Annotated in this window: 50 protein-coding genes and 1 pseudogene (2 of these 51 cut by a window edge); 29 read left to right on the top strand and 22 right to left on the bottom strand. The window is 65.4% G+C overall.

The window, feature by feature from the left end:
* The 5 genes from AC3A35_RS21545 to acs all read right to left on the bottom strand — a co-directional run.
* Positions 1-1,258, bottom strand: the 5' portion of a protein-coding gene (locus tag AC3A35_RS21545) for a 3'-5' exonuclease (protein ID WP_487438410.1). 920 nt of this gene lie to the left of the window's left edge; 1,258 of the gene's 2,178 nt are visible here — the first part of the coding sequence; its start codon is at positions 1,256-1,258; its stop codon lies beyond the left edge, outside the window.
* A gap of 3 nt (positions 1,259-1,261) precedes the next feature.
* On the bottom strand, positions 1,262-1,630 hold the full coding sequence (locus AC3A35_RS21550; protein WP_487438411.1) for a response regulator transcription factor: 369 nt from the start codon (positions 1,628-1,630) through the stop codon (positions 1,262-1,264).
* A 41-nt stretch (positions 1,631-1,671) separates the two neighbouring features.
* Positions 1,672-4,401, bottom strand: coding sequence for an ATP-binding protein (locus AC3A35_RS21555; RefSeq protein WP_487438412.1), 2,730 nt, complete (start codon positions 4,399-4,401; stop codon positions 1,672-1,674).
* 13 nt (positions 4,402-4,414) lie between these two features.
* Entirely contained in the window at positions 4,415-4,612 is a 198-nt protein-coding gene (locus AC3A35_RS21560; protein ID WP_487438517.1) for a hypothetical protein, read from the bottom strand.
* A 203-nt stretch (positions 4,613-4,815) separates the two neighbouring features.
* A complete protein-coding gene (acs, locus tag AC3A35_RS21565; RefSeq protein WP_487438414.1) occupies positions 4,816-6,780 on the bottom strand; it encodes an acetate--CoA ligase in 1,965 nt (654 codons plus the stop codon).
* Between the two features lie 228 nt (positions 6,781-7,008).
* Between acs and AC3A35_RS21570 the strand changes: the two genes are divergently transcribed.
* The 14 genes and pseudogenes from AC3A35_RS21570 (at position 7,009) to AC3A35_RS21635 (ending at position 22,020) form a co-directional block, all read left to right on the top strand.
* Positions 7,009-8,541 (top strand): fumarate hydratase, encoded by a 1,533-nt coding sequence (locus tag AC3A35_RS21570; RefSeq protein ID WP_487438416.1) that lies wholly within the window; start codon positions 7,009-7,011, stop codon positions 8,539-8,541.
* A 249-nt stretch (positions 8,542-8,790) separates the two neighbouring features.
* Positions 8,791-9,252, top strand: coding sequence for a MarR family winged helix-turn-helix transcriptional regulator (locus tag AC3A35_RS21575; protein WP_487438417.1), 462 nt, complete (start codon positions 8,791-8,793; stop codon positions 9,250-9,252).
* A gap of 22 nt (positions 9,253-9,274) precedes the next feature.
* Positions 9,275-10,510, top strand: a pseudogene (locus AC3A35_RS21580) (multidrug effflux MFS transporter); the annotation flags it as partial.
* A 257-nt stretch (positions 10,511-10,767) separates the two neighbouring features.
* Positions 10,768-11,193: a c-type cytochrome gene (locus AC3A35_RS21585; RefSeq protein WP_487438419.1), complete on the top strand. Its 426-nt coding sequence runs from the start codon at positions 10,768-10,770 to the stop codon at positions 11,191-11,193.
* 46 nt (positions 11,194-11,239) lie between these two features.
* Positions 11,240-12,619: a cbb3-type cytochrome c oxidase subunit I gene (locus AC3A35_RS21590; protein WP_487438420.1), complete on the top strand. Its 1,380-nt coding sequence runs from the start codon at positions 11,240-11,242 to the stop codon at positions 12,617-12,619.
* A 141-nt stretch (positions 12,620-12,760) separates the two neighbouring features.
* Positions 12,761-13,366 (top strand): cytochrome c oxidase subunit 3 family protein, encoded by a 606-nt coding sequence (locus AC3A35_RS21595; protein ID WP_487438421.1) that lies wholly within the window; start codon positions 12,761-12,763, stop codon positions 13,364-13,366.
* Between the two features lie 25 nt (positions 13,367-13,391).
* Positions 13,392-13,673: a cytochrome C oxidase subunit IV family protein gene (locus AC3A35_RS21600; RefSeq protein WP_487438422.1), complete on the top strand. Its 282-nt coding sequence runs from the start codon at positions 13,392-13,394 to the stop codon at positions 13,671-13,673.
* Complete coding sequence (locus AC3A35_RS21605) at positions 13,670-14,485, top strand: AAA family ATPase (protein WP_487438423.1); 816 nt, start codon at positions 13,670-13,672, stop codon at positions 14,483-14,485. Before AC3A35_RS21600 ends, AC3A35_RS21605 begins: the two co-directional genes overlap by 4 nt.
* Positions 14,486-14,498: 13 nt before the next feature.
* A complete protein-coding gene (locus tag AC3A35_RS21610; RefSeq protein WP_487438424.1) occupies positions 14,499-14,906 on the top strand; it encodes a magnetosome magnetite crystal formation protein family in 408 nt (135 codons plus the stop codon).
* Positions 14,896-15,912: a 4Fe-4S binding protein gene (locus AC3A35_RS21615; RefSeq protein WP_487438425.1), complete on the top strand. Its 1,017-nt coding sequence runs from the start codon at positions 14,896-14,898 to the stop codon at positions 15,910-15,912. Before AC3A35_RS21610 ends, AC3A35_RS21615 begins: the two co-directional genes overlap by 11 nt.
* Before the next feature lie 3 nt (positions 15,913-15,915).
* Positions 15,916-17,817 (top strand): nitric oxide reductase activation protein NorD, encoded by a 1,902-nt coding sequence (locus tag AC3A35_RS21620; RefSeq protein WP_487438426.1) that lies wholly within the window; start codon positions 15,916-15,918, stop codon positions 17,815-17,817.
* 37 nt (positions 17,818-17,854) lie between these two features.
* Positions 17,855-18,580, top strand: a complete 726-nt coding sequence (locus AC3A35_RS21625) for a Crp/Fnr family transcriptional regulator (RefSeq protein ID WP_487438518.1) — start codon at positions 17,855-17,857, stop codon at positions 18,578-18,580.
* Positions 18,581-18,611: 31 nt separating this feature from the next.
* Positions 18,612-19,736 carry an MBL fold metallo-hydrolase gene (locus tag AC3A35_RS21630; RefSeq protein ID WP_487438427.1) on the top strand — a complete coding sequence of 375 codons (1,125 nt, stop codon included), beginning with the start codon at positions 18,612-18,614 and terminating at the stop codon, positions 19,734-19,736.
* A gap of 292 nt (positions 19,737-20,028) precedes the next feature.
* Positions 20,029-22,020 carry a serine/threonine protein kinase gene (locus AC3A35_RS21635; protein WP_487438428.1) on the top strand — a complete coding sequence of 664 codons (1,992 nt, stop codon included), beginning with the start codon at positions 20,029-20,031 and terminating at the stop codon, positions 22,018-22,020.
* A gap of 51 nt (positions 22,021-22,071) precedes the next feature.
* Here the strand turns inward: AC3A35_RS21635 and trhA are convergent, their stop codons facing one another.
* The 3 genes from trhA to AC3A35_RS21650 form a co-directional block, all read right to left on the bottom strand.
* Positions 22,072-22,695, bottom strand: a complete 624-nt coding sequence (gene trhA / locus AC3A35_RS21640) for a PAQR family membrane homeostasis protein TrhA (protein WP_487438430.1) — start codon at positions 22,693-22,695, stop codon at positions 22,072-22,074.
* A gap of 343 nt (positions 22,696-23,038) precedes the next feature.
* Positions 23,039-23,260 carry a DUF2798 domain-containing protein gene (locus tag AC3A35_RS21645; protein WP_487438431.1) on the bottom strand — a complete coding sequence of 74 codons (222 nt, stop codon included), beginning with the start codon at positions 23,258-23,260 and terminating at the stop codon, positions 23,039-23,041.
* 157 nt (positions 23,261-23,417) lie between these two features.
* Complete coding sequence (locus AC3A35_RS21650; RefSeq protein ID WP_487438433.1) at positions 23,418-24,221, bottom strand: SDR family NAD(P)-dependent oxidoreductase; 804 nt, start codon at positions 24,219-24,221, stop codon at positions 23,418-23,420.
* A gap of 113 nt (positions 24,222-24,334) precedes the next feature.
* Here AC3A35_RS21650 and AC3A35_RS21655 point away from each other — a divergent pair, with 113 nt between their 5' ends.
* On the top strand, positions 24,335-25,297 hold the full coding sequence (locus AC3A35_RS21655) for a GlxA family transcriptional regulator (protein WP_487438434.1): 963 nt from the start codon (positions 24,335-24,337) through the stop codon (positions 25,295-25,297).
* Positions 25,298-25,352: 55 nt separating this feature from the next.
* Here AC3A35_RS21655 and AC3A35_RS21660 read toward each other — a convergent pair whose 3' ends face one another.
* Positions 25,353-26,276 carry a LysR family transcriptional regulator gene (locus tag AC3A35_RS21660; protein WP_487438437.1) on the bottom strand — a complete coding sequence of 308 codons (924 nt, stop codon included), beginning with the start codon at positions 26,274-26,276 and terminating at the stop codon, positions 25,353-25,355.
* Between the two features lie 133 nt (positions 26,277-26,409).
* On the opposite strand from AC3A35_RS21660, the gene AC3A35_RS21665 reads away from it, so the two are divergent.
* From AC3A35_RS21665 to AC3A35_RS21695, 7 genes are all read left to right on the top strand, one after another.
* Positions 26,410-27,147 (top strand): SDR family NAD(P)-dependent oxidoreductase, encoded by a 738-nt coding sequence (locus AC3A35_RS21665; protein WP_487438440.1) that lies wholly within the window; start codon positions 26,410-26,412, stop codon positions 27,145-27,147.
* A 92-nt stretch (positions 27,148-27,239) separates the two neighbouring features.
* Positions 27,240-27,446: a tautomerase family protein gene (locus AC3A35_RS21670; RefSeq protein ID WP_487438442.1), complete on the top strand. Its 207-nt coding sequence runs from the start codon at positions 27,240-27,242 to the stop codon at positions 27,444-27,446.
* A 55-nt stretch (positions 27,447-27,501) separates the two neighbouring features.
* Entirely contained in the window at positions 27,502-27,921 is a 420-nt protein-coding gene (locus AC3A35_RS21675; RefSeq protein WP_487438445.1) for an organic hydroperoxide resistance protein, read from the top strand.
* 264 nt (positions 27,922-28,185) lie between these two features.
* Positions 28,186-28,332 (top strand): hypothetical protein, encoded by a 147-nt coding sequence (locus AC3A35_RS21680; RefSeq protein ID WP_487438448.1) that lies wholly within the window; start codon positions 28,186-28,188, stop codon positions 28,330-28,332.
* A 233-nt stretch (positions 28,333-28,565) separates the two neighbouring features.
* The gene (locus AC3A35_RS21685) at positions 28,566-29,360 is read left to right on the top strand and encodes a hypothetical protein (protein WP_487438449.1); all 795 of its coding nucleotides are present in this window, start codon (positions 28,566-28,568) and stop codon (positions 29,358-29,360) included.
* Positions 29,361-29,749: 389 nt separating this feature from the next.
* Positions 29,750-30,568 (top strand): Ivy family c-type lysozyme inhibitor, encoded by an 819-nt coding sequence (locus AC3A35_RS21690; RefSeq protein ID WP_487438450.1) that lies wholly within the window; start codon positions 29,750-29,752, stop codon positions 30,566-30,568.
* A gap of 223 nt (positions 30,569-30,791) precedes the next feature.
* On the top strand, positions 30,792-31,346 hold the full coding sequence (locus AC3A35_RS21695) for a hypothetical protein (protein ID WP_487438451.1): 555 nt from the start codon (positions 30,792-30,794) through the stop codon (positions 31,344-31,346).
* Between the two features lie 917 nt (positions 31,347-32,263).
* Here the strand turns inward: AC3A35_RS21695 and AC3A35_RS21700 are convergent.
* Genes AC3A35_RS21700 through AC3A35_RS21720 form a run of 5 tightly spaced genes read right to left on the bottom strand, consistent with a single transcriptional unit; the run spans position 32,264 to position 38,582 of the window.
* The gene (locus AC3A35_RS21700; RefSeq protein ID WP_487438519.1) at positions 32,264-33,766 is read right to left on the bottom strand and encodes an aldehyde dehydrogenase family protein; all 1,503 of its coding nucleotides are present in this window, start codon (positions 33,764-33,766) and stop codon (positions 32,264-32,266) included.
* A gap of 44 nt (positions 33,767-33,810) precedes the next feature.
* Positions 33,811-35,181: an FAD-dependent oxidoreductase gene (locus AC3A35_RS21705; RefSeq protein ID WP_487438453.1), complete on the bottom strand. Its 1,371-nt coding sequence runs from the start codon at positions 35,179-35,181 to the stop codon at positions 33,811-33,813.
* The gene (locus tag AC3A35_RS21710) at positions 35,181-35,486 is read right to left on the bottom strand and encodes a 4Fe-4S dicluster domain-containing protein (RefSeq protein WP_487438455.1); all 306 of its coding nucleotides are present in this window, start codon (positions 35,484-35,486) and stop codon (positions 35,181-35,183) included. Before AC3A35_RS21710 ends, AC3A35_RS21705 begins: the two co-directional genes overlap by 1 nt.
* A 36-nt stretch (positions 35,487-35,522) precedes the next feature.
* Complete coding sequence (locus AC3A35_RS21715; RefSeq protein ID WP_487438456.1) at positions 35,523-37,664, bottom strand: molybdopterin-containing oxidoreductase family protein; 2,142 nt, start codon at positions 37,662-37,664, stop codon at positions 35,523-35,525.
* A gap of 27 nt (positions 37,665-37,691) precedes the next feature.
* On the bottom strand, positions 37,692-38,582 hold the full coding sequence (locus AC3A35_RS21720; RefSeq protein WP_487438457.1) for a transporter: 891 nt from the start codon (positions 38,580-38,582) through the stop codon (positions 37,692-37,694).
* 188 nt (positions 38,583-38,770) lie between these two features.
* Between AC3A35_RS21720 and AC3A35_RS21725 the strand changes: the two genes are divergently transcribed.
* The gene (locus tag AC3A35_RS21725; RefSeq protein ID WP_487438458.1) at positions 38,771-39,910 is read left to right on the top strand and encodes an AraC-like ligand-binding domain-containing protein; all 1,140 of its coding nucleotides are present in this window, start codon (positions 38,771-38,773) and stop codon (positions 39,908-39,910) included.
* An 851-nt stretch (positions 39,911-40,761) separates the two neighbouring features.
* Here the strand turns inward: AC3A35_RS21725 and AC3A35_RS21730 are convergent.
* From AC3A35_RS21730 to AC3A35_RS21740, 3 genes are all read right to left on the bottom strand, one after another.
* Complete coding sequence (locus AC3A35_RS21730) at positions 40,762-43,863, bottom strand: efflux RND transporter permease subunit (RefSeq protein WP_487438460.1); 3,102 nt, start codon at positions 43,861-43,863, stop codon at positions 40,762-40,764.
* On the bottom strand, positions 43,860-45,065 hold the full coding sequence (locus AC3A35_RS21735) for an efflux RND transporter periplasmic adaptor subunit (RefSeq protein ID WP_487438461.1): 1,206 nt from the start codon (positions 45,063-45,065) through the stop codon (positions 43,860-43,862). Before AC3A35_RS21735 ends, AC3A35_RS21730 begins: the two co-directional genes overlap by 4 nt.
* Before the next feature lie 84 nt (positions 45,066-45,149).
* On the bottom strand, positions 45,150-45,767 hold the full coding sequence (locus tag AC3A35_RS21740; RefSeq protein WP_487438463.1) for a TetR/AcrR family transcriptional regulator: 618 nt from the start codon (positions 45,765-45,767) through the stop codon (positions 45,150-45,152).
* 93 nt (positions 45,768-45,860) lie between these two features.
* Between AC3A35_RS21740 and AC3A35_RS21745 the strand changes: the two genes are divergently transcribed.
* The 4 genes from AC3A35_RS21745 (at position 45,861) to AC3A35_RS21760 (ending at position 49,354) form a co-directional block, all read left to right on the top strand.
* Entirely contained in the window at positions 45,861-47,351 is a 1,491-nt protein-coding gene (locus AC3A35_RS21745) for an efflux transporter outer membrane subunit (RefSeq protein WP_487438464.1), read from the top strand.
* 5 nt (positions 47,352-47,356) lie between these two features.
* Positions 47,357-48,142, top strand: coding sequence for an SDR family NAD(P)-dependent oxidoreductase (locus AC3A35_RS21750; protein ID WP_487438465.1), 786 nt, complete (start codon positions 47,357-47,359; stop codon positions 48,140-48,142).
* 134 nt (positions 48,143-48,276) lie between these two features.
* On the top strand, positions 48,277-48,831 hold the full coding sequence (locus tag AC3A35_RS21755) for a PaaI family thioesterase (RefSeq protein ID WP_487438466.1): 555 nt from the start codon (positions 48,277-48,279) through the stop codon (positions 48,829-48,831).
* A gap of 211 nt (positions 48,832-49,042) precedes the next feature.
* A complete protein-coding gene (locus AC3A35_RS21760; protein ID WP_487438467.1) occupies positions 49,043-49,354 on the top strand; it encodes a DUF3303 family protein in 312 nt (103 codons plus the stop codon).
* Positions 49,355-49,430: 76 nt separating this feature from the next.
* On the opposite strand, the gene AC3A35_RS21765 is transcribed toward AC3A35_RS21760, so the two are convergent.
* Together AC3A35_RS21765 and nirJ are read right to left on the bottom strand one after the other, a co-directional pair.
* On the bottom strand, positions 49,431-51,005 hold the full coding sequence (locus tag AC3A35_RS21765) for a cytochrome D1 domain-containing protein (protein ID WP_487438468.1): 1,575 nt from the start codon (positions 51,003-51,005) through the stop codon (positions 49,431-49,433).
* Positions 51,006-51,013: 8 nt separating this feature from the next.
* Positions 51,014-52,222 carry a heme d1 biosynthesis radical SAM protein NirJ gene (gene nirJ / locus AC3A35_RS21770; protein WP_487438470.1) on the bottom strand — a complete coding sequence of 403 codons (1,209 nt, stop codon included), beginning with the start codon at positions 52,220-52,222 and terminating at the stop codon, positions 51,014-51,016.
* Positions 52,223-52,550: 328 nt separating this feature from the next.
* Here nirJ and AC3A35_RS21775 point away from each other — a divergent pair, with 328 nt between their 5' ends.
* A complete protein-coding gene (locus tag AC3A35_RS21775; protein WP_487438471.1) occupies positions 52,551-52,937 on the top strand; it encodes a 4a-hydroxytetrahydrobiopterin dehydratase in 387 nt (128 codons plus the stop codon).
* A 182-nt stretch (positions 52,938-53,119) separates the two neighbouring features.
* On the opposite strand, the gene AC3A35_RS21780 is transcribed toward AC3A35_RS21775, so the two are convergent.
* Entirely contained in the window at positions 53,120-53,803 is a 684-nt protein-coding gene (locus AC3A35_RS21780; protein WP_487438473.1) for a hypothetical protein, read from the bottom strand.
* 302 nt (positions 53,804-54,105) lie between these two features.
* Here AC3A35_RS21780 and hflX point away from each other — a divergent pair, with 302 nt between their 5' ends.
* Positions 54,106-55,449, top strand: coding sequence for a GTPase HflX (gene hflX, locus AC3A35_RS21785; protein ID WP_487438475.1), 1,344 nt, complete (start codon positions 54,106-54,108; stop codon positions 55,447-55,449).
* Between the two features lie 126 nt (positions 55,450-55,575).
* Here hflX and ahbB read toward each other — a convergent pair whose 3' ends face one another.
* Entirely contained in the window at positions 55,576-56,097 is a 522-nt protein-coding gene (gene ahbB, locus AC3A35_RS21790) for a siroheme decarboxylase subunit beta (protein WP_487438477.1), read from the bottom strand.
* A protein-coding gene (locus AC3A35_RS21795; protein WP_487438478.1) for an Lrp/AsnC family transcriptional regulator crosses the window boundary here: on the bottom strand, positions 56,097-56,402 show its 3' portion. It continues 189 nt past the right edge of the window; the window shows 306 of its 495 coding nt (coding positions 190-495); the start codon falls outside the window, past its right edge — the gene reads right to left on this strand; its stop codon occupies positions 56,097-56,099. Before AC3A35_RS21795 ends, ahbB begins: the two co-directional genes overlap by 1 nt.

Below are 56,402 nucleotides of genomic sequence, written 5' to 3' on the forward strand. Positions count from 1 at the left end.
CACCGGTCAGCCGGAAGCGGATCTCGCGAATCTCGAACTCATCGGACAGGCGGCTGACGAGGTAGGTCACGGCCTGCATCAGCGAAAAGCTGTCGATCTTGACCCACAGCGTTTCGTCGACTTCTTCCAGCTTGGTGGGCAACTTGACCCGGCTCTCGACCTGCCGCTGCAAGGCCGCAATGAAGTCGGCGCCGAGCATCTCCTCGAGCGGCCAGCGCGCTTTCAGGGCGTCGGCGAATTCGTTCGCAGTCTGGTCGAGACGGCGGCTCATCGCCTGGACCTCGTCGCGGATGACGGTGCGGAAGCGCTCGCGCAACTCGTCCTGCAGGTCCGGGTATTCGAGCATTTCGGCCGCGGCGCGCACGTTTGCCAGCGCAGCGCGATTGCCCTCGGTCAGGGTATGGAGCATCTGGTCGCGACGCGACTCGTTCTCGAAGGTGCGGGTGATGTTGTCCAGCATCAGGATGAAGCCGGTCATGCTGCGCTCGCCCCCTTCTGCCACCTCGCCTGCCCCGCCGGACAGCACCGGGGCCATCTGCACCCGCAGCAGCTGGCCGGCACGGGTGGTGGTGACGAAGTTCGCCACCGGCTGCGCGCCTTCGCGGCCCAGACGCTGGTGGATGGTTTCGAGGGCGTGACTCACCAGGTTGCGCTCGAACACGCCGTAGATCGAGCGCCCCAGGCCGATCAGCTCGCCGCCGCCGGCAATGCCAGGTGCATCGGACATGGCGCGAAACTGGAGCTTTGCCCGGCTGTTGTAGAGCAGGATGCGGCCCTCCAGATTGCACACCACCACGCTCTGGGTGAGCTCGGCCATCAGCGCGGCGAGGCGGTTCTTTTCCTGCTCGACCGACTCCTTGGCCCTGGCGATCTGGGCCTCGACGTCGTTCATCATGCCGTCGCGCTGCTGCGCGAGTTCATTGACGGCCTCGGCCAGCGCCATGACTTCGGGTGGCCCCGCAGGCGCGACCCGAAAACCGAAATTTGCCCCCAGCATCAGGCGCAGGTTCTCGGCCATGCGCAACAAACCCTGCACGTACTGCCGGAACAGCGTGCGCAGGACACCGATCCCCATGGCGAACCCGATCACCGTCAGCAGCGTGCCGAGCGGCAGATGCGGCGTGATCACCTGAATCAGCAGATCGCGATCGGCGCCCCGGGTTCCGGCCCATACCAGCACGGCGGTCAGCACGAATGGTCCGGTCATCAGCAGGCCGAGCACGATGACGGCCAGCCCGAAACGGATACGTGCGGGCATCGTTCAGCCCTCCAGCATGCTGCGGACCCGTTCCACCAGCTCCTTGGTCGAGAAAGGCTTGGTCATGTAGCCATCGGCACCGAGCGCCAGCCCCTTGGTCACCTCGGTATCGCGCCCCTTGGCGGTCAGCATCAGGATACGGATCGACTGCAGCGCCGGGTCGGCCTTCACTTCCTGACAGACTTCGAAGCCGCTCTTCTTCGGCATCATCACGTCGAGCAGGACGAGATCCGGGCGGTCGGCGCGGATCCGGGTCACCGCCTCGTCCCCGTCGGTGGCGATCGTGACCTCGTATCCCTCGCGCTTCATCAGGAACTCGAGCGAGATGACGATATTGGGCTCATCGTCCGCAATCAGAATTTTTTTTGCCATGCACTCCCTCTCCTCGATCGTTATTTTATGTCATTCGCCGTTCAAGCCGTCGGTCGCGGCAATACAAACGAAAAAGTGGCGCCCTTGTCGGTTGTCGCGCTCACCCACAGACGTCCACCAAAATGCTCCACGATCTGCTTGCTGATCGGCAGGCCCAGGCCTGTGCCCTGCGGCCGTGCCCGCTCTCCTCCCCCCTGACGGAACTTCTCGAAAATCACCGGCGCCAGTTCGGGTGGTATCCCGATGCCGTTGTCGCTGACGTCGACGCGGATTTCGTCATCGTCGAAACCCAGTGCCACCCTGATTCTGCCGGCGTTCACCGGGACGAACTTTGCCGCGTTGGACAGCAGGTTGATCATCACCTGCAGCAGCCGATCGTGATCGGCCCGCAACACCGGCACGTGCTCGGCAAGCGCGGTCTCGACCACGGCCCCCTTGTCCCTGAACAACTGGGCGGTGGCATCGACCGCGTGCTCGACCAGCTCGTGCATGTCCACATCCGAATTGTGCCACTCGGCGTGACCCGATTCGATCTTGGCCAGGTCGAGCACCTGATTGACCAGGCGGGTAAGGCGTTCGGTTTCCGACACGATGATGCCGAGGAAGCGTTTCCGGTTGGTGAGATCGGTCTTGGGATCCTCGAGCATCATCTCGGACAGGGCCCTGATCGAGGTCAAGGGGGTGCGCAGTTCGTGCGTGACCGAGGACATGAAATCGTCCTTGAGCCGATCGTATTCCTTGAGTTGCTCGTTGGCAGTGCGCAGTTCCCGGGTTGCCGCCTCCAGCGCCTGCGACTTCTCTTCGAGCTGATGCGAGTAGGCCCGTACTTGCGACGCCTCGTCGAGGATATTCATCACCTCGTCCACCCCCAGCGGCTCTTCCTGAACCACGGTCGATACCATGACCCGCGCCGAGGCGCTGCCGATCGTCCCCGCCAGCAGGGTTTCGGCAAAGTTGACCAGCTCGGGGTCGGCCTTGAGCTGATCCGGCGAGCTCAGCCCATGGGTGAGCGCGTAGCCGGCGAAGGCATCATGGGTGCGGCGCTGTCCGAGAAAACGGGCGACCAGCGGAATCAGCTCGCGGACCTCGGCACCCGTTCGCCAGAAGCCGGCCGGGGTCGCGAGCCCGCGGCGCAATACATCCACGAACAAGGTTGCCTGGCTCGCCTCCGCACCGGTCGGCGAACGCAGCAATGACACCCCGACAAAGCAGCCGACATTCGCGAACAGGCTCCAGAACAGCGCATGGCTGAGGCTGTCGAGCGAGGTCGGTCCGAACAGTTGCTCCGGCCGCAACCAGTCGATACCGAACGGCCCCGCCGTCAGCAGGCTCATGTCGAGCCAGCCCGACTTGGCAAACGACGGCAGCATCAGGGTATAGCCCCACACCACAAAGCCCGCGATCAGCCCCGCGAGGGCACCGTCCCGGGTGCCGCCGCGCCAGTACATGCCCCCGAGCATCGCCGGGGCAAACTGCGCAACCGCGGCGAAACTGATGAGGCCGATGCTCACCAGTGCGTAGGCTTCGCCGGCGAGGCGGAAATAGAGATAGCCCAGCAGCAGGACCATGACGATCGCCCCCCGCCGGATCGCCAGCAACAAGCCGGTCAGATCGCGGCCCTCGTCGCGGGCGACCCCTGTCCGGTGCAGCAGCAGGGGCATCACCAGATCGTTGCACACCATGGTCGACAGCGCGATCGTCTCCACGATCACCATGCCGGTTGCGGCCGACAGGCCGCCGATGAATACCAGCAGCGCCAGTCCGGTCTGGCCGTGGACCAGCGGCAAGGTCAGGACGAAGGTGTCCGGATCGAGCGTCCCCTGGCCGAAGTGGAGCAGACCGCCGAGCGCGATCGGCAGCACGAAGATGTTGATTGCCAGCAGGTAGGCCGGGAACATCCAGCTCGCCCGACGCAGATGTTGCTCGTTCACGTTCTCGACCACCGCGATCTGGAACTGCCGCGGCAGGAAGATGATCGACAGCATCGCCAGCAGCATCAGCGAAAACCAGCCGCCATAGCCGGCCTGGCCGGCGCCATCGAAACTCAGCAGCGCGACGAGATCGGGATGCGCGAGCGTCCGTGCATAGATGTCGCCGATGCCGTCGTACAGCACATAGGTGACATAGACCCCGACCGCGAGAAAGGCGAACAGCTTGATCACCGATTCGAACGCAATCGCAGCCACCATGCCCTCGTGCCGCTCGGTGGTGTCGAGATGGCGGGTGCCGAACAGGATGGTGAATGCCGCCAGGGTCAGGGCGATATAGAGCGTGCTGTCCTGCAGCCAGCCGCCGAGATGCAGCGGCCGGAAGTTGGCGTCGTGATCGCCGGTGAGCAGCGCATAGCCGCTCGAGATCGCCTTCAGTTGCAGCGCGATGTAGGGCACCGTGCCGACCACCGCGATGATCGTGACCAGTCCGCCCAGCAAATGGCTCTTGCCGTAGCGCGATGCGACGAAATCGGCGATCGAGGTGATGCGATGGGTCTTGGCGATGCGGATCATCTTCAGCACCACCAGCCACGACAGTGCCAGGCCCAGCGTGGGCCCGAGGTAGATCGGCAGGAACCAGATACCGCCCGACGCGGCGCGCCCGACGCTGCCGAAGTAGGTCCACGCGGTGCAGTACACCGCCAGCGAAAACGAATAGACCCAGGGGTTGGCAATGATCGAACGCCCCTGGTCGGCCCGCCGATCGCCGAAATAGGCCACCGCAAACAGGAGCAGCAGATAGGCGAAGGAAGCGCCAATGATGACCCCGCCCGATAGCATCAGTGCGCTCCGCTCATCGGGCACCGCGCTCGGCGATCCAGGCCATCAGCGCGATCACGCCCACCCAGGCCAGGAACAGGGCGACATGCAGCAGCGGAATACCGAACACCAGTACGGGTCGATCGAACAGCGACAACAGCGGGAAATTGAATAGCATGACGCCGACCAGAAAGACGGCGACCAGACGTTGTCCGGCAAGACCCTTGCGCATCATGCACCTCGATGATGACGGCTTTGCCCTGATTATAGCGGCGTGGCGCTCCCGCTCTTGGTGGCGGGTTCAATGCACACGACAAAAAAGAGGCGCGTCTTGCGCGCGCCTTCCTTCTCCTCACCCGGATCCGACTACGTGGCCGGATCGTCTCCTGTTATTCGTTGCTGCGCAGGCGCCTCGCGGCGCCCGCGGCGGGCCGGTCAGCCCTTGAGTTGCGACAGGATGCCGGGATTTTCCAGGGTGGAGATGTCCTGGGTGATCTCCTCACCCTTGGCGAGCTGACGCAGCAGCCGGCGCATGATCTTGCCGGAGCGGGTCTTGGGCAGGTTCTCGCCGAAACGGATGTCCTTCGGCTTGGCGATCGGCCCGATCTCGTGGCCCACCCAGGTCTGCAGTTCCTTGATCATCGCCTTGGCTTCGTCGCCGGTCGGGCGGGCGCCCTTGAGCACCACGAAGGCCACGATCGCCTCGCCGGTCAGATCGTCCGGACGGCCGACCACGGCAGCCTCGGCAACCTTCTCGTGCGCCACCAGTGCGGATTCGATTTCCATCGTGCCCATGCGGTGACCGGAAACGTTCAGCACGTCGTCGATACGGCCGGTGATGGTGAAGTAGCCAGTGTCCTTGTCGCGGATCGCACCGTCGCCCGCCAGGTACAGCTTGCCCTGGAAGTCGGCCGGGTAGTAGGACTTGATGAAGCGGTCGGAGTCGTTCCAGATGTTGCGGATCATCGACGGCCACGGACGCTTGACCACCAGGATGCCGCCCTGGCCCCACGGCACTTCGGTGCCGGTTTCGTCGACCACGGCAACCATGATGCCGGGGAAGGCCAGCGTGCACGAACCGGCCACCAGCGGCGTGGCGCCCGGCAGCGGGGTGATCATGTGACCACCGGTTTCGGTCTGCCAGAAGGTATCGACGATCGGGCAGCGACCGCCACCGACGTTCTCGTAGTACCACTCCCACGCGGCCGGGTTGATCGGCTCGCCCACCGAACCGAGGATGCGCAGGCTCGACAGGTCGTATTTTTTCGGATGAACGGACGGGTTGTTGTCGGCGGCCTTGATCAGCGAACGGATCGCGGTCGGCGCGGTGTAGAACACCGAAACCTTGTGATCCTGGATCATCTTCCAGAAACGGCCGGCGTCCGGGTAGGTCGGCACGCCTTCGAACACGATCTCGGTCGTGCCGCAGGCAAGCGGGCCATAGGTGATGTAGGTGTGGCCGGTAACCCAGCCGATGTCGGCGGTGCACCAGAAGACATCGTCGGGCTTGATGTCGAAGGTGTACTTCATGGTCAGGATGGCGTGCAGCAGGTAGCCGCCGGTGGAGTGCTGAACACCCTTCGGCTTGCCGGTGGAGCCGGAGGTGTAGAGCAGGAACAGGGGATGCTCGGCACTGACCCATTCCGGTTCGCACACGTCGGACTGATCTGCGACGGCATCGTGGTACCAGGTGTCACGACCGGCGACCAGGGCGCAGTCGGTGCCGGTGCGCTTGACCACGATCACGTTCTTGATCGACTCGCAGCCACCCATGCCGAGCGCTTCGTCGGCGATCGGCTTCAGCGGCAGCGCCTTGCCACCACGGAACTGACCGTCGGAGGTGATCAGGGCAACGGCGCCGGCATCGTTGATGCGGTCGCGCAGGGCCTGGGCGGAGAAGCCGCCGAACACGATCGAGTGGGTGGCGCCGATACGGGCGCAGGCCTGCATCGCGACGATGCCTTCGATCGACATCGGCAGGTAGATGACGACCCGGTCACCCTTCTTGACGCCCATGCCGCGCAGGGCGTTGGCGAATTTGGAAACGCGGGACAGCATGTCCTTGTAGGTGACGCGGGTCACTTCACCGCTGTCGGCCTCGAAAATGATCGCGACCTTGTCGCCCAGACCGTTGTTGACCTGACGATCGAGGCAGTTGTAGGAGACGTTGAGCAGACCGTCGGCAAACCACTTGAAAAAGGGCGCGTTACTCTCGTCCAGCACCTCGGTGAAAGGCTTCTTCCACTCGAGCAGCTCACGGGCATTGCGTGCCCAGAAGCCCTCGTAATCGTCCTCCGCTTCCTTGCACAGGGCCCGATAGGCCTCCATGCCGGATACGGCGGCGTTCTTCATCGATGCTTCCGACGGGTTATAAAAGCGGACTTGTTGTTCGTTGGACATGCTGACCTCTCCTCAACTGAATCTAATGGTTGAAGCTGACCCGGGCGGTGCGACTGGTTGAATCCAGTGTCTGATTCGCTTATTTGCCGTCCGAGGAATGGACGGCATTTGATAATACCTATCTTACACAAGACTTACACGATCGGTGCCGGCGCCGCACCATGCCGGCCAGTGCTAGAATTTGAGGCTGCATTATCATACTTCGCTCACGCCCACCGGAGATCAAGAATGACCGTAATTCGCGAAGAAGACCTCATCCAGTCCGTCGCGGATGCTTTCCAGTACATCAGCTACTACCACCCGCTCGACTACATCAAGGCGCTCGGTGAGGCCTGGGAGCGCGAGGAAAGCCCCGCCGCCAAGGACGCGATCGCGCAGATCCTGACCAATTCGCGCATGTGCGCCGAAGGTCATCGGCCGATCTGCCAGGACACCGGCATCGCGGTCGTGTTTCTGAAGGTCGGCATGGACGTGCGCTGGAACGCGACGATGAGCGTCCAGGACATGATCAACGAAGGCGTGCGCCGCGCCTACAATCATCCGGACAACAAGCTGCGCGCCTCGGTGCTGCTTGATCCGGCCGGCAAGCGCCAGAACAGCAAGGACAACACGCCGGCCGTGGTGCACTACGAGATCGTCCCCGGTGACCATGTCGAAGTCATCTGTGCGGCCAAGGGCGGCGGCTCCGAGAACAAGTCGAAGATGGTCATGCTCAATCCGTCCGACTCGATCGTGGACTGGGTGATCAAGACCCTGCCGACCATGGGCGCAGGCTGGTGTCCGCCGGGGATCCTCGGCATCGGCATCGGCGGCACGCCGGAAAAGGCGATGCTGCTCGCCAAGGAATCGTTGATGGCGCCGGTCGACATCCACGAGCTCAGGGACAAGGCCGCCTCCGGCGCCGCGCTGACCCGGATCGAGGAACTGCGCCTGGAGCTGATCGACAAGGTCAACGCGCTCGGCATCGGCGCCCAGGGTTTGGGTGGGCTGACCACGGTGCTCGACGTCAAGATCATGGATTACCCCACCCACGCCGCCTCGCTGCCGGTGGCGATGATCCCGAACTGTGCCGCCACCCGTCACGTGCATTTCCACCTCGACGGTACCGGCCCGGCCAAGCTCGAGACCCCGAAGCTCGAAGACTGGCCGCAGGTCACCTGGAAGGCCGACACCAACGTCGCCACCCGGGTGAACCTCGACACCCTCACCCGGGAAGAAGTCGCCGCCTGGAAGCCGGGCCAGACCCTGCTCCTCAACGGCAAGATGCTCACCGGCCGCGACGCCGCGCACAAGCGCATCGCCGACATGCTGGGCCGGGGCGAGAAGCTGCCGGTGGACTTCACCAACCGGGTGATCTATTACGTCGGCCCGGTGGACCCGGTACGCGATGAAGTGGTCGGCCCCGCCGGCCCCACCACCGCGACCCGGATGGACGGTTTCACCCGCATGATGCTCGAACAGACCGGCCTGATCTCGATGATCGGCAAGTCCGAACGCGGCCCGGTCGCGATCGACGCGATCCGCGACAACAAGTCCGCCTACCTGATGGCGGTGGGCGGTTCGGCCTATCTCGTGTCGAAGGCAATCAAGGCGGCGAAGGTCGTCGGCTTTGCCGACCTCGGCATGGAAGCGATCTACGAATTCACCGTGGAAGACATGCCGGTGACGGTGGCGGTCGATTCCAGTGGTACCAGTGTGCATAACACCGGTCCGAAGGAATGGCAGGCGAAGATCGGCAAGATCCCGGTCGCGATCGCCTGATTCCGCACTCCCGCGGACGCATGAGCCCGGCCCTCTCGGCCGGGCTTTTTTTCGTCTGCAGGTTCCTGAATGGCGCCGTTTCGCGACATTCGCTCCTGTAACCACCATCGCGCCGGCGGGCAGCGACGCGTCGATTCGGCGGACGAAGAAGCAATTCGCAGCTTTATTGCTTTCCAGAAAGCAATAAAGAATGCTATGGTGCACCGCATGACGCGAAAATGCCGAACCCGCTGCGAAGAAATGCTGAGCATGACTGCCGAGAGCTTTCCCGAAATCGACACGCCGGGAATGCGTCTGATCGCGCGCCTGTTCCGCATTCGCGACCTGATCTACGAGAACGCCCAACGCGAGATGACGCGCTTCGGACTGTCGCCGGTCGAGTACTCGGTGATGGCCACGTTGCGCAAGCGCCCGTTCCCGCACGAGTTGCGCCCGTCGGACATCTACAAGGGCATGCTGCTCAGCTCGGGCGGGCTGACCAAGGTGCTCAAGGGCCTCGAACAGCGCGCCCTGATCGAGCGTCAGGACGACGAAGTCGATCGTCGCGGCTGCCGCGTGCGCCTCACCCCGGCGGGCATCGATCTCGCCGGGCGTGCCATGCAGTCGGTGATCGAAAGCGACATCGCCCTGCTGCGCAAGGCAGCGTCCCCCGAACACCTCGAGGCGCTCGCAGAAGCGCTCAAACCCTTTACCGAGACCCTCGACCGATGACCCCCGCGCGCACGACCGCCTCCGGCCTGCGGAGGTCCGCATGACCCCCGCTACCCGCACACCGATGGGATTCGGCGAATTCGTCGGCTTCATTGCGGCCTGCATGGCGCTCAATGCGCTGGCGATCGACGTGATGCTGCCCGCCCTGCCCCTCCTGAACGCCGATTTCGGCCTTTCGGACCCCAACCAGAGCCAGGCGGTGATCGCGGTTTACCTGCTTGGCATGGGCGTCTCGCAGCTGTTCTACGGACCGCTGTCGGACCGCTACGGCAGGCGACCGGTGCTGATCGGCGGCCTCGTCCTGTTCGCCGTCGCCGGCCTGCTCTCGTCCATGACCGACAGTTTCGGCACCCTGCTTGCGGCGCGTCTGCTGCAGGGCGCAGGCGCCGGGGCACCCCGCGTGGTGGCCGTGTCGCTGGCCCGCGACCGGTACTCGGGGGCCCAGATGGGCCGGGTGATGTCGCTGGCGATGATGGTGTTCATGGCGGTTCCGATCCTGGCGCCGTCGCTGGGCCAGTTGATCCTGCTGGTCGCACCGTGGCGTTGGGCGTTCGGCGCGCTCGTGGTGGCCGGTGCCGCGGTGCTGCTGTGGACCCTGTTGCGGCTCGAGGAATCGCTGCCGCCCGATCGCCGCCGGGCGATCTCGCCGGCGGCGATCGTCGGCGCCTACCGGATCACCCTCGGCTCGCGGATGGCGACCGGCTACATGCTCGCCCTCGGCCTGGTGCTGGGGTCGCACATGGGTTTCATCACCTCCGCGCAGCAGATCTTCGTCGATGTGTTCGATGTCGGGCGCAGCTTCACCGTGCTGTTCGCGCTGGTCGCGCTGTCGATGTCGGTCGCCGCGTTCACCAATTCGCGCCTGGTGCACCGCTTCGGCATGCGCCGGCTGATCCTGACCGGACTCGTCGCCACCGCAGCGCTGAACCTGTTCCATTTCGCGGTGCTTGTCGCCGGTGGCGAAAGCCTGCTCACCTTCATGCTGCTGCAGGGCGGCAGCGTGTTCATCTTCGGCTTTCTGGCCTCCAACCTGAACACGCTCGCGATGGAGCCGCTCGGCCACGTGGCCGGCACCGCGTCGTCGATGATCGGCTTCTTCACCACCGTGGTCGGCGCGCTGATCGGACTGGGTATCGGCCAGCTTTTCGACGGCAGCGTCTCGCCGCTCGTCGGCGCCTACGTGATCCTTGCCCTGCTGGCGCTCGGGGTCGCGTACTACACCGAACGCCCGTCGTCACCGACCGCCTCGCCGGCCTGAACGGTCCGCCCGCGGGACGCTGGACGTCCACGCCGACGCCTCCGCTCACACCTAGAAGAAGAACGCCCGACCGATCATGGTCGGGCGTTCTTCTTTGAGGGCCGGTCGGGTTCGGGAGCAAGGCCCTACTTCGGTCACGGCTGGCGTTTCTTGATGCAGATCATGGTGCCGGTGCCTTCGGAAAACCAGAATCCGCCACACCTGCGGTTTCCCTTCCACTTTCCGGACATAACGAGACAAACCATGAGGAGTACTCCATGAGCGGCATTTTCAGCAAGGCAATGGCGCGCAACATCTTTTACGGGGGCACGGTCTTCTTCTTCCTGCTCTTCCTTGCGCTCGTCTTCGACACCGAGCAGACCCTTCCCAGCCGCGACAACCGCCAGAATCTGACCGAGGAAGTCATCGCCGGCAAGAAGATCTGGGAGACGCGCAACTGTATCGGTTGTCACTCCCTGCTCGGCGAAGGCGCCTACTTCGCACCCGAACTGGGCAACGTCTATCCCCGGCGCGGTCCCGAGTTCATCAAGGCCTGGATGCAGTCGCAACCGACCGGCGCACCCGGCCGTCGCCAGATGCCCAATTTCCATCTGAGCGACACGGAGCTCGCCAATCTGGTGGCCTTCCTCAAATACACCTCCGAGATCAACACCTCCAACTGGCCGCCCAACATCGAAGGCTGAGTCGGAACCGCGACTCGACACCTCGACAGGACTAAAGGGGATATACATGCAATACAAATCACAAGCGGTCGCCATGCCCTATTTCATAGCGGCGATCGGATTGTTCGTGGGGCAGATCATCTTCGGATTGATCATGGGCATGCAGTACGTGGTCGGCGATTTCCTGTTTCCGGAAATCCCGTTCAACGTCGCCCGCATGGTTCACACCAACCTGCTCATCGTGTGGCTGCTGTTCGGCTTCATGGGTGCGGCCTACTACATGGTGCCGGAGGAATCCGAAACCGAACTCTACAGCCCGAAACTGGCGTGGATCCTGTTCTGGGTCTTCCTCGCCGCCGGCGCACTGACGATTCTCGGCTATCTGTTCGTGCCTTACGCCACGCTGGCCGAGGCAACCGGAAACGACCTGCTCGCCACCATGGGCCGGGAGTTCCTCGAACAGCCGCTACCGACCAAGGTCGGCATCGTCGTGGTCGCGCTCGCCTTCCTGTTCAACATCTCCATGACCGTGCTCAAGGGCCGCAAGACCGCGATCAGCATGGTGTTGTTGCTCGGTCTGTGGGGCCTGGCGATCTTCTTCCTGTTCTCGTTCTACAACCCGCACAACCTGGTTCGTGACAAGTTCTACTGGTGGTTCGTGGTGCACCTCTGGGTGGAAGGCGTATGGGAACTGATCCTTGCCGCACTGCTGGCCTTCGTGCTGATCAAGGTCACCGGGGTCGACCGTGAAGTGATCGAGAAGTGGCTGTACGTGATCATCACCCTGGCGCTGGTCACCGGCATCATCGGTACCGGTCACCACTTCTTCTGGATCGGTACGCCGGAGTACTGGCAGTGGTGGGGTTCGATCTTCTCCGCACTGGAGCCGATTCCGTTCTTCGCCATGACCGTGTTCGCTTTCAACATGGTGAACCGCCGCCGTCGCGAGCATCCGAACAAGGCTGCCGTGCTATGGGCGCTGGGCACCGGCGTGATGGCCTTCCTCGGAGCAGGCGTGTGGGGCTTCCTGCACACGCTGGCGCCGGTGAACTTCTTCACCCACGGCTCGCAGATCACCGCGGCGCACGGTCATATGGCCTTCTACGGCGCCTACGTGATGGTCGTGATCACCATCATCAGCTACGCCATGCCGATCCTGCGCGGCCGTGCCGCCAACTCGGAGAAGGCTCAGGTGATGGAGATGTGGAGCTTCTGGCTGATGACGATCGCGATGGTCTTCATCACCCTGTTCCTCACCGCCGCCGGCATCCTGCAAGTGTGGCTGCAACGGGTGTCCGATACCCCGATGTCGTTCATGGCTGCGCAGGATCAGGTCATGCTGTTCTACTGGGCGCGCGAATGGGCCGGTGTCATCTTCTTCATCGGATTGCTGACCTACCTGGCGAGCTTCTTCGTCAAGGGCGAGACCAAGGCGGTCGCCAACTGATTTCGGATGTCTCTCCGGTATCACCTGAACTGAGTGGGTGAAGGGGTTGGGGCGGCGCAAGCCGCCCCTTTTTTTGTGCCCATTTTTACGAATTGTCCGGAATCAAGGCTCGCGGGCCGCGGTATTCCTAGACTCCACCTCATGAATACAGCAAGTTCAGCCACCCTCACCGCCACCCCAGCCATCGCCGTGGAGCGCCGCCTTGCCGGCGACCTGGCGATCTGGATCTTCATCCTTGCCGAACTGCTTGCCTTTGGCGTGTTCTTTGCCGCCTACGCCTTTACCCGGGCAAGTCACATCGAGCTGTTCGACGCCGAACAGCTGGCCTTGCACCGCGATGCGGGCGCACTCAATACCGTGCTGCTGCTGACTGCGAGTTACTTCGTGGTGCGCGCGGTGCAGGCCGCCGAACGCCTTGCCGCCGCGGCCGCCGCGCGCTGGTTGCTGGCGGCGATGGTGTGCGGCGCCGGTTTCGTCACCGTGAAGCTGTTCGAATACTCGGCCGCGTTCGAGCAAGGCATCAGCCTGTCGAGCAGCCCGTTCCACATGTTCTACCTGTCGCTCACCTTCTTCCATTTCATGCACGTGATCCTCGGCATGGTGATTCTCGGTGCGATGTGGTTCGGCGCCCGCGCCGGGCGCTACCGGCCAGGCGACATGAACGGCCTGGAAACCGGTGCGGCCTACTGGCACATGGTCGACCTGGTGTGGCTGGTCCTGTTTCCGCTCGTCTATGTCATCCATTGAACCGTCCCCCCAGGAGCACGACCGCATGCACACCGACACCCATGGCACCCCGGCCCGCGCCACCGTCCTGTGGCTGCTGCTGATTGTCGCCACCGCACTGACCTGGGCGGTTGGCGAGCGCGGCAGCAGCGGCGCCCTCGTCGTCGCCTTTCTCGCCGTGCTGTCCTTTGCCAAAGGCAGCGTGGTGATCCTCGATTTCATGGCCCTGCGCCGCGCGCCGCTGATGTGGCGCGTCCTCACCCTGGGCTGGATGGCGCTCGTCTGGGCGCTGATCGGCCTTGCTTACCGGAACGGAATGCCCACATGAAAAACGACCTCCCCCCGCTCGCGGCGCGCCAAGTCGACGCCCCCTTCTATCAGCCCTCCGGGGACGAGATCACCGTGTTCGAGCACGCGTGGAAGAACCGCCTGCCGCTGCTGATCAAGGGCCCCACCGGCTGCGGCAAGACCCGCTTCGTCGCCCACATGGCGGCGCGGCTCGGCCTGCCCTTGTACACGGTGGCCTGCCACGACGATCTGACCGCCGCCGACCTGGTCGGCCGTCATCTGATCGGCGACGGCGAGACCGTATGGTGCGACGGCCCGCTCACCCGCGCGGTGCGCGAAGGCGGCATCTGCTATCTGGACGAAGTGGTCGAAGCGCGCAAGGACACCACCGTGGTGCTGCATCCGCTCGCCGACGACCGCCGCCTGCTGCCGATCGACCGCACCGGTGAGCTGCTGCAGGCCCCGCCCGGATTCATGCTGGTGGTGTCCTACAACCCGGGTTACCAGAATCTGCTCAAGGGCATGAAGCCGTCCACCCGGCAGCGCTTCGTCAGCCTGCGCTTCGACTTTCCGGCGGCTGCGCGCGAGGAGGCAATCCTGATTGGCGAGACCGCCTGCGAGCCCGATCTCGCCCGCCGCCTGGTCGGCATCGCCGGTGCGCTGCGCGCGCTCAAGGATCACGACCTCGAGGAAGCCGCCAGCACCCGGTTGCTGATCTACGCCGCACTGCTGATCAAGGCCGGCATGGACCCGGTCGCGGCTTGCCGCGCGGCAATCGTCGAGAGCCTCACCGACGATACCGAGATCGTCGACGCGTTGATGGAAGTGGTCTCCGCCACTTTCGGCCGTTGAGCGGCCCGACCCGATGACGATAGAGCGCAAGGATCCGCTCAAGCACCTGATGCCCGGCCCGGTCCTTGCGGTTGCCGCCGAGGCGCTGTTCATCATCAACCTGATGCTGCTGCCCGGAATCGCCTTCCTGATCCTGCTCGGCCTCTGGTTGCGCCATCGCAACCATCCCGACCCGCTGGTCCGCAACCACCTGCGCCAGACCGTGGTGACCTGCATCTGGGGCGGCGCTCTGCTGGTATCGATCAGCGTGGCGATCTTCGTTCTCGGCGGTTTCGACAATCCGTGGTCGTGGGTGATCGGGGTGCTGTATTTCGTGTTGTTCCATGCCGGCCTGATCCTGCTCGGCGTCATGGGACTGGTACGTGCCATCAATGGCCGCAGCTGGCGTTACCCGCTCGTGGGACCCCGTCGTGACGACTGACCTGCCCCGCCTTCGGCCCGATGCACGCCGCATCATTCCGATCGCGGTGGCGGGCAGCGCCCGGACGCGCTCGCTGCAACCGCGTCGCGCGCTGTTCCAGATCGGGTTTTTCGTCCTGTTCGTGCTCGCTCCGGTGTTCAACATCCTGCGCTACGACCTCGACGCCGGCCACGCCTGGCTGCTCGGCCTCGAATGGCGCCTGGGACTGGACGCCTTTCTCGCCGGGCGCATCGGCGCGCTCGAGGCTGGTGCCAACGTCATGCTGCGGCTGTTTCTGCCGCTGCTCGGCGGCGCGGGCGCCTTTCTGTTCATCGCCTGGCGCTGGGGCCGGCTCTACTGCGGCTGGCTGTGCCCCCACTTCTCGGTGGTGGAAACGATCAACAACCTGATGGTGCGCGCCTCGGGCAAACCCAGCGTGTGGGAAAAGGCGCCGATCACGCCGTGGCTGGCCGACGGCACCCGGCGCAAACCGGATGCGCGCTGGTGGGGCATCGTGGTGCCGGCAGCGGTGGGATTTGCGTTCACCTGGGCGGTGGTCTTCCTGACCTACCTGCTGCCGCCGGGCGAGGTGTACGGCAACCTGGTGAGCGGTGAACTCACCCGCAACCAGGGCATCTTCATCGCCGCGGCCACCACCGCCCTGTCGATCGAGTTTCTCTTCGCCCGTCACCTGTTCTGCCGTTATGCATGCGCGGTAGGGCTGTTCCAGAGCCTGGCGTGGATGAGCAACCCGAAAGCCATGGTGGTGGGCTTCTTCCGCGCACGGGCGAGCGACTGCGCCACCTGCCTGCCCGAGAAACAATCCGCCTGCGATGCGGTATGCCCGATGCGGCTGACCCCGCGCAACATCAAGCGCCACATGTTTACCTGCACCCAGTGTGCGCAGTGCATCGACGCCTGTGGCGAAACCCAGCGCGACAATCCGGACGGCCCGCTGCTGCACTGGGTCGAGAACGAGGCTGCGCGCCAGAACGAAGCCGGCTTCCGCGCCGGACGGGAACACTAAGTCATGGAAGAAGCAGTCGGCAAACTGTGGCATCGCCTGATCACCCGTGCCGCCGGAGGCAGTTATCCGGAGGCGGGCATCACGCTCAAGGAGGTCGAGCGCACCGTGGGGGTGATGTTCCGCGCCCTCGGCGGCGACGGCGGCCTGCGCGTCGCCGCAGCGACCGATGACACCCACGGCGCCCGCCGCAGCTGGCTCGCGCGCCTGGCCGGAAGCGGCGAGAAACTGGCCCGCGCCCGCATGGACGACAGCACCTTGCGCCTGCCGCCACGCATCGACGCCTTCCCCGATAGTGCGCTCAACCGCGAACTCTACCTGTGGCTTGCCGCCCTCGCCGCAGCCCACGCCGAGCTGGCGGGCAGTGCGCACGCCGGCCCGCACGCGGCCGATCGCCAGAGCCACGAACTGCAGCGCAACCAGCACGCCACCCTGCACGCCCTCGCGCGCTGGCCCGGGCTCGAAGCACGGTATCGCCGCGTGGTTGCGGCCACCCTCGCCCAGCGCCCCGACCCGAACAAGCTCCCGGCCGCCGAAGCGGCGCGCGAGCGCGCCCTGCGCAGCGCAATCGAAGTACCGGGCAGCGTGATCGGACTGCCCCCGGTGCCCGCCGAAGCGCCCGCCGCGCAGCCCTTGCTGCCGTGGCTCGCGTGCCCGCCCGCGGAAACCGCCGAACCGGTTCGCGGCGAGAGCCAGTCCGGCGACAACGGCGAGTCCGCAGCGCCCTCCGAGCCCGGCAGCGAGGAAACCGAACGCCGTGCGCACAAGACCGAGCGCGTGGACGCCCCGCCGGAGAAGCACGGCCTGATGATCTTCTTCCGCGCCGAAAGCCTGCTGTCGGTGGCCGAGTTCCTCAAGGTCAAACGCAGCGAGGATGACGACCCCGATCCGAACGCAGCCGCCGCGGCCGCCAATCTCGACAAGCTGTCGCTGACCCGCGACGGCGAGCGCACCGCGTCGAAGATCCGCTTCGACCTCGACCTGCCCTCGGCGGCCGAGGACGATGTGGAGCTCGGCGCCGGCATTCCGCTGCCGGAATGGGATTACCGCAAGAACCTGCTGCGCGAGGATCATGTGCGCCTGCTCGAGATGGCCGCCGCAGCGGACGACCCGCGTGCCGCCCCGGTCGCGCTGCCCGAGCGTCTGCGCCGCACCGCGCGCAGGCTGCACCAGCAGTTCGCGCTGCTGCAGCCCGGCCGACGCTGGATCAAGGCCCAGGTCGATGGCAGCGAACTCGACGTCGACGCCGCGGTGCGCTCGACTACCGACCGCGCCTGCGGCCAGCAACCCTCCGATCTGCTGTGGCTCACGCTCGAGAAGCGCGAACGCGACATGGCCTGCCTGGCGCTGGCCGACCTGTCCCTGTCCACCGACACCTGGGTGTCGAGCGAAGCACGGGTGATCGATGTCATCCGCGACAGCCTGCTGCTGTTCGGCGAGGCCTTGTCGGCCACCGGCGACCGCTTTGCGCTGTGCGGGTTTTCGTCGGTGAAACGGAGCAATGTGCGTTTCCATCACCTGAAAGGCTTCGACGAGCGCTTCGACGACCGCGTCCGTGGCCGCGTGATGGCGATCAAGCCCGGCTACTACACCCGGCTGGGCGCAGCGATCCGCCACGCCACCAATCTGCTCGACACCCAGCGCGCCGCCCGCCGCATCCTGCTGATCCTGTCCGACGGCAAACCCAACGACCTCGACCTCTACGACGGCCGCTATGGCATCGAAGACACCCGCATGGCCGTGGTCGAAGCGCGGCGCCGCGGCGTGGTGCCGTTCTGCGTCACCATCGACCGCGAAGGCGCGAGCTACCTGCCCCACCTGTTCGGTCCTGCCGGTTTTGCGGTGATCCGCAAGCCGGAAGAACTCCCTGCCCGACTGCCGATGTTCTATGCCCAGCTCACGAGGTGATGTCATGACCCGATGCGACCTGCCCTGCAAGGAAGCAATGCGCGCGCCGGAATCGGCCCCCCGGAGTTCGGGCTCCGACGCGGAACGGATCTGCCAGCTGCTGGCCGCCGCCCCGCTGTTCGACGGCCTTGCCCGGGAGGAGATTGCGCGCTTTGCCCGCGGCGCACGCGAAACTTCCGCCGCCAAGGGCGATATCCTGTTTCATCGCGGCGACCCGTGCACCGGCTTTCACCTGATCGTACGCGGCCAGATCAAGCTCGCGTTCACCTCGTCGGAGGGCAACGAGAAAGTGGTCGAGATCCTGCGCCAGGGGCAGAGCTTCGGCGAGGCCGTGATGTTCATGGACATGCCCTACGTGGTGATGGCCCAGGCCCTGACCGACTGTGATGTATTACACATTGCCAAGCAGGTGGTGTTCGAGGAGATGGGCCACGATCCGATGTTCTGCCGCAAGATCATCGCCGGACTGTCACGTCGCCTGCACCAGCTCATCGCCGACGTCGAGAGCTACTCCCTGCGTTCCGGCCGTGACCGCATCATCGGCTACCTGCTGCGCGAAGAGGAGAATGACGAGGTCGTCCGCAGCGGCCGCGTCTCCATCCGGCTGCCGACCAGCAAGGGCACCATCGCCTCGCGTCTGAACCTGACCCAGGAACATTTCTCGCGCATCCTGCACGAACTGGTGGACGCCGGCCTGATCGAGGTGGAAGGCCGCACCATCCACATTCCGGATCTGGCCCGCCTGCGCGCGACGCTGACCTGAGTCGCGTGGCAAGGCGGCCGAGCCGGCGCTGGTGGCGAACGCTTCGGAATCCAGAGCGAGTGCTTATCGAACTTGCCCTGGCAAGTGCCGTGGACAAGAATCAGAAGACGCCGCGCAGGAGGGAATCATGATCTTCGAGCAGATCGTCACCGGGGGCTGCAAGTCCTATCTTCTCGGCTGCGAAGCCACGCGCGCAGCTGTTCTGATCGACCCGGAACTGTCCCAGATCGACAAGTACCTGGGGCTCGTGCACCAGCAGGGCGTGCATGTCCGTTACGTCGTGGACACGCACACCCACGCCGATCACTTCAGCGCGAGCCACGAACTTGCCAGGGTCCTGCAGGCACCGGTGGTCATGAACCGAATGAGCCCGGCGCCCTTTGCCGACTTGCGTCTCGACGACGGTGACATGCTGATCGTCGGCGAACTGCGGCTGAAGGCGCTCCACACGCCGGGACACACACGCGACTCCATGTGCCTGATCGCTGCCGACCGGGTGTTTACCGGCGACACGCTGCTGATTGGCGGCACCGGACGGACGGATTTGCCGACCGGCAACCCGCATGAGCTTTACCACAGCCTGTTCCACAAGCTGCTGAAACTGCCGCCGGAAACACTGGTCTTTCCCGCCCATGACTACAAGGGCAGGTCGCATTCGACCATCGGTGCGGAGACCGCCGAGAATCCCCGCCTGCAGAAGACCGACCCCGATGCATTCGTCGAGATGATGCTGCATCTGGATCTCGCTGCCCCGACGCATCTGACCGAAGCGCTGCGCACCAATATGAGCGGCGGCCGAACGGTCACGCAACTCCTCGCCGAGGCGGCCGCGAAAGTGCCTTTCATGGCACTCGACGACCTCGAGGACCGGATCGGCGGGACCGATCAGGACCTGGTCATCCTCGATGTGCGGGAGCAGGACGCGTTCAAGGCGGGCCACATCCCCGGGGCCGTCCATCTGCCCCGGGGTCAGCTCGAACTGCGGGTCAACAGCGTGCTGCCCGACCCGACCGTGCGGATCGTCACCTGCTGCGAGTTCGGCAAAATCTCGACGCTGGCGGCCGCGACCCTGCGTGAACTGGGCTTTGGCCGCGCGGCGGCGCTGGACGGCGGCATGAAAGCCTGGACGGAGGCCGGTTACGCGTTGGAGCAATGATTGCCGGGTCGCGCGCGGCCCGAGTGCGTGAACCGTCGCAACGGATTCCGGTCCGCCTCCATCGGCCTGGCGGCGTTCAGTGGCGTGCCACCCGCGGCAGGGAGCCGCCCGAACTCGGCCCGAATTTGTGAAAAAAGATTAGAAACCACACGGATTTCAGGCGAGCCGCGTACCCTTGTTGCAGTGTGTCAATTTCTCTTCGCGTCCCCGGGACGATAGGTGCTCGGCGACAAAGTTCAATCCGAAGTCGAAGCGCTTCCCCGCGGACGACCTCAGTCTCGCCGATCGCCCCATGAACCGACCTTCTCCTTCCCAATTCCCCCCCTTCAGCGGTCCCGGCTTCGGGGCGGAACCGATACAGCACCGGATCGAGCCGAGCCACGACGCCTTGCCGCCGGGCACCCGGCTCGCCGAGTACGAGATTCTGTCCGTCCTGGGCGAGGGGCGATTCGGCATCGTCTATCTGGCCATGGACCATGGCCTGCAGCGCCGGGTCGCCATCAAGGAGTACCTGCCCGCCGCCCTGGCGTCCCGGGGCAGCGGAATGGAGGTGACCCTGCGTTCCGACGGGCACGTGGAGACCTTCGCCCTGGGCCTAGAGTCCTTCGTCGACGAGGCCAGGCTGCTGGCCCGTTTGGACCACCCGGCCCTGATGCGCGTGTATCGCTTCTGGGAGGCCAACCGCACCGCCTACATGGTGATGCCCTACTACGAGGGGATCACGCTCGCCTTCGCGCGCGAGGCCATGGCGCGCCCGCCGGACGAAGCCTGGCTGCGCGACCTGCTGTTGCCGCTGCTCGGCGCGCTGGACGTGCTGCACGGTGCCTCCTGCTATCACCGGGACATCTCGCCGGAGAACATCCTGCTGCTGCCCGACGGCCGCCCGGTGCTGCTGGACTTCGGCGCCGCGCGCCACGTCATCGGCGATCGCAACGAGGCGTTCACGGTCATCCTCAAGCCGGCCTTCACACCCATCGAGCAGTACGCCGAATCGACAAAGCTGCGGCAGGGGCCATGGACCAGTCTCTACGCCCTGGCCGCGGTTGCCTATTACTGCGTCAGCGGTCACCCGCCAGTGGCTTCCACCGTACGCGCAGTGGACGACCAGATGGAGCCCCTGTTCCAGGTGGTGGACCGCCTCGGTCGCAGCTTCCCGGAGCTGAACTACAGCGTGGCCTTCGTCTCCGCGATCGAACGGGCCCTCAACGTCAGGCCCCAGGAGCGGCCCCAGAGCGTGGCCGAATTCAGGCGTGCCCTGCTCGGCGACCGGGGCGCCGCAGAATCCGTCGTGCTGCCGCCCGCCGTCGAGGAAGCCGAGCCGCACGGGGCGTCGCCCCCGCTCCCGGCCTCCAGGGAGGAAACCGAGTCGTTCAAGGCTTTCCTGAGTACCTGGGACGGCGGAAACCTCGAGGACGCTACCCGGAAGCGCTCGGAGCCTTGGCCGCCCGAAGCGGAGCCGAGAGCAGAACCAAAGCTGCAAACGCCGGCGCGGGAAGCCCGGACCCAGTTCGTGTCGCCTCCCGGACAAGCTCCGCGCGGGAGCGTCGACGATGCCCACGATGCTGCCTGGTGGGCCGCTCTGGAGGCCGCTCTGGGCCCGGATCCGGCCGACGTCGGCGGATCTCCGCAATCGGGGGGCGACGCGAACGCAGGCGGCTGGCGCCGGACCTTGTTCATGGGGGTTGCGGCAGTGATGCTCGTCGTCCTGGGGGCGAGCGGCTGGATGATGTGGTCTGACCACCGCTACGCGAAGGAGATGCTCCGCTCCATGGCGCTCAGCGCGGAACCGGCCGGATGGCCCGCGCCTCTCCTCCCAACCGAGCCGCCGGCGGAATTACCTGCACCGGTGCCATCCGGCGCGGCGGCCGCGCCGCAGTTGCCACCGCCCGGAACCGCTGCGCCGGAAGCGGCGCCGGCCGAGCCCTCTCCGGGGGTAGATGCCTCGGTGGCGGAAGCGCCGGCCGAGGGGTCGCCGCCCGAGTCTCCCGCCGTGGCCGAGGAAGCGCCGGCCGAGGGGCCGCCCCAGGCTCCCGCGATGGCCGAGGAAGCGCCGGCCGAGGAGTCGCCGCCCGAGCCTCCCGCTGTGGTGGAGGAAGCGCCGAGCCCGCCGCCCCTGGCCAAGGTCGTCAAGAAGGAGCCGAACAATCCGCGGGTGCAGTGTGGGCCGCGCACCCAGTTCTCCCTGTACCGCTGCATGAAAGTGGAGTGCGAGCGGCCGAAGTACTACGATCATCCCGAGTGCAAGTACCTGCGTATGACGGACGCGGTGAGGGCACTCCCGTAAGGAGAGAAGGGCGCCCCGGTTGAGCGCCTTCCATCACAAAACCGAGCGCGCCTATCCCGGCGCCACATACCAGAGAATCGCCAGGTAGTGCAGCAGGCTGCCGGCCAGCACCAGCAGGTGCCAGATCCCGTGAAGCATGGGCCAGTAGCGGCCCAAGGCGAAGAACGGCACCCCCAGGGTATAGACGAGACCACCCGCCACCAGCAGACCGAAGCCCATGGGATCCATCAATATTCGCAATGGTTTGATGGCAAACACCACCAGCCAGCCCATGATCAGATAGATGATCACCGGCAGGATGCGCCGGTCCTGCTTCCACAACAGATCGATGAGGATGCCGAGCAGGGCCAGGCCCCACACCACACCGAACAGGGACCAGCCCCAGGGGCCGCGCAAGGTCACCAGGGTAAAAGGGGTATAGGTGCCGGCGATGAGCAGATAGATGGTGCAATGGTCCAACCGGGTGAGGGTGCCGCGACGGCTGCCGTCATGGGCATGGGACAGGGAGGAGATGGCGTAGAGCAGGATCAGCGAGGTGCCATAGATGCTGAAGCTGGTCAGCCGCCAGGGATCGCCCTGAGGAGCCGCCACCAGCAGCAGCCAGACCGTGCCTGCCACCGCCGCCACCGTTCCCAGCAAGTGGCTGAAACAGTTGAACCGTTCCAGCGTCGTCATCTTTACCTCCCCTGCTTCTGTCCTTTAGGGTACCACCGGACAAAAAAATTGCCCCCGCGCGAGCAGGGGCCAAGGTGGCTTGCGGGTGAGTCGTCCCGCTCAAGGTCGGCTTTGGAGAGAAATCGCCAGCGGGCGGTCACGGCCGTAAGCCTCCGCCCGCTGACCGCTCCGGCTGCCGTAGCCATGTGCATGTCAACATGGAGTCGCTAGACGGACAGCGCAGGGCGCCGGCCTCGGAGACATCCTTGAACTCGGTGATGAGCGTTGCTGCCCTATTCGCAGTCGTAACACCACCCGGCACCCGTTGCCAATCTCGACGACATGGCGTTGTACCGGCACCCCGCTACGGAAACAACCGGTCGACCCTGGCCTGCAGCCGCGGGCCGATCAGGAGGATGGCGGGAATCGCCAGGGCGTAGCCGACCCCCCATGAGCGCAGCCACACCAGCGCGAATCGGTCCGAGAAGCCGAGATTGAGGACGATGAGGACGAAGGAGACGATCCCCGTCGTCAGCGCGCCCATCGAGAGGGCGAAGGCGATTTTCCGTTTCAGTTGCGAATTCATGGCAGTTCCTTTCGAGCCGGTAGCCCCGGGGTTCGGATGGCGCAGGCGCCTCGCCGCCGAACGCGGGAACCTTATGCGGATGTGCGGCGAGCGCTGCGTGCGGGCAAGTCGGACGACCCCTATGGCGGCAGGAAACGTCCGGGTGCGATCCGGCTGCTCAGGCCGCAATCCTTGCGCGGTAGCGTTCGGCCGGCTCCGCGCTGGACAGGTGCGGCAGCATGGTCTGGCGGGCAGCCTCCCACGCCTCCCATTGGTCGGGGTCCGCCAACGACGGAATGGTCGCGTACTCGCCGCGGTCGAGGCCGAGCAGGGCCGCGTCCACCAGATCGGCAACCGACATCACCCATTCCTTCGGCAGGTTGTTCACCGGCAGCCCGGCAACGTCCCAGAACTCGGTGCCGGTGGGCCCGGGCAGCACCACCTGCACATGCACACCCGTGCCGTCGAGCTCCTTGCGCAGCGAGTGGCTGAAGGCAAGCACGAAGGATTTCGTGGCGCCATACACCCCGTTCAGGATCTCCGGCCCGATGGCGACGATCGAAGAGATATTGACGATGCAGCCCTTGCCGCGCGCGATGAACCGGGGCACCACGGCGTGGGCGAGGCGCATCGGGGCGGTGACGTTGATCGCCACCATGCGCTCCATTTCGTCGACCGGCGAGGCGGTGAGCGGCGCCACACTGCCGAATCCGGCGTTGTTCACGAGATGGGTGATGCACTCGTCCGTTTTCAGGAGATCCTCGACCGCGGCCAGCCCGGCCCGGTCGGTGAGGTCGGCAGCCAGCGTATCGACCCTTACGCCGTGCTTTGCACCGAGTCTCTCCGCAATGGCGGCCAGACGCGCCTGGTTGCGCGCCACCAGGATCAGGTCATGGCCGCGGGCGGCGAAACGGTCGGCGTAGATCGCGCCGATGCCCGACGAAGCGCCGGTGATGAGGACGGTGCCTTGGGAGATGCTCATGGTGTTTCTCCTTGCTGGTGTTGGGTGGTGTCCGAAGTGACGGACACAAGGTACCCCTGGACACGAATGGCGTGAACGACGTATAAACGTCAAAAACAGCCATTGAGGCAGCCATGAGACACATCGGCTTCATTCTCGAAGACGGCTTTCAGGTGATGGGCTTGGCGGCCCTGTCCGCCTTCGAGTTCGCCAACGCCGAATTGGGGCGGGAGGTCTATCGGCTGACGGTAATGTCGGAGCACGGCGGCGCCGTGCGCTCCTCGCTGGGGATTCGGGTGGAGACCGTGCCGCTTGCCGAGCCGCCGGACACGCTGATGGTGCTCGGCGAGCTGCAACCCCGGCCCATCACCCCTGCCTTGCGCGCCTACCTGGACCGGGCCGGCAAGGCGTCGCGCCGCGTGGCCGGGGTGTGCACCGGCGCCTTTGCGCTGGCCGAGGCGGGCTTGCTCGACGGGCGCAGCGCAACGACGCACTGGGCGCATGCGCGCCGGCTGCAGGAGCGCTTTCCTGCCATCAGGGTGGAAGAGGACCGCATTTTCATCACCGACGGCAAGGTGTGGACCTCGGCCGGGATGAGTGCCGCGATCGACCTCACCCTCGCGCTCATCGAGGACGATCACGGCGCCGCCCTCGCCCGCAGCATTGCCCGCAAGCTGGTCGTCTATCACCGCAGACCGGGCGGCCAATCGCAGTTCTCGGCGCTGCTGGAGCTCGAGCCGCGCTCGGATCGCGTGCGCCGCGCGCTGATCTACGCCAGGGACCACCTGCGCGATCCGCTCCCGGTCGAGGTGCTGGCCGAGGCCGCGAACCTCAGCCCCCGCCAGTTCACTCGCGTGTTCCGCGAGGAGACCGGGCAATCGCCCGCCAAGGCGGTGGAGCGCCTGCGCCTGGAGGCGGCGCGGGTGATGATGGAAGATGGGCGCCACCCGATGGAGGTAATCGCGCGCGAGACCGGCTTCGCCGACCGCGACCGGATGCGCCGCGCCTTTCTGCGAGCCTACGGCCAGCCGCCGCAGAGCCTGCGCCGCAGCCTGCGACAGATCGAGGGCGGACCGGAAGAAGCGTCGGCGGCGTGACGCGCTTGCGTGTCCCGAACGGTCGGACACGCACGGTCAGCGTCGGTGTGGACGCTTACGGGTGAGCCCAGGCGAGCCGCTTTGCCATCAGAAAGTCGATGAAGACACGCATTCGCAAGGGCAGATGCCGTCCGTGCGGATAAAGCAGCGTAAACGGGCGGGAGCGGCCGCCATAGGCTTGCAGCACTTCGACCAGCGTGCCGTCGGCCAGGTCCTGTTCGACGATGAAGCGGTAGGTCTGGAACAGCCCGGCGCCGTGTTTGGTCAGGGTGATACCGCCCAGGAGGTCGCCGGCGATGCAATAGCGGCTCTCGGCGAAGATCTCGCGCTCCTTGCCATCCTCGGTGAACAACCACGAAATCCGGCGACCGGTCCGGGGCAGTTCGAACTGGATGCATTCGTGGCGCGCGAGATCGTCCAGGGTCGATGGGGTGCCGACGCGCTCCAGATACTCACTGGTCGCCACCACCACCAGGCCCGCATCTTCCAGGTGCCGGGCGATCAGCGTCGAGTCCGGTTGTGCCCGGACCCGGATCGCCATGTCGTAGCCCTCTTCGATGAAATCGATGTTGCGGTTGCTCAGGTGGAGGTGGAGTTCCACGCCAGGATGACGTCGGCGGAATTCCGGCAGCAGCGGCAGGACACGGTAATGCCCGTAGGTCGTCGGGATGCTGACGCGTAGCATGCCCGTCGGTTCGAGCTGCTGGCCCATGGCCTGGCGCTCGGCCTCCGCCAGTTGCGTCAGCGCCTGCCGACACTGCTCGTAGTAGGCGCGGCCGGTCTCGGTCAGGCGCACGCTGCGCGTCGTGCGCGAGAACAGGCGCAGACCCATGCGCTCTTCCAGCCGGCCCACCGCACGGCTGACCGCGGCGGGGGTGATACCGGCCGCCAGGGCGGCCGAGGTGAAACCGCCAGTCTCCGCCGCGAGGCAAAACAGCTCGATGCTTCCCAGCTGGATGTCGTCGAAGTGCCGCTTCATGATTGATTACACCATGTATCAAGTGAAGTTTCAGTGTAGTGGTTTATCGGCAACTCAAGCACCAATAGAGTCTCGATCACCGGGCGGGGCAGTTCAAAACGCCTGGCCTACCCCCAACCACTGGAGCACCATCATGAGCAGCAATCAAAGCACCGTCGTCATCACCGGCGCATCGAGCGGAATCGGCCTGGGCCTGGCGGAAGCCTTTCTCAGGCAGGGCTACAACGTGGTCGGCAACGCGCGCACCGAAGAGCGCCTTGCCGCCGCCGCGGCCCATCTGGACCATTCCCCGCGCTTTCTCGGCGTGGCCGGCGACATCGGCGAACGCGGTACCGCCCAGCGCGTCATCGACCATGCGGTCGAGCGCTACGGCGCGGTCGACGTGCTGGTGAACAACGCCGGCATCTTCATCGCCAAGCCGTTCGCCGAATACAGCGAGCAAGAGCTCGACGCGCTGATCGCCACCAACCTGAAGGGTTTCGTCTACGCGTCGCAGGCCGCCGCCGCACACATGGTTCCGCGCAAGCGCGGCCACATCGTGAGTATCACCGCGAGCATCGCCCTCCAATCGAACATCGAGGTGCCGGCCGCGCTGCCCGTGCTGATAAAGGGCGGCATCAACCAGGCGACCCGCGCGCTGGCGCTCGAACTCTCGCCGCACAACATCCGCGTCAACGCGGTGGCCCCGGGCATCGTCGACACCCCGCTCTATACGCCCGACATGCACGGCTTCCTGAACTCCCTGGCGCCGGCCGGACGCATTGCCAAAGTGAGCGAGATCGCGGACGCGGTGCTGTACCTGAGCAGGGCCGAATTCACCACGGGCGTGGTCTTGCCGGTCGACGGCGGCATGAGCTCGGGCAAGTGGTAGTTCAACCTTCATGAGCCCGGCCGCCGCACGATGCGACGGCCAGGCCCATTCCCCCACGAGCGTTTCCGCCCTATTTTTCTGGAGAACCTGTCATGCCCTTCGTCAGTGTGCGCATTACCCGCGACGGCGCTACCCGCGAGCAGAAAGCCCAAGTCATCAAGGACATCACCGAATCCCTGCGGCGCGTCCTCGGCAAGCCGCCCGAGCTGACCCATGTCGTGATCGAAGAGATCGACACGGACAACTGGGGATATGCCGGCGAGACGACGACCGTCATCCGCAGCCGACCCACGGCCTGAGCCGCAGCCTCATGGACCACGCCCAGGCGCTTCCAACTTCAAGAAAGGAATTCTCATGATCAACCAGATCGACAATGTGCTGTACACCGCCTACACCCACACCACCAGCGGCCGCGACGGCACGGGCCGCTCCAGCGACGGCGCGCTCGACGTCCGGCTCAGCAAGTTCGGAAGCGGCCGACCCGGCACGAACCCCGAGCAGTTGTTCGCCGTCGGCTGGTCGGCCTGCTTCATGGGCGCCATGGGCCGGGTGGCCCTGAAACACAGGATCACGCTGCCGGCCGAGGTGGCTGTCGATGCCGAAGTGGACCTGGGGCAGACGAGCGATGCGTTCTTCCTGCGGGCGCGTCTCAAGGTTCATCTGCCGGGGCTGGCGCGCGCGCTCGCCGAGACCCTGGCGCACGAGGCGCATCAGATCTGCCCGTATTCGAAAGCCACGCGCGACAACATCGACGTGAGCATCCAGGTCATCTGAGTCGCGGCCACGGCTGCGGACCTCGGTCGATGCGGGAACTGAGGCAAATGAACCTCGGCACCGCGCTTTCCGTTGGCCGCCGCCGCATCCGCGCCGCCACGTGCAGCGGCGGAAAGGACAGGCAACGGCGATTTCTCGCCTTGTGGGCAGGTCAGAACGTCTCAGGTAGCAGGAAAATCCCGGCAGCGGAACTCACCCGGAGCTTGACGGATTTCGGATAGCCCTGCTCGATGGGAAGCAAGACCCCGTCCCGTCTCGATCCGCATGACCACCGGCACGGGCACCAACGTTACACGCTTGAACCTGACCCACGAGCATTTCTCGCGCACCGTGCACGCGCTGATCAAATCCGGGCTGATCGAAGTCGAAGGCCGCACCATCCACGTCCCCGCCCTCGCCCACCGGCCCTGAACGGCAGGTTTGAGGTCGGACCGGTCCGAAGGGTAGGATGGCGCCGGTCGGCAATCGGCCAGGATCTGCCTGTCGACCTCCTTCCCCAGCGGACATTGGAAAGTCGGCTCCGCCCAGGCTCCTGCCGGTCGCAGCGATCGCTGCACGCCTTCTCGCGGGCCGTCGCTGACGGACAGCCCGATGAGGGTGCCCGTCGACTATCCTGAAAAACGTACAACCGACGGAGTTTGATCATGAGAGTGCTGCTTGTAGCCGTGTTGCTTGCCGCGTGCCCCTGCCAATTGCAGGCCGCTTCCTACACGGTGTCGGACCAGAACTCCAGCCTCGAATTCACGATCGACGACCCGACGTTCAACTTGAATGTTCCGAACGACCCGGTACAGCTTCCGCGCACGGTCGAATGGACCGTCGATGGCCGGCGCATTCTGGTGTATCCGTCGGCCCCCCTCACCTTGCTGGACATCGGTCACATCCACCCAGGCGCCCATGTCGGCGCAAATCAGATCCATGCCCAGGGTCCGCTCCTCGGCTACGGCACCGGGGCAATGACCGGCACGGTGACGGGCGCCGTCGCCTATTCGGTCAATGGTGGCGCGACAGGCAGTGGAGCATCACGCATCTCGGAGAAAGTCGACATCCACAACAAGTCGGGCGGTGCGGTTCCGGTCCAGTTGACGGGAATGGGTTTCAAGCCGACCCAAGCCGCGCTCGAGGTCCCGGATCTGAATGGATTGACAGTGGAGGGGACCTCGGTGATCTATTTCCAGGGCACGCCACAGGCCAGTTCGCTCACTGGGCAGCCACCTTATCCGCCAGTCACCGTGCGCCCGGTAGTGAATTTCACCGGCTTCAATCCCTTACTGAACCAGAATTTCAGCCTGCCTGATGGCGCCGTGCTGACCATGGTCACTGAGCTGAAACTGTCCCCGCCGGTGCTGACGATCACCATCGTGTGGTGGGTGCTGGCGGGATTGGCATTGCTGGGGCTGGCAGCGGGGGCACTCGTCTGGCGGCGGCGCTCGCGTTGAGCGTGGAGCTGATGTCCGGCAACCGGCTCACTGGAACGAATGGCGGCTCGACGCTCGAAACTGCCATTAAGCTGCTGCAAGGTTGAGTTACAGGAAGGCGGCGGCCATTGCCGCTTGCCTGAAAAGGCTGGACGACCGCTTTCAGACTGGTCTCGACATTGGTGTTCGAATTTCACTGCACTTGGCCTGGCTGGCCGCTCCAGTTTCCAAGCGGCCACCGAGTTGTCACCAGCACCGGACGGCAGCCGACCCGGAGCGGCCTGTCCCCATCGGGCAAAGCGGACGCTCGCCAATGCTGAGTGGCCCAAGTGTGACACGCCAGTTCCTTGCGAGGCTGGTGCATGCGTGAGCACAATGGAGGCGCCACGCTGAGCACGAGAGGAAGCGCGATGAACACGCCCTGCACGACATCTCCGATACGCCTGCTTCTCGATGTGACCGTGTTGCTCCTCTGCGCCGCGACAGAGGCCTGGGCGCAGGGCAAGGTCGACGCCAAGCTAATGCTGCGCTACGGCGGCGTGCTGGCCCCGGACTGCTCGAACTACATGCTGCCGCAGTTGAAGTACCTCGGCGATTCACTGGTCGTGCAGGACGGAGGCAAGGCGGTGCTGACCGGGCGCAATGTGAAGGCGGTTCCTACGTACTTCGGTGCCACACCGCCCCCGGAGTTCGAGACCACATTGACGAGTGAAGTCGCGGGCGGCGAAGCGCTGGTATTCGTGCTCTACCGCAACGCTTCGGGCGTCTTTGCCGCGGTCGAAGGCGGGCCGAAGGTCATGGCCGCGCTACCGGCGGCCTTCAAAGGAAAGCGCGTGCGACATTGCGACCCGAACCGCAACATGCTGCCAGGGACGGCACTGCCGATCCAGATCGGGCCCAGCGACCTGCTGAAGGACGCGAAGTTCAAGCGACCGTACGTCCAGGCGCTCGGCCCGCTCGCCAAGGAGCCGTGGCTGATGGAACTTGACGGTCCGGCACAGCCAGTGGAGAAAGTGCGGGTCGCCGGCACAGAATACCAACTCGTGAGTGTTTGCAAGAACCACGATTGCCACGACAACAGCATGGTTCTTCTTTATGCCGCGGCATCTCAGACGGTATACGGAAAAGTCTTTCAACGCGGCCGTTCGACGCTCCTCGGCGCGCCACCCCCGCCCGTCACAGCCGAACTTGAACGGCTATGGAAGGCCACGTATCGCAGCGGGAGGTGAGTTTCGGGTTTTGGGGGCCTAATCTCAGATGGCCGCCTGCGCTCATCGTCTTGCGGTGCGCCCGACGTTTTGCCGGTGTGCAAACGACGGTTCCGGCCGTGTCCCCGGTCGTCAGCTCGTGGCCGATACAACGCTCTCGGCATCGCTCCCGAAGCGGCCGCCCGCCGCCGAAACTGCTCGTGGCAAGCGGCCGTTTAGCCCATTAACCGTGAATGCAAGCCTCATGAACTACTCCGAAATTCTGGTGCAGCTGAAAAGCGCCTCCGCCTTCGATCTTTACCGGCTTCGCGCAACCATCGACCGAACGCTCGATGAGCCGACCTGGATGGTCGCGATCCAAGCAAAGTTGCGCATCGGCCAGACGATCGCGTACTTTGACCCCCAGGCAAACGCATTGCGCACGGGCCAGGTGCTTGATCTGAGGCGCAAACAGGCCGTCGTTCTCGACAAGGCGACCGGTCGGCAGTGGCTGATCTCCTATGCCGCGATCAATCTCGACGGTGCCGACATCGAGATTCGAGAAAGACCCCGACAAGGATTGGGCCGCAATGAGGTTGCCATTGGTGATCTCGTTGGCTTTGTCGGCCGCGATCACAAGGAGCGCAGCGGCCGGATCGTCCGGCTGAACGACAAGACCGTCACGCTCGCCTGCGAGCAACAGCACTGGCGGGTGTCGTACGCTCTGCTCCACAGGGTGGTCGAATCCGAGACGAATGTCATGGGCGGCGTGGAGATCCTCGGACCCGTCTCAGGGAAAGCGGGGTCAGAAAGGCGATGAGACGAGCTTCGTGGCAAGACGTCGCCTGTGGTGGGGCTGCAGCAACGACCGGTTTCAGGGGCGATGTCCTGAGAGTAGCTACGGCCAGAAGCGGCCACTCGACTGTGCCACGAACCAGCCATTCGAGTAGCCGCCCTACTCAGAAACCTGCCTGATGTCGCCCGAACTAAACCGTAGCCGGCTCCCGTCCTGCCAGTTACGACGCTCCTGATGTGGTGATTGCCATAATCACAACCATCTACAACGTGGCAAAGGAAAAGATGCCGCGCGTGAAGGAGAGGGAGAGAAGGAGGAAATCCAACATGCGCGTTCATGGCATCTCTTAATGAACTTGACCGAAATTTCCCAGAAGAACGCACGATCCCGAAACCGCAGGTAATACGAGATGCTCCCGAACATCGAATTAGGCAACTTCATAGCAGCCGCCCCTCGGGTTGTGAGGAGACGCCACCCTGGCGACCCCGTCTTCCAATCCGAAGCGAGGTGCTGTGATGGCCAACCTCGAATACATTCGAAGCGCCGCTGAAGCGGTCGGGCGCAACCGATCCGATCGTAGGGAGGTGCGCGTCCTGAACCAAGTGATGACGGCATCACGCATGCGTAAAGAAACGCAATCGTATCGTGGGATCGGTGGTACCAGCGAGGAAGGGCGTTCGCTCGGGCCGTCACCCGCGCTCGACGGCAGGTTCTCGCAGTCAAGGCCTCCGTTATTCGCGGCTTCGTCCGTGGCGGACGCTTCTTCACGCGGGACGAGGCGCCCAGTCTGGCGAGGCTGAAGGCACCGTTCGAGATGGTCGAGTGAGCTGTTCTGTGGAAAATCCCAAGGTAAGGTTGTAAGAGTCCCAGCGGCATACCGGTGGCCACGCGCGCCGCGGCCACCGGGCCGTCATGGCCGGCGGCTGGGTTCGCGGGAGGTCTCACAGGGCCACGATCACCGATTTGCTTTCAGTATATAGATCGAGTACCGCACGGCCCATCTCCCGGCCGATGCCGGACTGTTTGTAGCCGCCGAAGGGCATCGCGCAGTCGAGGATGTTGTGGCAATTCACCCAGACCGTGCCGGCCTTGATCTTCGGGATCAGGCGATGAACCCGGGAAAGGTCGTTGGACCAGATTGAGGCGGCCAAGCCGTAAGGCGTGTCGTTGGCGCGCCGGACCACTTCATCCAAGTCCTCATATGGCATCGCAACAACAACCGGGCCGAAGATCTCCTCGCGGACGACCTTCATGTCGTCGCGCACATCGACCAGCACCGTCGGCTTCACGAAATAGCCCGGGCCGTCGCCCGCCGCGCCGCCTACCGCCGCGCGGGCGCCCTCCCCGAAGCCACTGCCGATGTAGCCCATCACGCGCTTCTGCTGGGTGGCCGACACTAGGGGGCCGATCTGCGTCGTCGGGTCGATGCCCGGCCCGAGCTTCATCCCCGCGGCGATTTCGGCGAGTCCGCCGACCACCTTGTCGAAGCGGCTCTTGTGGATGAACAGGCGCGAGCCGGCTGTACACACCTGGCCCTGGTTGAAGAAGATCGCCTGCGCCGCACCGGCTGCCGCCATTGCCGGATCGGCGTCGTCGAGCACGATCACCGGGCTTTTGCCGCCGAGTTCGAGGGAGACGCGCGTCATGTTTTCGAGCGCGGCCTTGCCCACCAGCTTGCCAATCTCGGTCGAGCCAGTGAAGGCGACCTTCTCAATACCCTTGTGCGACGCGAGGGCCGCACCGGCCGTGTGGCCCAGCCCGGTGACGACGTTCAGCACCCCCGCCGGGTAGCCCGCTTCCAGCACCAGCTCCGCAAAACGCAGCGCCGACAGCGGCGTCTCTTCGGCGGGCTTGAGCACCATGGTGCAGCCGGTGGCCAGTGCGGGGCCAACTTTCCACGCCGCCATCAGCAGCGGGAAATTCCACGGGATGATCGCGCCGACAACGCCAACAGGTTCGCGCCGCATGAAGCCGAAGAACTCATGGTCGCGCACGAGCGGTGCCGAGACGTCCATCGTCGAGCCCTCGATCTTCGTAGCCCAGCCCGCCATGTAGCGAAGGAAATCGATTGCCAGGGCGACGTCCACGTGGCGCGCCATCGTCACCGGCTTACCGTTGTCGAGCGATTCAATCTCGGCGAGCTCCTGCGCGTTCGCCTCTATCAGATCCGCAAGACGCAACAGCAGGCGCTCCCGGTCCACCGGCCGCATGCGCGGCCACTCGCTCCGCTCGAAGGCCGCGCGTGCGGCAGACACCGCGCGATCGACGTCCGCGCCATTACCTGCTGCCATCTTAAGAATCGTTTTCGCGTTCGCCGGATCGATCACCTGGAAGGTCTCGCCACTCACGGCTGCGGTCCATTCCCGGCCGATCAGCATCTGTCCCGCCCGTCCGAGGAAGGCGCGTGTTGCGGCGCTGAGCTGAGTCTCTGCGTGTTGCGTCATGGATTGTTGTCTCCATTCTTGCTGGTGGTTGGTTTTTTCTACGTTCATGTTTCTGCGCCGGCGCGCTCGTCTTCGAGGTGGGCCAGCATCTCCGGCACGGCGCACATCTTGTCGCGCGGGCGCCCCGCGAGCAGGCCACGATCGCGTTCGATGGCGTCGAGCCGCTGCCAATCGGCGAGCGAGACGTGGCGCACGCAGGGCGCCAGGAGGCAGTCGGGCAGATCCTCGAGCCCGCCTTTCGGCGGCTCCAGCGAGGCGAGCAGCGTCGCGACGACCTCGGTCGCATCGGCCCGGTTGGTGCCGATCACCCCGCTCGGTCCTCGGCGGTACCAGCCGGTCACGAACACGCCTGCCATTGCCGCTCCATCGTCCGCGATCACCTGCCCGACGCGATTGGGCACGATGGCCTGCCGCGAGTAGAAGGGCACACCGGGGATGGCCGTGGCGCGAAAACCGATCGCGGAAACCAGCAGGCCGCAGCCGAATTCGATGGACTCCTCAGTCGGCACTGCCCGCTGCTCGAACGCTTCGCCTTTGAGATGGTTGCGAACAAGCTCGAGGCGCTCGCAGTTCCGCGCACCGCGTACCCGGGTGGGGGTCGTCAGGAATCGGATCTCGATGGCGGCTCGTGCATTGCCCTCCTCTCGCTCTGCGATTCCGCGCAGCAGCTCGATATTCCTCCCGATCGCCGGATTGGCTCCGGATGCGAGTTCCGCCCGGCAGGTCGCTCCGAGCGCCAGCTCGGCCGGCCGCACACTGACGGCGATGGAGCCCAGCCCGGCAAGCTCCCGCAGCTCCTTCGGCGAGAAGCTCGCCTGTACCGGCCCCCGGCGCCCGACGAGCCGAATGCGCCGGATGCGGCTGTCGGCCAGCGCGTCAAGCGCATGCGTGGCGATGTCGGTCCGCGCGAGCGCGTCGACCGGCAGGGCCAGGATGCGGCAAATGTCGAGCGCGACGTTGCCGTGGCCGTAGACGACGGCCTCCTCGCAGGACAGATCCGGCTGTAGCGTCGCGAAGTCAGGATGTCCGTTGTACCAGCCGACGAAGGCCCGCGCGCCGAAGCAGTTGCCGAGATCGGCGCCGGGAATGTCCAGCGGCCGCTCGCCCTGGGCGCCGCAAGCGAGCACAACCGCGTCGTAGGCGGCTTGCAGATCGCAAACCTGCACATCACACCCAACCGTCACGTTGCCGAAGAAGCGCACGCCGGGCAGCGCGGCAATGCTGGCGAGCACCTCGGCCGTCGACTTGAGCTTGGGATGATCCGGCGCGACGCCGTAGCGGACCAGGCCGAAGGGCACCGGCAGCCGTTCGAAGATGTCGACGCGGCAGGTCGGCAAGGCCCGCTTGAGCGCCTCGGCGGCGAACAGGCCGCTCGGCCCGCTGCCGACGATCGCAAATCGATGGACGGCTTCCATCACAGCCCCAACGCGCGGCGGCGGGCTTCGGCATCCGGCAGCGGCGCTTGACGCTCTGTGATCAGAGGCAGCCGGCCCGCGGCGTCGCGATTGCGCTCGATCCAGGCCTCGCCGTCGGCATCAAGGTCGAACGCGTCGGAAATCGCGCGAACCGGGCAGGTCGGCACGCAGGCGCCGCAGTCGATGCACACCTCGGGATCGATGTAGAGCCGCTCGCTGTCGGCGTGGAAACAACGCACCGGACACACGGTGACGCATTCAGTGAATCTGCACAGATGGCAGTTGTCGGTAACGACGTGCGGCATGGTTGACTCCTGAGTTCAGAACGAGTGCTACCCGATTCAGCGCTGATCGACCGGGTGGACTTCGACGCGCGTGTTGGAAAAGGCCGGCCCCCGGCCGAGGTCGGTGAATGCAGCGGAGTTGGCGGCATTGACGCCTGCACCGCCCGCGTTCTGCGGCCAGTGCCCCATCGGGGCGCGCACGACCCCGGGCGGCACCTCGTCGCCAACGTCAGCAAGGGCGTCGAAGCTGCCCGAGGCGCTCGACACGCGTACCGTCATGCCGTCGGTGATGCCGCGCGCCACGGCGTCCGCGGAGTGGATCGCAACCCGCTGCGGACCGGAATGGCGCTGCTGCCGCTCGAAATTGCCGTAGCCGGAGTTGAGGAAGGCGTGGCTCTTCGGAGACAGCAGCACGAGCGGGTGCGCTGCATCCTGCCCGAGCCATTCCGGGTGCCAGCACGGAAGCGGATCCACCGGGGAGCCGTCCTGGAACTCGTTGGAGCCTTGGCGGAACACCGGCAGCACGAAGTTGCCACCGGCGGCCATCGAAGCCTTCAGCTCGACCTTGCCTGACGGTGTCGGGAATCCGCCTTCGGCGTGCGGTGCGTAGGCTTCGGCCGGCGGCAGTGACAGCCGAGCATAGCCGTCGCGGCGCAGGAGCTCCGGCGTGATACCCGCCATGGCCGGATGCGCCCAGTCGTAGGCCAGTTCGACGAGCTCCTCGTCGGAAAGCCGGAAGCAGTCCTCATCGAAGCCCATCGTGCGGGCGAGTCGGCGAAAGAGCTCGGTATTGGACACCGCCTCGCCCTGAGGCGGAATCCATGGCGCGTTGTAGCTGAGGTACAGGTGCCCCCAGGAGAACATGATATCGAGTTGCTCGGCCTGGGTCGTCGCCGGCAGGACGATGTCGGCGTAGCGGACGGTATCGGTCATGAACTGCTCGCTGACGACGGTGAATAGGTCCTCGCGGCTGAGCCCCTCGCGAATCCGCTGCTGCTCGCCGACGACGACCATCGGATTGGAGTTGTAGACGAAGAGGGAACGGATCGGCGGGTCGAGTTCCAGCGCGCCGGTCAGCGCCTGACCCAGCAGCCACTGGTTGAGCACGCGCGTTCCCGGCCGGATCAGATCGGGCCGCGACAGCGCATCCCACTGCACCGGGAAGGCCCACAGGGGAAGCTGCAGGATGCCACCGCCCGGCCGCCGCCAGGCCCCCACCAGCGCCGGAAGGCAGGACAGTGCCCGCACCGCCTGGCCGCCGCCGCGATGGCGCTCGATCGCGACACCAATCCGGATCGCGGACGGCTGGTTGACCGCGTATTCGCGGGCGAGCCGCCGGATCTCGTCGGCCTCGACGCCGGTCCATTCGGCGACGCGCTCGGGAGGATATTCCTTCGCCCGTTCGGCAAACTCGGCGAAGCCGGTCGTAAAGCGCTCGACGTAGTCGGTGTCGATCAGGCCTTCGCTCACGATCACGTTGATCAGGCCGAGCGCCAGCGCCGCGTCGGTGCCGGGCCGGATGCGGACGTGCCAGTCGGCGGCACGGGCCGTTCGCGAAACCGCGGGATCCACGACCACAATCTTCGCCCCGCGCTGCTGCGCGTCGGCGATGATCGGCCACAGGTGCACGTTCGTGCTCATCGGGTTGGTCGCCCACAGGATGATGAAGCGGGCGTGGCGCAGGCTCTCGGGGTCCATCCCGACGCTCGGGCCGAGGGTCATGATGTACCCCGTGCAGGCGCCGGAATCGCAGAAGGTGCGTTCGGAGATCGTCGCGCCGAGGCGGTTGAAGAACGGGTCGCCGACCGTCAGGCCGTTCAGCGTGCCCTGGGTCCCCAGATAGCTGAAGGGCAGGATCGCCTGCGGTCCGGACTCGGCAATGATCCCGTCCCAGCGTTGGCGGATCTCGTCCAGCGCCTCGGACCAACTAATCCGCTCGAAACGGCCTTCGCCCTTCGGCCCCACCCGACGCAGCGGATGGAGGATCCTCTCGGGGCTATGCACGCGCTCCTCGTAGTGATTGACCTTCACGCAGAGCCGCCCTGCGGTGTAAGGATGGTGCGGATTGCCGGCCACCGAGATCACTCGTCCGTCGCGCACCTTGGCGACGATCGAGCAGGTGTCGGGACAGTCCTGCGGGCAGGCGCCGAGCACGGTTCGGGTTTCGGCAGTGCCGCTGTCGTTGCGATCATTGTTCATGGTCTTCCTCCTTGATCAGAGCTGGCGTCAGAAGACGTAGGCCAGGCGCAGGTTGAGGCGGGCCTTTTCGGCGGGGCCGTTCTGCACGTCAAGGTCGCGCCCCAGTTGCACCTGCACCTGCGTGCTGGGGGTCACGAAACTGGTGAAACTCACGCGCAGATAGCGGGTCCGTAGGGCATCGTCCGACGACACGCCGTCCACCTTGGTTTCACCGCCCGTTACCGCCCCCAGCGACAGCCCGACGTGGGTGGCCGGAGAGAAGTGGTAGCGCAGATGCACCTGCCCCTCGTAGCGCACCGCCTGCTCGAGCCGGGCGTCAGCGGATCCGAAGTCGTCGTTGTCGCCGAAGAAGGTCGCGTCACCGACCAGATCCACCGCCCAGCGGGTGCCGAAATGCTTCACATAGGCCATCTGAAGGATCGCGCGATATCGGTTCTCGCCTAGGTTCAACGCATCCTTGCGGTCGTAGCTGCCCGTCGGAACGATCAGGTACGGCGACACCGCGAACACGTCCCGGGCTTCGTTCAGCACCAGCTTCAGCGGCGCGGTGAGGATCAGATCGCCGAAGCCCGACGCGCTGCCGAGGGCGTCGGCGGTGCCATGACCCTCGACTCGCCCGAAGGGCAGCAGGAATTGCGGATCGACGAAGGCGTTATCGGACAGCTTCACCACATGCAGCAGGCGGAAGATGCCAACCGCTGGGCGCAGCTCGAAGTCGTGGGCGACCTGGCGGCCATCGCGGTACAGCTTGTCGGTCTCGGCGAACTGAAGATACTGGACGGCAATCGTCGCGCCGGCGGGATAGGCCTCGTAGTCGCCCGGCGTGACTTCCAGGGCCGACGCGGATGAGGCGGCCAGGACGAGCGCCGCGCACAGTGCGCTACGCAGTATTCCCAGAATTTGCTCAAGAGTTTCCATCACGGTTCCTTGTTTCGCTGTGTTTTCGGTTAGCGGGGGGATTCGGCTTGCGAGACCAGTGTCCGCACAGCCCGCATCACGTGCTTTACTGAAACGGCACGATTGTTTTCCTGTGGCGGCAGGGAAGCGCAGGTGGTGCGCGACTTGATCGAGACGGTCCTCCGCTTGCCTCAGGCGGCCCGGTTGACGTGGGCGAACACGAATCCGAAGATGGGCGCACACAATCCCCCAGCTCCCGAGGAGGTGAGATGGATCTACGATTATTGCTGCCGCCGGATACGCCGACCCAAAGGTCCTCGGCCGCATCCTCAGTCAGAATCGTGGAGGAAGAAGTCGGCGGCTTCGACGCCGATCCCCTGGACTATTGGCGCGAAGTGATCCTGCGCAATTTCGCCGACGTGGAGGTACGGGCGGCAGACCGAAGCGACTTCCACGGCCGGGTGAGTGCCCGCCATTCCGACGCCGGCCGCCTTTCGCTGATCGTTGCCGCGCAGCAAAGCGTGCAACGCCGCTACCGGGAACCGCGCACCGCCTACGAGGACGTCTTCTTCGTGGTGCTAATGAACCACGGCACGCAGGCCATGGAGCAGGACGGTCGCGCCGTGCTGCTCAAACCGGGCGACATCGCGATGTACGACGCGACCCGCCCGCATCGTCTCGCATTCAGCGGAGAGTGGTCGGAGGTGGTGCTGAGCGTTCCGCGCGCGCTGCTTCAGGCCCAAGTCGCCAGGACCGAGCTCTGTACCGCCCGGAAACTCCCCTCGACCTCGCCTCTGAGCTGCATGCTGGCCGACTCGATCCGGAGCTGGATGAGTCAGGTCTCGCGGTTCCATGAGGACGCGATGCCGGTGCTGATGCGCCACACCTCGGCCCTGCTCGGCCTCGCATTCGCCGCCGAAGGCTTCGTTCCATCCGAGACGAAATCCCGCCTGGCCGCACTCGAAAGGATCAAGAGCTTGGTCGAGCACCACCTGTCGAATCCTTCGCTCGGCAGCCAATTTGTTGCCGAGGGGACTGGGCTGTCACCGCGTTACATCAATCGCCTGTTCGAGAGCGAGGGCACCTCGTTGATGCGCTACGTGCTTGAAACCCGCCTTGCCCAATGCCGTCTCGAGCTGGAAGATCCCCGTTTCGCCGCGCTCGGGATTACCGAGGTGGCGATGCGTTGGGGCTTCAACAATCTTTCCCACTTCAGCCGAACGTTCCACGAACGCTATGGGATGTCGCCTAGCGCGTGGCGATGCCACGGCGGTGCCGCTTTGAGAACTGAGATCGTCCCGACGGCAGTGCAGAGCATGCATGTGGTTGCGGATGAATTGAGCCGGTGAGGCTAAGTGCTCGACGCCCATAGTGGATGGCACGTTCGTGTTACCGTGGCACGTTTCCCGGAAAACAGGGTAAGCGATCAATGAGCAGCGTCTTCCGACGATTCTATGCATTGTGAATGATGATGTCCACATATGCGAAGGGGCGCCTCACGAACCCTGGGCGGTGGATGTAGGGATCCTTTCTGTGGCCCGCATGGCACACGCTGGCCGGCAGTGCCGGCCGTTGCTGGGTCGAGAGGAGTTGGCTTGGGCGACGGATCTGCTTGGTTATCCGCCGTTGCATCGGTCAAAGCGTGAACGTTGCCTTTGGGTCGCTAGTACGCACTCACCGCGCGGGGAAGCTCTGCTCAGGGCAAATCGTGGCTGAGCGACACGTAACCTGCACATTGCTGCTCTCTCCATACGCGACGCAGCCCCAGCAACACCAACGGCCGACCGGCTGCACGCGAGATCAATTGCAGAATGACGGCTGTACTTTGATACCTGCCATTGGATCAATGGCAGGCTGACCGGCAGCAACGGATCGGCTGCCGTCCGCCGCCGCTGACAACTCAATGGCCCCTTGCAAACTGGAGCGGCCAGCCAGGCGAAGAAGCGCCGAAATTCCACCTCCAATGCCGAGATCAGTCTGAAAGCTGTCGTTCAGCCATTTCAGGCGAGCCGCCGTGGCCGACCCTGAAGGGTATTCGGCCCGGTTCAAAGCAGACGTCGAAAGTCGAAGCTCCGCGAAGCAAAGCATCGATATGCCAAGCCAGAGCCTGAGCCAGCGTAGGGTGCCGACCACCCTGCAGCCCAGTAGCAATGACGGCACGCCGGCAATCCGCTGCGGGCCGGCGCGCCGATTCCTTGTGCTAGACCGTGACAGGTTCCGTTCGCATCGCAGGAGCGGCTTGCCCGTCCCTCGCCGCCGGTCTGATCTTGAACCAGATCGCATACAACGCCGGCAGGAATACCAGGGTCAGAACCGTCCCGGCGAAGGTGCCGCCGATCAAGGTATAGGCCAGCGTTCCCCAGAAAACCGACTGGGTGAGCGGGATGAACGCGAGGATGGCGGCGAGTGCGGTCAGGACGACCGGACGCGCGCGCTGCACGGTGGCCTCGACCACGGCGTCGAAGGGCGCCAATCCCTCCTGCTCGTTGCTGCGAATCTGACCGATCAGGATGAGGGTGTTGCGCATCAGGATGCCGGACAGCGCAATCAGACCGACCAGCGCGTTGATGCCGAACGGCTGCTGGAACAAGAGCAGCGTAGGCACGACCCCGATGAGGCCGAGCGGCGCGGTGGCGAACACCATCATCATCGCGGAGATCGACCGGACCTGGAAGATGATCGTGATCAGTGTCAGCGCGATCATGATGGGGAAGATCGGCGCCATGGCGTCATTCGCCTTGCCGGATTCCTCGATGGAGCCGCCCTGCTCGATCCGGTAGCCGGCCGGCAGCGTGGCGATGACAGGCTGAAGATCCTTCCACACCGCGGTGGACACGTCCGGCGGCTGCAGGCCCTCGGCGATATCACCGCGCACGGTGATCGTCGGCGTGCGATCGCGGCGGCGCAGGATCGGGTCTTCCATGCGGACGTCCACGGCGCCGATCTGCGACAGCGGAATCCGCTGGCCGGCCGCTCCAACCAGGGTGAAATCGGCGATCCGGCCCGGATCGAGCCGCGTATTCCCGGCCGAACGGGCAGCGACCTGTACCGAACGGATGTCCTCGCGTACTTCGGTAATGGGGATGCCGCTCAACAGGAACTGAAGCTGTTGGGCCACGTCGCTGGAGCTCAGGCCGAGGTTCTGGAGCCGGTCCTGATCGAGCGAGAAACGCAGCGTGGGCACGCGCTCGCCCCAGTCGGTGTTGACCGTCCGCATCTGGGAAGAGGCCTGCATCACGGCACGCACCTCTCCCGCAATGGCGCGCAGCTTGTCGGGGTCGGGCCCCATCACGCGATAGGCCACCGGGAACGGCGAGTACGGGCCGAACACCAGCTGGGTCACCCGCACACGCGCCTCCGGCGCCAGACCGTCGGCCACCGCCTGCCGCAGCCTGAGCTTGAGCGCCTCGCGCGCCGCCTGGTCGTCGGTCAGGACGACGATCTTCGCGAACGAGGGATCGGGCAGCTCCGGCGCCATGGCGAGGTAGAAGCGCGGCGCCCCTTGTCCGACGTAGGCGGTCACGATCTTCGCTTCCGGCTGCTCGGCCAGCCAGGCCTCGAGCTTGGCGGCAACCGCACTCGTCTGCTGGATCGAGGTGCCATAGGGCATCTGGACTTCGACCAACACCTCGGGCCGATCAGAAGTCGGAAAGAACTGCTTGTTGACCACGCCCATGCCCAGGACCGCGACGGCGAAGGCGCCGATCACGCCCGCCGCGACCACCCATTTGCGCCGGATCACCGATCCCAGCAGACGGCGGAAGCGCTCATAGTGCGGGGTCGCGTAGATTGCCGCGTGCCCGCCCTCGTGCGGCTTGTAGTCGGGAAGCAGCTTCACCCCCAGGTAGGGCGTGAACACCACGGCGACGATCCACGAGGCGATCAACGCGATGCCGACGATCCAGAAGATATCGCCCGCGTACTCGCCGGCGGTGGACTTGGCGAAGCCGTTCGGCATGAAGCCAATCGCCGTCACCAGCGTCCCGGAGAGCATGGGCGCGGCGGTGTGGCTCCACGCATAGGCCGCTGCGCGGATACGGTCGTAACCTTCCTCCATCTTCACCACCATCATCTCGATGGCGATGATCGCATCGTCGACCAGGAGTCCCAGGGCCAGGATCAGCGAACCCAGCGTGATCCGGTCGAAGTTCTTGCCGGTGGCCGCCATGATGACGAAGACCGCGGCCAGGGTCAGCGGAACCGCTGCCGAGACCACGATTCCGGCGCGCCATCCCATGCTGAGGAAGCCCACCAGCATCACCACGCCGAGGGCGGCGAAGAACTTGAGCATGAACTCGTCGACGGCTGAGCTGATATTGACCGATTGGTCCGTGACCTTGGACAGGCTCATGCCGAGCGGCATCTCGGCGTTGATCGCCGCCGCTTCCGCCTCCAGCGCCTTGCCCAGATCGAGGCCGTTCCAACCCTCGCGCATGACCACCCCGAGCAGCAAGGCCGGTTCGCCGTTGTTGCGGATGAGGAAAGAAGCCGGATCCTCGTAGCCCCGCTTCACCTCGGCGATGTCGCCGAGCTTCAGCGTACGGCCCCGGGCCGCAACAGGCGTGTTCCGGATCGCCTCGAGGTCGTCGATGGCGCCATCCAGCCGGATGAAGACCTGCGGGCCCTTGGCTTCGATCGAGCCGGCGGGCGTCATGACGTTGCGCCCGTTCAGCGCAGCGAAGAGGTCGCGCGGGGAGACGCCCAGGGTCGCGAGACGGTCATGGGAGAACTCGACGAAGATCCTTTCGGCCTGCTCGCCGATGATGTTCACCTTCTTGACGCCCGGCACGTGAAGCAGTCGCTGACGCATGGTCTCCGCATCGCGCACCAGGTGTCGATGCGGCTCGCCCTTCGCTTTCAAGGCATAGAGGGCAAAGGTCACGTCGGCGTACTCGTCGTTCACCATCGGGCCGATGACGCCACGCGGCAGGTTGAGCGCCTCATCGCCGAGTTTCTTGCGCGCCTGATAGAACTGCTCGGGGACCTCGGGGGGCGGTGCGCTGTCGAGCAGGTACACCGTGGTGAAGGCCAGGCCCGGTCGCGTAAAGGTCTCGGTCCGGTCATACCAGCGTAGTTCCTGCATCCGCTTTTCCAGGGGCTCGGCGACCAGTTCCTCCATCTCCTTTGCGGTGGCCCCGGGCCAGGCCGTGACCACCGTCATCTGCTTGACGGTGAAGGCGGGGTCCTCCGCCCGGCCCAGCGTCAAAAAGGCCACGACCCCGGCGACGAAGATCGCCAGCATCAGAAACAGGGTGACCGAGCGTTCGCGTACGGCAAGCGCAGAGAGATTGAAGGCGCTCATTGGGCGACCCCCACGCTCGCACCATCGGCTCGCTGCCCCCCAAGGGGGCGAGCGCTTCCTTGGGGCTGCCCGGCGTGCGCTCGTTGCCCTTCCCCGCCGGCCGCCGCCACGCCTTGCGCAGCTTCGCCGTCAGCCAGTCGTACCTGCTCGCCTTCGTGCAGCAAATGCGCGCCGAGCACGACGACGCGATCGCCCGCCGCGAGGCCACCGACGACCGCGGCGGTTTCCTCACCGAGGCCGGCCACCTGCACCGCACGCCAGGTGACCTGAGGCGCCTCCCCTTCGACCACCCATACGCCGGGCCCTTTGCCCGGATCGAAGATCGCGCCGATCGGTACCTGCAGCGCCGGGGCGGAGCGGTCGTGCGGGATGTGGATGGAGATGGTCGAGCCCAGCGGCGCGTCCGCCAGGCGGCCCTCCAGCACGTAGCGCGCCTCGAAGGTGCGCGTCTGAGGGTTTGCGGCATCCGACAACTGGCGCAGTTTTGCAACGCCCGTGAGCCCGCTGCCATACAGGGTCGCGCGGCCGGCGGAGCCGACCGCCGGGCGCAGGGTTTCGGGGAGCGCGATGACCGCTTCGCGGCGCCCGGCATGGGCCACCCGGACGACGACCTGCCCGGCACTGACGACCTGGCCCGGCTCCGCCAGGGTGTCCACCACCACGCCGTCGGCGTTGGCGAGCAGGACCGTGTAGCCGGTTTCGTTGCGCGCGACGTCGGCCTGGGCCTGGGCCGCATTGAGCTCGGCCCGTGCCGACTCGGCGGCGGCCTTGATCTTGTCGTAGGCGGAGGCCGACACCGCACCCGCCGAGACAAGGTCGCGGTATCTCGCCTCATCCTCCGCGGTCTGGCGCGCGCGCGCCGTGGCGGCGGCAACGGCTTCCTCAAAGGCGCGCGTGGCGAGCCTCAAGTCGGTGGGGTCGATGCGCATGAGCGGCTGGCCACGCTTGACGGCCTGCCCGGTATCGACCAGGCGCTCCAGGATCTTTCCGGGGACGCGGAAACCCAGGTCGCTCTGCACCCGCGCCGCAATGATGCCGGTGAATGAACGCTCGGCCTGGACGGCGGGCTCCACCGCCCCCACCCGCACGAGGGGCGTCTGGGTCCGCGGATCGATCGATGAAGTGGCGTCGCTGCACGCTGCCAAAGCCAAGGGCAGCAGACCGACGACGGCGAAGAAGGGAATTGTACGGCGCTGAAGCATGGCGACCTCCGGGAACGCGAAGGGCTCCATCGTCCATCTAGTGACTTTTTTTGTCAATAGTCACTAGCGCAATTGTTGAACTGCCTAAGGGGCCAGGCTGCGCAACACCAGGTTGGAAAGCTGCACCGGCGCCTCCTCCGCCACATCGAGGTTGTACTGGAGCAGGAGCGGATTCACATAGGGCTGCAGGACGAGATCGATCGCATGCACCGTCTCGTCCAGCGGAGTCTTGCGCTCGAACTCGCCGCTCTCCCGCCCGTCGCGGACGATCTCCATCAGGATCTGCCGGATGCGCTCCCCGTAGGCCCGCGCAGACGGCCAGCCCTCGCCGGCGGAATGCGCGGCGATGTCGTACAGCTTGCGATCGTTGAAGAACAGACTCACGCCGGTCGACACCAAGGTCTTGAACATTCTGCGGAATTTTTCCGATGGCGTGGGTGCGCCTGCCACCGCCTCTTCGATCGCCACGACGATGGCGCTCAAGGTCTTGGCGCAGATGGCCTCGCCAATGGCCTGCTTGGAATCGAAGAACTTGTAGATATAGGCCTTGGAAAAGCCGATCGCCTTGGCCAGGTCGGAGACCGTGGTCTTCTCGTAGCCGTAGTGGCTGAAGTGCGCTTCGGCCGCCTCGACGATCTGCTCTCGAACGCTGTGGTCGACGGGGCCGCGCGACTGGGGGACGGAAGATGTGATTTCACTCATGGGAAAAACAATACCTCGCATGCTCGTGCTTGACAACTAGTGACTACTTTGGATTATAGTCACACCAACAGTTCAACTCCCCGAAGGACGCTCATGCTCACCCACCCCCGCTGTCTCGCCCTTCTTCTGAGCGTCGGTGTCTTGACGGGCTGCGCCGTCGGGCCCGACTACCGGCCGCCCGAGATCGCACTATCGTCCGCCTTCCTCGGGCAGGACGGTGTCGATCACCGGCAGGTTGCGCATCAGGCAGACCTCGCGATCTGGTGGGCCGCCTTCGACGATCCCCTGCTGACGCGCTTCGTCTCCCTGGCCCTCGAACAGAACCTGGACATCGCGCAAGTTGCGGCACGTGTCGCCCAGTCGCGCGCGTCATTGCGCTACGCCGATGCGGCGCTGCTTCCGGCCGCCAACGTGAGTGTACACGCTGCGCGCGGTTACCAGTCGGTCGAGACCCCGCTGGGGCAGGTGCTCGACGCCACGCCCGGCTTCGATCGCAGCGGCAGCGCCTACGAGGCCAACCTCGGTGCGAGCTGGGAGATCGACGTGTTCGGCGGCCTGCGGCGCGGGCGGGAGGCCGCACACGCGGCGTACCAGGCCTCCGAGGCCGGCGCGGTGGCGACGCGGCTGGCCGTGGCCGCGCAGACCGCGGACGTGTACGTCACGATCCGGGGCTTGCAGGCGCGCATCGCGACCGCCACACACCAGGTGGAGACCCGCCGCCAGTTGCTCGCCCTGGTCACGCTCCAGTACGAGAAGGGGGTCGCCGCCGAACTCCAGATGAACCAGGCCGAGGGCTCGCTCACCCAGGCCGAGGCGCAGATCCCCGTGCTGGAAGCCGGCCTCGATTCGGCGATGAACGCGCTCGACGTGCTGCTCGGCGTGCAGCCGGGAACTTACCGCACGGCGCTGGCCCCGGTGGCGCCGGTCCCGGTGGCGCCGGGGCTGGCCGAGACCGGCACCCCGGCGGAGATGATTCGGCGCAGGCCCGATCTCATCGTCGCCGAGCGGCGCCTTGCTGCGGCCAATGCGCGCATCGGCGTGGCGGTTTCGGAGTACTACCCCAAGTTCTCGCTCGCCGCCCTGCTCGGCAGCGCCACCGCGATTTCGAGCGGCAACCTCTTCACCGCGGGCGCCAGCCAGGCCCAGGGCGTCCTCGGACTGCGCTGGCGCCTGTTCGACTTCGGCCGCGTCGACGCGCAGATCGCCGCCGCGCGTGGCCAGGAGGCCGAAGCCTTGGCGGCCTGGCGGCTGGCCGTGTTGCGCGCGACCGAGGATGTCGAGAACGCCTTCTCCGCCCTCGTCAAGCGCGAGGCCCAGGTCGGCATCCTGACGCGCGGTGAATCGTCGCTCGCCCGTGCGCGCGAGAACGCGCTGGCCGCCTACGAGGGCGGCGTCGTCAGCCTGATCGAGGTGCTCGATGCCGACAGCAACTTGCTGCAGGCGCGCGACGCGAAGACACAGGCACAAACGGAGGCTGCGCGCGCCGCCATTGCCTCCTTCCGGGCATTGGGGGGCGGATGGGATGCGCCGCATGCAAGCAGCAACCACCTCTACAGCGACCTTTCCACTACCGACCACAAGTGACCAATATGACCAAACCAAACAATTCCTGGGTGCTCATCACGGGCGCATCGAGCGGCTTCGGCGAGGAGTTCGCCCGCCAATATGCCCGGCAAGGCCACTCGCTGGTCCTGGTGGCGCGCCGGCTGGACCGGCTTCAAGCACTCGCCGAGGCACTACGTCGGCAGTACCGCATCGAGGTCGTGGCGGAGCAGGTCGACCTCTCGGACATTGCAGCGGTCACCCAACTGCATCGGCGCCTCCACGAGCGGGGCATTGCGATCGACGTCCTGATCAACAACGCCGGCCATGGACTGCAAGGCCCGTTCGTGGATTGCCAGCTGGATGCGGCGCTGGCGATGGTGCAGCTGGATGTGGCGAGCCTGACCGCGGTCACCCATGTCTTTGCGCACGACATGCGGACACGAGGACGCGGGAAGATCCTGCTGGTGGCGAGCCTGCTGGCCTACCAGGGCGTGCAGAACTTCGCCGTCTATGCAGCCGCCAAGGCCTACGTGTTGCGTCTGGGCGAAGCGCTTCATCGCGAGCTCAAGCGCGATGGCGTCACCGTCACGACGCTTTGCCCGGGCATGTCGGACACCGGGTTCGCCGCCGCGGCGCAGCAGAAGATCACGCCCGCGTTGAAGGGCCTGATGATGCAGCCGGCCCCCGTGGTCCGCGCCGGCATCCGCGCCTTGCAGGCCGGACGCATCAGCGTCGTGCCGGGCTGGGCGAACAAGGCCCTCGTGATCCTGACGTGGGCGACACCACGCTGGCTGCACCAGGCCTTTCTGGCACGCGCGATGAACGGATGACACATATTTCCGGCCAAGCGGTGCCAAGCGCCAACGGTGCCGTCCGCCGACTGCGGTGCCGTTGCAGTCGCGTTCAGCGCGTCTCATGGCCACCATTGCTCGCCGAAGCACACCTATATCAAGGAGTTGATTTCATGACAGCGCCAACCGACGCGACGAATCCCGAAGAAACGCTTGCCCGCTGGCGCGCCGAGGAAGCGGCCGTGCGCGCCCGTCTCCAGACCGCTCCCGGCGTGGCCTCACCTGCCCACCTCGCCGGGCGCAGCGGATTGCAGGTATTCCAGGCGCTTCTCGCCGGCGAGATCCCGCCGCCGCCGATGGCGGTCACGCTCGACTTCACCCTGCTTCGCATCGAGCCCGGGTTCGCCGTATTCCAGGGACAGCCAGGCTTCAGCCACTGCAACCCGATGGGCACGGTGCACGGCGGCTGGTTCGCGACCATGCTCGACTCCGCCATGGGATGCGCCGTGCATTCCACGCTGCCGGCAGGCAAGGCCTACACGACCCTGGAACTGAAGCTCAACCTCGTCCGCGCACTCACCGACGCGGTGCCCCTGGTGCGTGCGGAGGGCCGGCTGGTCCATGGCGGCCGCCAGGTGGCGACCGCGGAAGGCCGGCTTGTCGGACCGGACGGCAAGCTCTATGCCCACGCGAGCACAACGTGCCTGGTCTTTGACCAGGCTTCTTAGAAGATCGGCACGAAAGGCTTCGACCCAGTTCGCGCCTCGATCACGGTCGCGCTTCAGGGATCTCGATCTGGCGCATCGTGCAAGGCGGATGTGGTCGCGACGAAGATTGACGTCGTGCCCCGAGACTTGGCGCGGTGCTGTCGCATTTCGCTTGAACGCGTTGGACCATCAGCTATGTTGAACTGTGAACACGCGATGGGGGAAGTGAGCCATGCGATTTCTTGTCAAAGCTAACATTCCCGTGGAAGCCGGGAACGCGGCGGCGAGGGCTGGAAATCTCGGCACAATCATCCAATCCATACTTGCGGATCTGAAGCCCGAGGCCGCGTATTTCACGGATGACAATGGGCAACGGACGGCGTTCCTATTCCTCGAAATGCAGGATGCTTCGCAGATCCCCGCGATTGCCGAGCCGTGGTTCGTCGCGTTCAATGCGAGCATTGAGATCCATCCAGTCATGGTGCCGGAGGATCTCTTGAAGGCTGGCAGCGCCATCGAATCGGCCATCAAGAAGTACGGCTGACAGCAGCGGTGATCGATCCGGGCGGCGGTGGCCGACTGAAGTCGGCCCTGCGAGAACCAGCGGGGCTCGCCTGCGTTCAGTGGCTGGTGCCTTCGTCGCGGTTGATCTTGTTCCACACGTTGTATTTGCCGACCGGTTTTTTCATCGGCAGGCGCTTCACTTCCTCGAGCGTGCGGGCGTCGAGCACCACGATGGCGCCGTCCTGCTCCCACAAACTCGCGAGCGCGTACTTGCCGTCGCGGGTGAATTCGATGTGGGCCAGGGTCTGGCCCGGCTTTGCGGTGATTTCCTTCACCACCTCGAGGGTCTGCTTGTCGATCACCTGCAGGATGTGCTTTGCCTCGGGGCTCATCATCGAATCGACGAAGGCATAGCGGCTGGTGGTGTGGCTGCGCAGGAAGAAGCCCGGCCCGCGGGTCGGGATGCGCCGGATCACTTCCCAGCTCTGCATGTCGATCACCGTGACCTCGCCCGCCTTGAGGTTGGTGCTCGCCATCACGGTGCGCTCGACACCGGCCGCATCGCGCCATTTCCAGGTGATGCCCGAACCGAGATGCGGCATGCCTTCGAGCGGCAGGTTTGCCACCTTCTTGCGCGCATCCAGGTTCACCACCTGGCCCACGCCCTCGCGCGAGGCGCCCATCAACTCGGCGTAGTCCTGGGTGAAGAAGAAATCGTCCAGCACTTCCGCGAGCACGGTGCGACGCGGGTTGAGATAACCGGGGATGAAGGCGCCTTCGCGCTGCTTGAAGTCGTGGATGAAGCCGACCGGGATATCCTCCACCGCTTTGGTGTAGCTCACCTCCCACACCTCGGCCACATCCTTGAGCGCGACGATGAAGGACTGGCGCGGGGTGGCGTCGTAGACCGCGGACACGCGCGAACTGCGCTTGCCGTCGCGGTCGGTGGCCTCGATCGACTTGATCAGGTTCAGATCGCCGTCGAGCAGCACCAGCGTGTGCGGCAGATAGTTCGCTACCGCGACGTGCTTGCCATCGGGGGACACCGCCACGTTGCGGGTGTTGATCCCGGCGCGCACCTCGGCCACCACCTTCAGGTTCCACAGGTCGAACTTGGTGATCCAGCCGTCGCGCGAGCCGAAGAACACATAGCGTCCGCCGTCGGCGAACTTCGGTCCGCCATGCAGGGCAAAGCGCGACTGGAAGCGGTGGATCGGCTCCAGGCGGTCGCCGTCGAGCACCGACACATGGTGATCACCGGCCTCCACCACAAGGAAGAGATTGAGCGGATCGGCGTCGAACACCGGGCGCGCGGACAGCGTGGCCGGGTCGACCTGCTGGATGCGCGAGGCGCGGATGTCGGCGTCACTCCACCGCGGTTCGGGCGACACCGCGGTGTAGATCCAGTCGGCGAGCGCCGCGATCTCGACCTTGCCCAGCACGGCGCCGAAGGCGGGCATCTGCGTCGCCTCGCGCCCTCCCGCGATCACCGCGGCGGCCTCGGCCTTGCGCAGCCGTGCGAGGTTGTCGGGCAGCAGCGCCGGACCCATGCCGCCGAGCCGGTCGGGGGCATGGCAGGCTGCGCAATGGGCCTGGTACAAGCCTGCCACGTCGTGCGCCGCGCCGGCATCGGCCGCGGAGACGGGGGTCGACAGCAGCAGCGCGGCAATCGCGCCGAACAGGGTTTTCATCGTCGGTCTCATGTGGACACCTTGTCGATCCGCACCCAGGGCGTATTGACCACCCGGACCGAGCCATAGTCGGACGCGTTCACGCCGATCTCCTCGTCGCTCAGATAGCAGGCCGGGTCCTCGGCCCACGGGTTGCCGGTGATCTGCTCGGCCCGCACCCGCGAGTTGCCATTGCAGATCTCGAGGTAGCGACAGGCGCCGCAGCGCCCTTCGAGCTTGCGCGGATGCTGCTTCAGGCCGGCCAGCAGCGGATTGGACAGATCGTTCCAGATCTCGCCGAAGGCACGCTCGCGCACATTGCCGAGCGGGACATGCCACCACATCGTGTCGGGATGGACGATGCCCAGGTTGTCGATGTTGGCCACGTTCACACCGCTGGCGTTGCCGCCCCACTGGCGCAGTTTGGCTTCGATGTGAGGGGTCCGGTCGGGAAAGCGGCGGCGCACCCAATCGAGCATGAACACCCCGTCGGCATCGTTGTTGCCGGTGACGAACTCCTTGTCGAGGCCGCGCCGGTGCAGGGTCAGACAGGTCTCGAACAGCAACTCCATCGCCTCGCGGGTAGTGCGGTGATGGGCATCGTCGCCGCGATGCTTGTTGCCGCGCCCGGCGTAATTCAGGTGCGAGAAGTAGAACTTGTCGATCTGCTCGTCCTCGACCAGCCTGAGCAGCGCACGCAGATCATGCGCATTGTCTTCGGTCATGGTGTAGCGCACGCCCACCTTGATGCCGCGTTGCCGGCACAGGCGGATCCCCGCGAGCGAGGCATCGAAGGCGCCCGCCTTGCGCCGGAAGCGGTCGTGGGTGTCGGCGATACCGTCGAGGCTCACCCCCACATAGTCGAAGCCGATATCGTCGATCTCGTCGATGTTCGATTCGTCGATCAGGGTGCCGTTGGACGACAGGCCGACATAGAAACCCATTTCCTTCGCTCGGCGTCCGATCTCGAAGATATCCGGCCGCAGCAGCGGCTCACCGCCCGACAGGATCAGCACCGGCACGCGGGCCGCCTGCAGATCGTCCATCACGCGGAACACGTCGGCGGTCGACAGCTCGCCGGCGAAATCGGTATCGGCCGAGATCGAGTAGCAGTGCTTGCAGGTCAGGTTGCAGCGCCGGATCAGGTTCCAGATCACCACCGGTCCGGGCGGATTGCGGCGCGGACCGACAGGGGTGGGCTGATCGAGCTCGCGGATGAACTGGGAAATACGGAACATGACGGACGAACCTCCTGGTTCCCCCGATTACAGCCCACGCTGCCAAAACATAAAATGATGCGGGTCAATCCGCCGCGATCGTCGCCCGCACGCGCGATCGTCGCCCGCAACGATGCGGCCGAGCAGGAGAATGTGGCGCCCTACGATCCGCTGCAGGATCTCAACCCACGACCAGCATGAGCAAGGCCTGCGACCGGGTGTGGCGAGGGTTCCGATGACGTTGAACTTCCAGCTCCCGCTTCCTATTCTTGTTGGGTGGGCACCAGGTTTTCGTCACTGACTGGAATCCGCCGTATGCTTGATTTTCTGCCCATGTGAGGAGGTTGCGATGAGTTGGAGAGAACGTAAACCGGAGGAGGTCTATTCGGACGCCGAAACCTTGAAACGCCTGGAGGAAGAATTGCCCCAGTGGTATCTGGAGAACGGCTGGATACGGCGTAAATACAAGACCAGTGGTTGGAAATCGACGCTGATGGTGGTCAACACCGTGGGGCATCTGGCGGAAGCCGCATTCCACCATCCGGACATGTCGATCTCCTATGCCTTTGTGATTGTGAAGCTGATGAATCACGCTGCAAAAGGCGTCACCAACAAGGACTTCGAACTGGCCAGGAAGATCGAAGAAGTCATCATGTGGCAACCGGGAAAGGACGAAGGTTCGAGTCTCGAAGGAACCCCCGACGATCCTCGCTTCAAGTACCTGAAGTACGATTGAGCCCCTGGCTTTCAACAGGCACAAGGCGCTCGAACGGAAGCCCGGGCACAGATCTGTGCTCACGCTGCGATCTCTTCGGCGCCGCCCCCTGGACGGTTCCGAACCCGCTCTGAAGAAAGGGCCGCGTTGCGGCCCTTTCTTCCCTCTCTTGCGGTTCCGCTCGGTGAACCCTGCCTGGTTCGCTACTTCTCGGCGAAGCAGTAGAGCAACCCGTCGCCTCCCGTTCCCTGCAGTGCCTTCTGACTGCAACCGCCCCGGGTCGGATGCGAGGAGTTCCAGGACGTCGCCCAGGCGTGCAAGGCGGGCCCGGAGCGATCGTGATGCCCGGTCATGGCACTCCCCTCGTCCCCACCTTTGGTCCAGTTGCCGCACGTCATGTCCGCATACGGCGGGCTGGGCGGAAACGCCGTTCCGTCGGAGCGGGAACCGGTGAGAATGTCATGGCGGTTGGGCTTATCGGTGCGGCCATTCACGATCTGGCCCTTCTCGTCCAACGCGGTTTCCTTGGTCACGTTGGCTGTGGCCGAGTGGAGATCCTCGACGTTCCTGGCGACCATCACCCCCTTGGCGTTGTACCACGGGCCGCTGCCGATCCGGTCGCGTGCGTGGACTGCGTTCGGGTCGTCGAGCGCTGCGCCCTGGGTGCTCAGGTAGGCGCGCCAGGTCCGGTTTCCGGCACCGGCGGCGGCCGCCAGCGACTGGCAATGCCGGTCAGCCCCCTCGAGACCGCCGAAATCGGCCCCCGCGCCTGGTCCGGCGCTGGTGATAAAGAACGACATGTCGGCTCCGACCGCGGTCGTTGCCGTTGCGCCCCACAACAACAACGAACCGGCCAGAACCGTCAACGTCTTCGTCGCGCTATGCATGGCACGCTCCTTCTTCGGGTTGTGGAACCCGTTTAGATGAAACGGAGCCCGATCGGTTCTCGGCTCCCTCCGGCGCCGCTTTCCGGGGCGACGCAGAGCGGCCTTGCGTCCGTGACCGACCGGCCGCTGGACGCTTTCGGGGACACCGCATCGACGAAGGAGGCGGGTTCGCGACCCGCCATGATGACCCCGTCCTGGCCGGCCGCAGGTTCGGCCTCCGTGGCGGATGCAACTCCTTGCCGGTGACCGTTGCGTTGACAGGTACTATCCGACCTGGCCCACTCAAGAGAAGCAATGCCCGAATGCGAACAGAAGTCAAAGAGAAGCCCGGACGTGCCGTCGTGGCGGCCGTACAACTGCCGAGCGTGAGCGACGTCGAATTCGAGGCATCGCTCACCGAGCTGCGCGAACTGGCCAAGACACTGGGATTCGAGGTCGTCCGCACCTTCGTCCAGAAGCGCACCGGCTTCGACCGGACGGCCTACCTGGGGGTCGGCAAGCGCCAGGAGATACACCACTTCGTGAATGTCGAAGCCGGGTTTGACGGTCTGGAGGACAGTGCCGACCCTGGCGCCGGTGCCATCGACGTGATCCTGGTCGATCACGAGATTTCCCCGTCGCAGGCGCGCAATCTCGAAAAGGATGTCGGCTGCGAGGTGATGGACCGAACCATGGTCATCCTCGAGATCTTCCATCGCAACGCCCGCTCCCGCGCGGCCAAGGCGCAGGTGGAGATCGCCCGCCTCGGCTACATGGCCCCGCGTCTGCGCGAGGCGGCGAAGCTGGCCGGGCCGCAGGGGCGACAGCGCAGCGGCGTCGGCGGCCGCGGCGCCGGCGAATCGCACACCGAGCTGGATCGCCGCAAGATCCGTGACCGCATCGCCGAACTGCAGCTGGAGATCGTCGCCATGGATGCCGAGCGCAAGACCCAGCGCGCGCGGCGGCAAGAACGGCAGGGACTTGCGGGCGTCGCGCTTGTCGGCTACACCAACGCCGGCAAGTCCACGCTGATGCGGGCGCTCACCGGTAGCGAGGTGCTGGTGGCCAATAAGCTCTTCGCCACGCTCGACACCACGGTGCGCACCCTCTACCCGGAAAGCGTGCCCCGTGTGCTCGTCAGCGACACCGTCGGCTTCATCAAGAACCTGCCACACGGGCTCGTCGCGTCGTTCAAGTCGACCCTCGACGAGGCGCTCGATGCGTCGCTGCTGCTCCACGTCATCGATGCGAGCGATCCCGGCTTCGAGCGCCAGCTCGAGGTCACCGACAAGGTGCTCGAGGAGATCGGTGCGAACGTCGTGCCGCGGATCCGCGTCTTCAACAAGATCGACCATGTCGGCGATGTGGCGGCACAGGCCGAACGCGAGGCGGCGCTGCGCGCGCACTACCCGGATTGCATCGTGATGAGCGCCCGCCGCCCGGACGAGGTCGCGACCCTGCGCCACGCGATCGTCGCGTTCTTCCAGCAGCATCTTGTCGAAGCCGAACTGTTCCTGCCGTGGTCGGCGCAACAGCTGCGTCGTGAGATCTACGCCAACTGCGAGGTCCTCGAGGAGCGCGCGGACGACGACGGAGCGTTCTTCCGCCTCCGCGGCGAACGCGACGCGGTGGACAGCCTGCGCGAGCAGTTCGAGCAGGTGCAGTGAGTTCGGCGCGGCGCCGCTGTCCGGTCGCGCTCGGGAGCGGACTGCCCGGCGGACGCGCCGGGGTGCAAAGGTGCCCGCGGGTGGCAGCAAGGCCGCACGCCGTGCACCCGGCGTGCGGCCTTGCCATCACCCGCCGATCAGACGCAGGCCGGTCTTTTTGAGGATGGCGGTGGAAAAGAGCACGTCGTGCCTGCGGCAGGCACCCGTAAAACGGCTATCCATCAGCGCCACGATATCCTCCACGCGCCCGAGTGCAGCCTCGCGGCTGCCGGCATGAACCATGGCAAAGAGGTTGTAGGGCCAGTCCGGCAACTGACGGGGGCGGCGATAGCAGTGGGTCACGAAATCGAGCGCGCCGACGAGTTCGCCGACCTCGTCGACGCGGGCATCGTCGATATCCCAGACGCTCATGCCGTTTGCGGTGTACCCGATCGCATAGTGATTCGGCACCGCGCCGATGCGACGTATCGCCCCGCGCGCCAGCATCGCCGCCAGTCGATCACGTATCTGCCGTTCGCTGCAGCCGAGCCGATCGGCCAGCACGGCATAGGGGCGCACGGCCAACGGTAGTCCGTCCTGGGTGGCTAGCACCAGACGCCGATCCAGATCGTCATCCTCCGCGGCCGCACAATCCGCCGATTCGCTCATCAGGCCTCCAGTCTCATCTCGACGAAATACTCACGCTCCTTCGGGAAGCGGTGCACCGCCAGGCCAGTGGCAGCCTCGATCCGGCCCGCGACCTCGGCAATGCCCCCGGGGCTGGCGGTGGCGAGGACGAACCACATATTGAAGACATGTTCGCGACGATAGTTGTGGGCAACCTCGGGGAAGGCATTCACCGCCTCCACCACCCGCGCCCAGTCCTCGTCCGGTACCGCCATCGCCGCCAGGCAGAACGCTCCGCCCATGCGTTCGATCTGGAACATCGGGCCGAAGCGGGTGAGCACGCGGGC

The sequence above is a fragment of the Azoarcus sp. Soil_N_20 genome, from assembly GCF_057656155.1.

Bases quoted from the DNA above. Each gene is read 5' to 3' on its own strand.
- AC3A35_RS21755 (WP_487438466.1), top strand. From the start codon at position 48,277: ATGACAGCGCCAACCGACGCGACGAATCCCGAAGAAACGCTTGCCCGC.
- AC3A35_RS21690 (WP_487438450.1), top strand. From the start codon at position 29,750: ATGAACACGCCCTGCACGACATCTCCGATACGCCTGCTTCTCGATGTG.
- AC3A35_RS21750 (WP_487438465.1), top strand. From the start codon at position 47,357: ATGACCAAACCAAACAATTCCTGGGTGCTCATCACGGGCGCATCGAGC.
- AC3A35_RS21775 (WP_487438471.1), top strand. From the start codon at position 52,551: ATGAGTTGGAGAGAACGTAAACCGGAGGAGGTCTATTCGGACGCCGAA.
- AC3A35_RS21575 (WP_487438417.1), top strand. From the start codon at position 8,791: ATGACTGCCGAGAGCTTTCCCGAAATCGACACGCCGGGAATGCGTCTG.
- AC3A35_RS21635 (WP_487438428.1), top strand. From the start codon at position 20,029: ATGAACCGACCTTCTCCTTCCCAATTCCCCCCCTTCAGCGGTCCCGGC.
- AC3A35_RS21595 (WP_487438421.1), top strand. From the start codon at position 12,761: ATGAATACAGCAAGTTCAGCCACCCTCACCGCCACCCCAGCCATCGCC.
- AC3A35_RS21650 (WP_487438433.1), bottom strand. From the start codon at position 24,221: ATGAGCATCTCCCAAGGCACCGTCCTCATCACCGGCGCTTCGTCGGGC.
- AC3A35_RS21680 (WP_487438448.1), top strand. From the start codon at position 28,186: ATGACCACCGGCACGGGCACCAACGTTACACGCTTGAACCTGACCCAC.
- AC3A35_RS21570 (WP_487438416.1), top strand. From the start codon at position 7,009: ATGACCGTAATTCGCGAAGAAGACCTCATCCAGTCCGTCGCGGATGCT.
- AC3A35_RS21655 (WP_487438434.1), top strand. From the start codon at position 24,335: ATGAGACACATCGGCTTCATTCTCGAAGACGGCTTTCAGGTGATGGGC.
- acs (WP_487438414.1), bottom strand. From the start codon at position 6,780: ATGTCCAACGAACAACAAGTCCGCTTTTATAACCCGTCGGAAGCATCG.
- AC3A35_RS21675 (WP_487438445.1), top strand. From the start codon at position 27,502: ATGATCAACCAGATCGACAATGTGCTGTACACCGCCTACACCCACACC.
- AC3A35_RS21590 (WP_487438420.1), top strand. From the start codon at position 11,240: ATGCAATACAAATCACAAGCGGTCGCCATGCCCTATTTCATAGCGGCG.
- AC3A35_RS21700 (WP_487438519.1), bottom strand. From the start codon at position 33,766: ATGACGCAACACGCAGAGACTCAGCTCAGCGCCGCAACACGCGCCTTC.
- AC3A35_RS21740 (WP_487438463.1), bottom strand. From the start codon at position 45,767: ATGAGTGAAATCACATCTTCCGTCCCCCAGTCGCGCGGCCCCGTCGAC.
- AC3A35_RS21560 (WP_487438517.1), bottom strand. From the start codon at position 4,612: ATGCGCAAGGGTCTTGCCGGACAACGTCTGGTCGCCGTCTTTCTGGTC.
- AC3A35_RS21670 (WP_487438442.1), top strand. From the start codon at position 27,240: ATGCCCTTCGTCAGTGTGCGCATTACCCGCGACGGCGCTACCCGCGAG.
- AC3A35_RS21625 (WP_487438518.1), top strand. From the start codon at position 17,855: ATGCGCGCGCCGGAATCGGCCCCCCGGAGTTCGGGCTCCGACGCGGAA.
- AC3A35_RS21710 (WP_487438455.1), bottom strand. From the start codon at position 35,486: ATGCCGCACGTCGTTACCGACAACTGCCATCTGTGCAGATTCACTGAA.
- AC3A35_RS21730 (WP_487438460.1), bottom strand. From the start codon at position 43,863: ATGAGCGCCTTCAATCTCTCTGCGCTTGCCGTACGCGAACGCTCGGTC.
- AC3A35_RS21550 (WP_487438411.1), bottom strand. From the start codon at position 1,630: ATGGCAAAAAAAATTCTGATTGCGGACGATGAGCCCAATATCGTCATC.
- trhA (WP_487438430.1), bottom strand. From the start codon at position 22,695: ATGACGACGCTGGAACGGTTCAACTGTTTCAGCCACTTGCTGGGAACG.
- AC3A35_RS21645 (WP_487438431.1), bottom strand. From the start codon at position 23,260: ATGAATTCGCAACTGAAACGGAAAATCGCCTTCGCCCTCTCGATGGGC.
- ahbB (WP_487438477.1), bottom strand. From the start codon at position 56,097: ATGAGCGAATCGGCGGATTGTGCGGCCGCGGAGGATGACGATCTGGAT.
- AC3A35_RS21605 (WP_487438423.1), top strand. From the start codon at position 13,670: ATGAAAAACGACCTCCCCCCGCTCGCGGCGCGCCAAGTCGACGCCCCC.
- AC3A35_RS21600 (WP_487438422.1), top strand. From the start codon at position 13,392: ATGCACACCGACACCCATGGCACCCCGGCCCGCGCCACCGTCCTGTGG.
- AC3A35_RS21735 (WP_487438461.1), bottom strand. From the start codon at position 45,065: ATGCTTCAGCGCCGTACAATTCCCTTCTTCGCCGTCGTCGGTCTGCTG.
- AC3A35_RS21780 (WP_487438473.1), bottom strand. From the start codon at position 53,803: ATGCATAGCGCGACGAAGACGTTGACGGTTCTGGCCGGTTCGTTGTTG.
- AC3A35_RS21705 (WP_487438453.1), bottom strand. From the start codon at position 35,181: ATGGAAGCCGTCCATCGATTTGCGATCGTCGGCAGCGGGCCGAGCGGC.
- AC3A35_RS21585 (WP_487438419.1), top strand. From the start codon at position 10,768: ATGAGCGGCATTTTCAGCAAGGCAATGGCGCGCAACATCTTTTACGGG.
- AC3A35_RS21765 (WP_487438468.1), bottom strand. From the start codon at position 51,005: ATGAAAACCCTGTTCGGCGCGATTGCCGCGCTGCTGCTGTCGACCCCC.
- AC3A35_RS21665 (WP_487438440.1), top strand. From the start codon at position 26,410: ATGAGCAGCAATCAAAGCACCGTCGTCATCACCGGCGCATCGAGCGGA.
- nirJ (WP_487438470.1), bottom strand. From the start codon at position 52,222: ATGTTCCGTATTTCCCAGTTCATCCGCGAGCTCGATCAGCCCACCCCT.
- AC3A35_RS21685 (WP_487438449.1), top strand. From the start codon at position 28,566: ATGAGAGTGCTGCTTGTAGCCGTGTTGCTTGCCGCGTGCCCCTGCCAA.
- hflX (WP_487438475.1), top strand. From the start codon at position 54,106: ATGCGAACAGAAGTCAAAGAGAAGCCCGGACGTGCCGTCGTGGCGGCC.
- AC3A35_RS21715 (WP_487438456.1), bottom strand. From the start codon at position 37,664: ATGAACAATGATCGCAACGACAGCGGCACTGCCGAAACCCGAACCGTG.
- AC3A35_RS21620 (WP_487438426.1), top strand. From the start codon at position 15,916: ATGGAAGAAGCAGTCGGCAAACTGTGGCATCGCCTGATCACCCGTGCC.
- AC3A35_RS21720 (WP_487438457.1), bottom strand. From the start codon at position 38,582: ATGGAAACTCTTGAGCAAATTCTGGGAATACTGCGTAGCGCACTGTGC.
- AC3A35_RS21760 (WP_487438467.1), top strand. From the start codon at position 49,043: ATGCGATTTCTTGTCAAAGCTAACATTCCCGTGGAAGCCGGGAACGCG.
- AC3A35_RS21745 (WP_487438464.1), top strand. From the start codon at position 45,861: ATGCTCACCCACCCCCGCTGTCTCGCCCTTCTTCTGAGCGTCGGTGTC.
- AC3A35_RS21555 (WP_487438412.1), bottom strand. From the start codon at position 4,401: ATGCTATCGGGCGGGGTCATCATTGGCGCTTCCTTCGCCTATCTGCTG.
- AC3A35_RS21695 (WP_487438451.1), top strand. From the start codon at position 30,792: ATGAACTACTCCGAAATTCTGGTGCAGCTGAAAAGCGCCTCCGCCTTC.
- AC3A35_RS21610 (WP_487438424.1), top strand. From the start codon at position 14,499: ATGACGATAGAGCGCAAGGATCCGCTCAAGCACCTGATGCCCGGCCCG.
- AC3A35_RS21660 (WP_487438437.1), bottom strand. From the start codon at position 26,276: ATGAAGCGGCACTTCGACGACATCCAGCTGGGAAGCATCGAGCTGTTT.